Origin of the sequence: Streptomyces sp. GSL17-111, from assembly GCF_037911585.1 — a bacterium.
GTDB lineage: Bacteria > Actinomycetota > Actinomycetes > Streptomycetales > Streptomycetaceae > Streptomyces.
Genome location: NZ_JBAJNS010000001.1, coordinates 5,362,672 through 5,417,450, shown reverse-complemented (window position 1 = coordinate 5,417,450; position 54,779 = coordinate 5,362,672). Strand labels below are relative to the sequence as shown.

Genomic DNA, 54,779 nt, shown 5'->3' with positions numbered 1-54,779 from the left:
GCCCGGTGCGGGCAGCAGGTGGCCGCCCTTGCGGTCGGCGTTGTTGATGACGGCGTCGAGGACCGCCAGCCGACGCAGCCGCGCGTCGTCGGCGTGGACGAGCAGGGCCGTCCTGCCCGGCGCGGTCTCGGCGAAACCGACGGCCTTCCAGGCCGGCCCGGGCTCCTCGGCGTCCACGAGGTCCAGCAGCCGCTCCGCCGCGTTCGGGGGCGGCCCCTCGCCGTCCGGCGGCGGGCCGATCCACCGCTGGCACATCCCCGCGCCGTACGGCCCGTCGCGCAACACGGTGGGCGGCACGAAATCCCAGCCGAGCGCGCGGCACACCTCGTACGCCGCGACCTCGCGCCCGGCGAGCGTCCCGCGCGGGAAGTCCCACAGGGGGCGTTCCCCGGCGACGGGCTTGTAGACGCACGGCACGACCTCGTCACCGTCGCCGACCGTGGCGTAGAGGACCGCGTTGGAGGCGTCGGTGATCCGGCCGACGACGGTCAGCTCACCCCGGGCGAGCAGCGCCGCCGTCCGGTCCTGCGGTGCGTCGCCGAGGGGCGGTCGCGTCACCGGGGTGCCGGGGGCCGCCGCCCGGGGAGCGGCGTCGCCCCGCCGGGCCGGGCTCACGCCTCCCCGCGGCGGTATCCGTTCTGGCGCGGGCATACGTGTCCCTCCGGGTCGAGCGGGAGACTGCACAGCGGGCAGGGCGGACGGCCGGCGTTGACGACCTCCATGGCGCGCTTGGCGAACGCCCGGGCCATCGGGCCGGTGATCCGCACCCGCAGCATGGGCGGACCGTTCTCGTCGTCGTGCAGGAGCCGCTCCTCGGCCTCCGCGAGCGACTCGTCGGAGTCGGCCTCCAGGGCGACGAGTGCCTGCGCCTCGACCACCATCCGCTCGCTGTCGCTGTCCCAGGCGAGGGCCATGGTGCCGACGCGGAACTCCTCGTCGACGGGGCTGGTCAGCGGCTCGTTGTCGGACAGCTCACTGGGCGCGACGGCCGGCACGGCGGTACTGCCGCCGCTGCGCCGCACGACCTCGTCGAGCAGCTCGTCGATCCGCTCGGCCAGCGCCTCGACCTGTGCCTTCTCCAGCGAGACGCTCGTCGTGCGCCCTTCGGAGGTGGCCTGGAGGTAGAAGGTCCGCCGTCCGGGCAGCCCGACCGTGCCGGCGACGAATCGGTCCGGCGGGTCGTAGAGGAACACCTGACGGGACACGTCCTGCTCCATCGGTCTCGGCAACGGGGTCAATGGCACCCTACTGCTCACGGTGATCTACGCGCTCACGCACCGCCCCCGACGGCGGCGTTGCCGTCCTGGCCCGGCACGGAACCCTCCGGGCCCGGGGCAGCGGCGTCCGGCTCCTGCGGCGCCAGGGAGGCGAGCGTGCCGGTGTCGCCGAGCCGCACCACGAAGGGGCGCAGCGCGGTGTACCGGATCGCCGTGACGGAGGCGGGTTCGACGCTCACGCGCTGGAAGAGGTCCAGGTGCATGCCGAGGGCGTCCGCCACCACGGACTTGATGATGTCCCCGTGCGAGCACATCAGGTAGACGGCGTCCGCGCCGTGCTCGGCGGTGACGCGCTCGTTCCAGTCGCGCACGGCCTCGACGGCGCGCCGCTGCATGGCGCGCATCGTCTCGCCACCGGGGAAGGAGACGGAGCTGGGGTGCTGCTGGACGGCGGCCATCAACGGCTCGTCGAGCAGTTCGGCGAGCTTGCGGCCCGTCCAGTCGCCGTAGTCGCACTCGGCGATGCGCTCGTCCTCCGTGACCGTCAGGCCGGGCCGCTCGGCGGCCAGCGGCCGCAGCGTCTGGCCGCAGCGCAGCAGCGGGCTGCGGACGGCGGCGGCCAGGGGCACCCCGGCCAGCCGGGCGGGCAGGGCGGCGGCCTGGGCCTCCCCGGTCTCGTCGAGCGTGACGCCGGGCGTGCGGCCGGCCAGGAGTCCGGAGGTGTTGGCCGTCGAGCGGCCGTGACGCACGAGGAGGAGCGTGGGCATGGCGCCCAGCGTAGGCCAGGGCGCGCGGGGGGCGGCCGGAGCGTCCTGGAACCGGACTCGACGGCCGCCCGCGCGGGCGTGGGAAGGTGTCCGGCCGTGGTGGGGGCTCGGGGGCGACCGTACCCACCGCGCCCCTCGCACCGCTCGGCCGCTGACGGCCTCCCGGGCTTCGGACCGCCGCCCCGGACTCCGTCCGGTGACCACCCCACACGGGGACGTGTCCGGCCGTGGTGGGGGCTCGGGGGGTCACCCCGCCACGGCCGTCACCCGGACAACGCGAAGGACCCGCCCGGGGTTACGCGGTGGGGGTCAGGCGGCGCCGGAGCGCTCCAGCGCCTCCACGCCCGCCCGCAGGGAGGCGACGCGCTCCTCCAACGTGAAGCCGGCCGGGGCGAGGTTGAGCGTGCCGACGCCCGCCTCCGCGTAGGCCCGCATCCGGTCGGCCACGCGTTCGACGCTGCCCAGCAGGGTCGTCGCGTCGATGAGCCGCCGGGGGACGGCCGCGGCGGCGCCGTCCTTGTCCCCGGCCAGGTACTTGTCCTGGATCTCGGCCGCCTCCTTCTCGTACCCCATGCGCTGGGCGAGCTTGTTGTAGAAGTTCTGCTTCCGGCTGCCCATGCCGCCGACGTAGAGCGCGGTGTAGGGGCGGAAGAAGTCGGCGAGCGCCTCGACGTCGTTGTCGTCGCCGACGGCCATCGGGACGGTGGGGCAGATGTCGAAGCCCTCCAGGCCCTTGCCGACCTTGGCCCGTCCGGCCCGGACGGCGCCCAGCGTGGTCTCCTCGGCGTGCTCGGGCGCGAAGAAGACCAGCAGGGCACCGTCGGCGATCTCGCCGGTCTGCTCCAGGTTCTTCGGTCCGATGGCGGCGATGTAGAGCGGGATGTGCTCGCGCACCGGGTGCACCGTGAGCTTGATCGGCTTGCCGGGGCCGTCGGGCAGCGGCAGCGTCCAGTGCTCGCCCTGGTGGCTGAGCCGCTCCCGGGACATCGCCTTGCGGACGATCTCCACGTACTCGCGGGTACGGGCGAGCGGCTTGTCGAACTTGACGCCGTACCACCCCTCGGAGACCTGCGGCCCGGAGACGCCGAGGCCGAGGCGGAACCGGCCGCCGGAGAGGGAGTCGAGGGTGGCGGCGGTCATGGCCGTCATCGCCGGGGTGCGGGCCGGGATCTGGAAGATTCCGGAGCCGATCTCGATGCGCTCGGTCTGGGCGGCCACCCAGGAGAGCACGGTGGGCGCGTCCGAGCCGTAGGCCTCGGCGGCCCAGCAGACGGAGTAGCCGAGCCGGTCGGCCTCCTGGGCGACGGCGAGATTGTCGTGATCCATCCCGGCACCCCAGTAGCCGAGGTTGATACCGAGCCGCATGACCGCTCTCCTTACCGCCGAGTAACACGATGGGTGTCTGGGACTGTACGCGAGGTCCGGAAGTACTCTCAACGGCCATGAAGCAACGGCAGTTCGGCCGCACCGGCCTGCGCGTGTCCCGGATCGGCCTCGGCACCCTCACCTGGGCCGGACATCCAGGAGACCAGGCCGCGGCGGAACACCGGGCCGCCGACATGCTGAAAACGTTCTGGAACGCCGGCGGCACCCTCGTCGACACCGCCGACGTCTACGCCGACGGCGGGGCGGAGTACCTGCTCGGCCGGCTGCTGGGTGGTCTGGTACCTCGCGAGGACCTGGTGATCGCCACCAAGTCCGGCGGCGTCGCCCGGCCCGACCGGCGCTCCGACGGCTCCCGGGGTCACCTGCTCGCCGCCCTGGACGCCTCGCTGCGGCGGCTGGGCACCGACCACGTCGACCTGTGGCAGATACACGGCTTCGACGCGCTGACTCCGCTGGAGGAGACGCTGCACGCCGTCGACCTGGCGGTCAGCAGCGGGCGCGCCCGCTACGCCGGGGTGGCCGGCTTCTCGGGCTGGCAGCTGGCCAAGGCCGCGACCTGGCAGCTGGCCGTCCCCGCCCGCGTCCGGCTGGCGGGCGTCCAGCTGGAGTACTCGCTTCTCCAGCGCGGCGTGGAACGGGAGGTGCTGCCCGCCGCCCTCGACCTCGGACTCGGGCTCCTGCCCGCCTCGCCGCTCGGTCGCGGGGTGCTCAGCGGCAAGTACCGCGACGGCGCCCGCCCGGCGGAGTCACGTGCGTCCTCCGAACGGCTGGCGGGCTTCGTCGAGCCGTACCTGACCGGACCGGCCGAACACATCGTCGAAGCGGTGTCCATCGCCGCCGACGGACTGGCCGTGACCCCGCTCCAGGTGGCGCTGGCCTGGGTGCGCGACCGGCCGGGCGTCACCGCGCCGCTGGTCGGGGCGCGCACCGTCGGGCAACTGGAGGAGGCCCTGTCAGTGGAGGCGCTTACGCTGCCCGACGAGATCACCGTTGCCCTGGACGACGTGTCCGCTCCGGAGCACCGCTACCCCGACCACGACTGGAGCACGCTGTGAACGCCAGCCCGGGCACCGGCCCCGACGGCCCCAACACCGCCGACGCCCCCGACGGCAAGGCGGCCGAGCTGATGGCCGCCGTACGGGCCGTGGAGAGCGGCGAGAAGTCGGCCGCGGAGTTCTTCCCCGCCCCCGAGCCGGCACGTCCCGCCCGCCGCCGGGCCCCCGCGCCGGGGCCGGTGTCGGGAGGCGCGTCCGCGTCCGCTCCCGCCGGGCCCGTCGCCGTCCCGGCCGAGGTGCGCGAGGTCCTCGCCGCCGGGGGCGCCCCGGAGGCGCTGGCCCCTTCCGTCGTACTGGCGCTGGGCCCGCAGGCCGCTGAGGAGCTGCGGGAGGACCCCTGGCGGCTGCTGGCCGTGGCCGGGGTCCGCCCCGAGCAGGCCGACTCCTTCGCCGCCGCTCTGAGCGAGCCCGGCGCGGACGCCGGTCCGGGCGACCCCCGGCGCGCCCAGGCGCTGGCCGGCTGGCTGCTGGAGGCCGCCGCGCGGGCCGGCCACACCGTCCTGGAGTTCGACGTGCTGGCCCGGAAGCTCGCGCAGTACGGCGTCCCCGAGCCCGAGGACGCCGTGCGGGACGCCGTGGACGCCGGTGCGCTCCTGGTCTTCCGGCCCGACGGGGACGGCACCCCGCCCGCCGAGGAGGCGGAGGGCACCGGCGGCGCCGACGGGATCGTCGGCGCCGAGCAGTCCGCCGAGGCCGCGTCGGCGGAACCGCCGCCCCTGCTGCTCGGCCTGGAACGGTGGGCGGTGGCCGAGGAGTCGCTGGCCGACGGGCTGCACCGGCTGATCACGACCTTCCGCCCCCCGCAGGACGAGGACGCCGAGGCCTGGGCGGCCGCCGCCTCCGCCGCGCCCTCCCCGTCGGCCGCGGAGCTCGTCCGGGCCGCCGCCGCGCACGGCCTGGTGACCCACACCGGGGGCGAGGCGGCCCGCGCGGAGCCCGCCGCCCTCGTCGGCGCGGCCCGCGCGATGGGGCTGCGGGCCTGCGCCGCCACACACACCGAGGACGGCCGGCGGCGGCTCGCGGCGCTCGTCCCGGCGGCACCCGTCGCCGAGGGCCCACCGGCGGAGGGCCTGCTGGAGGGTTCGGCGGAGGGTTCGGCGGAGGACGCGCCCGCGCCGGTGGCCGTCACGGTGGCCGGGCTGCTGGCGGGCGCTCAGGGCCCGGGCCGCGAGGACGACGGCTCCCTCCCCCTGGACCTCCTCGTCGTCCTGGACGCTCCGCTGCTGGACACCGAGACGGCGGCCGCCCTGGTGGAGGCGCTGCCGGACGGCGCCCGGCTGGTGCTGAGCGGCGATCCGCACGTCCTCGGTTCCGCCGGGCCGGGGCAGGTCCTGGAGGACGTCCTGGCCGCCGCCGTCGCGCCGCGCGTCGCCTCCCGCACCCCTGATCCGGGGCCGCTCGGGGAGCTCGTCTCCGGGATCGGCGTCGGTGAGCTGACGCAGGTGGCCGCGCCGGACAAGGAGCTCGTCATCGTGCCGGTGCGGGAACCGGCCGAGGCCGTGCACCGCACCGTGCAGCTCGTGGCGGGCTCGGTGCCGCGCGCTTTCGGCATCGAGCCGGGCGACACCCAGGTCATCACCACCGGGCACCCCGGAGGCGCGGGCACGACGGCACTGAACGCCGCCCTCAAGGAGCGGTTCAATCCGGGCCCCGGCCGGTTCGGGGGCTTCGACCCGGGCGACCGGGTGACCTACTCCCCCGCTCCCGGCCGCCCGCTCTTCGCCACCGTGGCGGGGGCCGACGAGGAGGGCCTGCGGCTGGACGGTCCGCACGGGCCGTTCACGGTCGCCAAGGACCGGGTGACCACGGCGGTGCGGCACGCCTGGGCCGTCACCGCGCACCAGGCCGCGGGCGGCCGCTGGCCGGCCGCCGTCGTCGTCCTCCCGGGCGACGCCGCCGACGCGCTGGACCGGCGCTGGGTCTACACCGCGTTCGGCCGGGCCGAGCGGCATCTGTCCGTGGTCCACGGGGTGCAGGACGCGCTCCCCCAGGCTGTCGCGCAGCGGCCGGGCGCCCCCCGCACGACCCGGCTACGGGATCTGCTGAGGCCCCGCCCGGCGGCCGCCGGGGAGCCGGGCGGGGCCTGAACGCGCGGGCGGAAGCGCGGACGGAGGTGCTCCGTTGCCCGTGGCACCTCCGTCCGGCACCTCCGTCCGGCGCGGCCGGCCTCAGCGGGCGCCGAGCCGGGCGCCGTCCTCGCGTGTCCCGTCCTCGCCCCCGTCCTCGTCGCCGTCCGCGTCCTCGGGCGCCTCGGCCGCGCCCTCGGCGTCGTCCTCGTCGAAGACGGAGCTGATGTCGTAGCGGCAGATGACGCGCTCCGGGTCGGCGGCGTCGAAAGGCGCGTCCAGCCACTCGCCCGGCTCGGTGGGCTCCTCGTCCGCCACGACCCAGACCGTGGAGTCGCCTTCCTCCAGGCCGAACTCCTTGTGCCGAGTGGCGATCTCGTCGGGCTCGAACTCCCCGAAGAGCACCCCGAGCGCGGCGTGCACGCTGCTGCCGGGCGTCTCCTCCTCGCCCTGCGAGGTGTCGACGGCGTCCGGGTCGAGGTCGGTGATGCGCTGCGCCTGCGCGAGCAGCCGCAGCGGCTCGCCGACGGTGTAGTCCCGGCGCATGTACACGCTGAGGGCACCGGGCTCGTCCGGGCCGAGGTACGGCGGGCGGCTCTCGCCGCTCGGGATCTCGAACGGCGTGACCTCGTCGTAGGCGTCGTACAGGAGCGCGTCGTACGCCTCCCCCGCCGAGGCGAGCTCGTTGAACGCCGCGTAGACCTCCGTGTCGGCGTCGGCTTCGGCGCCGGTCCCGTAGGCCCGGCGTTCGATGGCAGCGAGGTGGCGGTCCAGGGCGGACTTCAGCGCCTCGACGGAGGCACGTACCTCGGCAGCGGTCGGCTGCGCAGCATCAGACATACAGCAGACGCTATCCGTAAGGAGGCCCTGTCCGCACAATAGATGCGATGCCGGAATACGAATTTCGCGATGTGTACGTACCGCGCGGGGTGTCCCGCAACGCCGCAGTGCGCCTGCTGACCGACGAGGCCGAGTACGGGTACTGGGAGCTGGACCGGCTCCGCCTGCACCCGGACGGCAGCCGCCGGGTGCGGCTGCGCCGGAGAATCATCCGCCAGGTCAGGGCGACCTGGTGAGCGCGGCGTGGTGAGGGCCCGGGCACGGCAGCGGCTGCCACCCGGGCCCGGGCCGCAGCCGCTGCGACGGGCCCGCTAGGACGGGGCCCGCTGCGGCGTCCGCCGAAACGTCAGTTCTGGCCCACACGGGCGCGGCGGTAGAGCACGTAGCCGCCGAGCAGCATGGTGACGCCGGCCGGGACGACGGTGGTGAGCGCGGACGGCCCACCGGTCTCGGCGAGCTGCGCCCGGGGCTCGTTCGGGCGGTCCTCCTGCGGGGTGGACTCGTCCGGGGTGTCCGAAGGCGGCTGCTCCTCCTGCGGCTCCTCGGGCTTCTCCTCCTCGGGCTCCTCCGGCTTCTCCTCCTCCGGCACCTCGGGCTCCGGGTACTCCGGGTGCTCGGGGTGACCGGAGTCGTTGACGCACTCGTTGCCCATGGCCGGGTTGAGCAGGCCCACGACGTTCACGCTGTTGCCGCAGGCGTTGACCGGCACGTCGACCGGGGCCTGCACGTTGTTGCCGGACGCGACGCCGGGCGAGCCGACGGCCGCACCCTCCGCCGTGGCACCGCCACCGCTGTGCGAGCCGCCCTGGTGGCCGCCGTGGTGGCCGCCCTCCTGGTGACCGCCGCCGTGGCCGCCGTCCTGCTGACCACCGCCGTGGCCCCCGTCACCGTGGTGACCGTGGTGACCGCCCGGCTTGCCGTCGTTCTGGTGGTGACCGCCGTCGTCGTGGTGACCGCCGTCGTTGACGCACTTGTTGCCCATCGCCGGGTTCAGTGCCCCGACGACGCTCACCGTGTTGCCGCAGGCGTTGACCGGCACGTGGACCGGCACCTGGACGTTGTTGCCGGAGAGAACACCCGGAGACCCGACGGCGGCACCCTCGGCGTCCGCGTCGGCGAACGCCGCGCCACCGCTCATGGCGAGCGCGCCGCTGGCGGCCACGACGGTGATCAGGCCCTTCCTGGTGACCTGTCGCATGGTTGATTCCTGTCTTCGTTGCTTGCGGGATCGCGAGCCGGCTCCGCGTCGTGCCGAGGGCACCTGCTCGCCCGGAACTGACAACCCCGGAGCGCGCGGTGACGCACTCCGGGGCTTGGCATCAAACCCTCACGGGCTCAGGCGCGTGACGTCAGTCGTTGACGCAGACGTTGCCGAAGGTGGGGTTCAGCAGCGCGATGACGTTGACGGTGTTGCCGCAGACGTTCACCGGGACGTGGACCGGCACCTGCACGACGTTGCCGGAGAGAACACCCGGCGACCCGACGGCGGCACCCTCGGCACCGGCGTCGGCGACGGCCACGCCCGCACCCGCGAGCAGCAGACCACCGGTGGCAGCCGCAGCAGCGACGACCTTCTTGATCATTCTTCCTCCTTGTTGGAAACGCGGTCCCAGCCACGGACCGCATCCCGTGTAACGAGGAGTGAGGGGAGGGGCTACGACTCCCCCGGCGCATTCACCCTTCCTGGCCAATCCCGCACACCCGAGCGAATCACTGCCTCCGGCGACGGCGACCGGCGTCGGGGCGGCCGCTCAGCACTGGTCGATGAAGCGGTCAAGCACGCGGACGCCGAACGTGAGGCCGTCCACCGGCACCCGCTCGTCGACCCCGTGGAACATGCCCGCGAAGTCGAGCTCCGGGGGGAGCTTGAGCGGGGCGAAGCCGAAGCACCGGATGCCCAGGTCGTCGAACTGCTTGGCGTCGGTGCCGCCGGAGAGCATGTAGGGCACCGCGCGGGCGGCCGGGTCCTCCGCCCGCAGCGAGCTCTGCATGGCGTCCACCAGGGCGCCGTCGAAGGTCGTCTCCAGCGCCTTGTCCGCGTGCTCGTCCTCGCGCCGCACGCGCGGCCCGAGGACGCGGTCGAGGTCGGCCAGGAACTCCTCCTCGTGCCCCGGCAGGAACCGGCCGTCCACGTGCGCGGTGGCCTGGCCCGGGATGACGTTGACCTTGTAGCCCGCGCCCAGCTGGGTGGGCTGCGCGGTGTTCTGGAGGGTGGCACCGATGATCTTGGCGATGCCGCCGAGCCGGGCGAGGGTCTCGTCCATGTTCTCCGGGTCGAGCTCGACGCCGAGCGCGTCGGAGAGTTCGTCCAGGAAGGCCCGCACCGTCTTGGTGACCCGCACGGGGAACTTGTGCCGTCCCAGCCGCCCGACGGCCTCGCACAGCTCGGTGATGGCGTTGTCGTCGTTGGTCATCGAGCCGTGCCCGGCCGTGCCGTCGACGGTCAGCCGCATCCAGTGCATGCCCTTCTGGGCGGTCTCGATCAGGTAGAGCCGCAGGTTCTCGTTGACCGTGAACGAGAAGCCGCCCACCTCCCCGATGGCCTCGGTGACCCCTTCGAGCAGCTCCGGGCGGTGGTCCACGAGGTAGCGCGAGCCGTAGGTGCCGCCCGCCTCCTCGTCGGCGAGGAAGGCCAGCACGATGTCGCGCGGCGGGCGGCGTCCGCTGCGCACGCGGTCACGGATGACGGCGAGCGTCATCGCGTCCATGTCCTTCATGTCCACCGCGCCGCGCCCCCACACGCAGCCGTCGGCGATCTCGCCGGAGAACGGGTGGTGGGTCCAGTCGTCCGCGTTGGCGGGGACGACGTCCAGGTGGCCGTGGATGAGCAGCCCCGGACGCGAGGAGTCCTCACCCGGCACCCGCACGACCGTGGACGCCCGCCCGGGCCGCGACTCGAAGACCTCCGGCTCCAGACCGACCTCCGCCAGCTGCTCGGCGACGTACTCGGCCGCCTTCCGCTCCCCCGGCCCCCGGCCGTCGCCGTAGTTGCTCGTGTCGATACGGATCAGGTCCCGGCACAGGCCGACGACCTCGCTCTCGGCCGCCGCGGCCTTCCCGGGTCCGGCCTCTCCGGTGCCTGCGCTGCCTGCCGTGGTCGGGCTCGACTCACTCACACTGCCTCCTGGTGGTGACGGACTGCGCTCCCATCCTGGCGCGTTCCGGCCGCCGCCCCAAGGCCGACCCTCGCCCACCCCGCCACCGGTCCGCCCCGGCCCGGGGCGGGCGTGATCGGCCACCCCTGATCCTTTGCTATCGTTGGCGTCGCGCCGGGCGGCCAAGGCCGCGCGGTCCACCGGGTCCGGGTGGCGGAATGGCAGACGCGCTAGCTTGAGGTGCTAGTGCCCTTTATCGGGCGTGGGGGTTCAAGTCCCCCCTCGGACACCAGAGAGAACCCCGGCCGAGCCGGGGTTCTTCTGCTTTTCCGCACCGGCTGCGCCTTTCGGCGGCACAACGGCGTCGACCGCCGCGCTGCTTCGGGCAGCCGCCGCCTCTCTCCCCGCCCGACGGATGACGGGCGGGGACGTGTGGGGCCCGTTGCCGGGTGCGGGCGTCAGACGGGGTCGGGGAGGCGGAGGGTGCGGAGTTCCTCGGCGGTGAAGGGGGGCTCGGCGGGGGCCGGGCGGCGGGGGCCCCGGAGCGTGGCCAGCAGGGCGGCGGGGGCGACGAGTCCGGCCATGGGGCCGGAGAGGGTGAAGGCGGTGTAGAGGGCCCGGGCGGCGGCGGGGCGGGTGTTGGCCGTGGCCATCAGCCGGTCGACGTACCGTCCCAGCAGCTTCAGCGGCAGCGGCGGCCGGGGACCGATGGCGTCCGGGTACCGGACGTCCTGGCTGGTGGCGGTGGACCAGGCACCGTCGACGGCCCGGGCGACGGCGCGCTGGACGGCGCGGGCGGTGCCGGGGGCCAGGCCGCGCCGGGCCAGGTTCTCGTGCAGGGCGGTGGCGCCGTGGGCGGCCACGGACATGCCGTGTCCGTAGACGGGGTTGTAGGTGGCGACCGCGTCCCCGAGGACCACGAACCCGTCCGGCCAGCGCGGCAGGCGCTCGAAGGAGCGGCGGCGGTTGACGGTGCTGCGTGAGCCGTGCACCGGCCCGGCGGGTTCCGCAGCGGCCAGCAGCTCCCCCACGATCGGGTGCCGCACGCCGTCGCGCGCGAACTCCGTGAACTTCTCCGCGTCCAGGGGCGGTTCGCCGCCGCGCGTGCCGGAGAGGGTGACCAGCCAGCGGTCCCCCTCGATCGGGACCAGCGTCGCCGTGCGACCGGGCCGGGGTGCGCGGTGGTCGGCCTGGACGTTGACCAGGGGCACGGCCGGGCCGCTGTCGGGCGGGGCGTGGAAGAGGCGGGTGGCGTAGGCCAGGCCGGAGTCGATGACCTCCTCGGGCACGTCGGGCAGCCCGAGGTGTTCCAGCCACGCGGGGGCGCGGGAGGCCCGCCCGGTCGCGTCCACGACCAGGTCGGCGTCGACGGTGGTCTCCTCGCCGGTGGCCGGGACCCGCAGCCGGACGCCGGTGACGCGGGTGGCCCCGCCCGTGAGGCCCTCGGCGGTGACGCCCTGCCGGACGGTGATCCGGTCGTCGGCCAGCACCCGTTGGCGCAGCGTCTGGTCGAGCAGGTCGCGACTGCAGGTGATGAGGTACTGCAGGTCGGGCCAGCGGTGCAGCCAGCCCTGGGCGGACAGGGACACGATGCCGTCGGGCATACCGATGCGCCGGGCCCCGGCGGCCAGCCACCGCTCCTCCATGCCGGGCACCAGCGCCTCGACGGCGCGGGCCCCGCCGGACCACAGCAGGTGTGCGTGGCGGGCCTGGGGCACGCCCTTGCGCGGCTCGGGGCGGGTGGGCAGGACGTCACGTTCGGCGACGGTGACGCGGTCGACGTGCCGGGCCAGCGCGGCGGCGGCGAGCATGCCGGCGAGGCCGCCGCCCAGCACCACGGCGTGTGTCGGTCTGTGCACCACTGCGTTCTCAGTCCTCTCGGAGATGGGCCGGGCTCAGGTCGGCCTCCGGCCGCGCCGCCGGGGTGTGCGCCTCCCCGGCCGCCGCGCGGACGACCGGCGAGGCGGCGAAGGCCCGCGAGACCTGCACGAGCCAGTCGAGTTCGCCGACGCCGTCGGCCCCGCCGATGGGGCCCGCGCACTCCGCGCCCTCGCCCGGCGGGAAGGTGCGGTGCCGGGCCTTGGCCATGACGGCGGCGCGCAGCCGGGCGGCCTCGACGACCGCGAGCAGCTCGGTGCCCGCCAGGCCGGCCTCCTCACCCAGTCGGCGCGCCGTCGGGCCGGCGGCCGGGTCGGTGTGCGAACGCAGCGCGAGGCGCCCGTCGTTGATCTCGGCCAGCCGCCGGGTGAGCCGGAGTTCGAAGTCCCACCACGGCACCCGGGCGGGCGGGACGATGGCCGGGGTGGCCGCGCGCAGGGCGTTCCACAGCGGGAACAGCGCGCGGTAGGCGCGCCGCCGGGCGAGCCGGTCCCGGGCGCCGCTGAGCTTCTCCCCGCCCGCGGGCAGGGCGTAACCGAGGGCGCTCATCAGCAGCCCGACGACGGCCAGCGCCGGGGCCGCCTCGGTGTTGAGGGTGTCCCAGTCGCGCCCGGCCCACCGGGCGGCGACGGCGAGGAGCTTGGTCACGCAGAAGCCGAGGGCGCAGACCGCGCCCGCGCAGATCAGCCACAGCCCCCGGCGCAGCCAGGGACGTCCGGCCACGGCGGCCCAGCCGGCGACCTGCCGGGCGAGGATGGTCATGGCCACGGCCAGGGCCACCAGGTAGAGCACGATGAAGGCACCGGTGGCGGGGGTGGTGGCGTAGTAGGTGTCGAAGTCCGTGCGGCGCTCGACGCGGGGGTCGCCGAGGGCGAAGAGGACGACGAGGGCCAGCAGCACCGCGCTGTAGGCGCCGATCCAGCGCAGCGCGACCGGCCGGGCCCGCTCGGCGGGGTGGCGCCAGTAGGTGATCAGCAGGTGGGAGGAGACGCCGAGCGCGGTGAGGAGGCAGTAGACCACCGGGGCGGCGATGTTGGGGACGCCGGTGTGGTCGTTGAGGCGGGCGATGGCCACCGGGGCGGCGAAGAACATCGCGGCGCCGGCCAGGAAGAGGGTGGAGCACACCGACCAGCGCATCGGGTTGCGCGGTTCGCGCCACAGGCCGGGGAGCTTGAAGCCGAGGGCGGCCCAGGAGGCGGCCGAGCAGACCCAGTACAGGCCGGTGGGGTCGTTCACCGGTTCCGCCCCGGTGCGACGTCCCCGGCCCGGTCGTCCGGTCCGTGCCGAGGCGCGCCCGCGCGGTCCGGGGTGTGCGGGGACGCGGCGTCGGCGGGGCGGGTGTCGGCGGGGCGGCCGAGGGTGTTCTCCAGCCGGTCCACCACGGCGGCGGCCGAGGGCGGGACCGGCCACGTCCGCCGGGGGAGCCAGCGGCTGACCCTGGCCATCAGCAGGGAGGCGAAGAAGTCGGCCTCCTGCTCCTCCTCGGCGGTGCAGTGGGTGCGTCGGGCGACGATGCGTCCGACGGTGCGGGGGTCGAGCGAGGGGAACAGCAGGGCGTCGGTGGTGTCGTCCGCCCCGGGGGTGGCCCGGTGGTCGGCCTCGATGTGCCAGAACTCATGACAGGTGATGAGCAGTTGGTGCCAGGGACTGGTGCGTTCCTCGCACAGGATGAAGTGGGCGTCGTCGGTGGCCACCCACAGGCCGCTGACCGTGTCCGGCGGGAAGGCGACCAGCCGGTGGTGGACCGCCCGGCCGAGCCGCTGGCGCATCCGTGCGCACAGAGCCGCGACCACCTCCTCCGGCTCGGCCGGAAGCGGCAGGTCGAGGTCCTTGACCAGCGCCGCGCAGCTGCGGCGCATGGTCTTGATGTTCACCGGGTCACCATGCCGCGTTCCCTGCCCTTCCGTGCCCTTCCGTGCCGGACTGCCGACGGGGTGCCCCGGTCACGGGGCCGGGCGCCGGGGCGGCGCGGCCCCGGGCCGGCCGGTGTCCGTGCCCTCGATGTCGCCGTCCAGGACATGTTCGACGATCCGGGTCACCGCCGCGAGCCCTTCGGGCGTCAACTCCAGTGCGCGGAGTGCGAGTTTGCGCACACCGAGGTTGTGGGCGACCTGCGCGAGGGCCAGCTCGGCGTCGGTCTGGACGGCGGTCGCCTCGTCGAGGAAGTAGGAGGCGGGCACCCCGAAGAAGCGGGCGAGCGCGGCGAGCAGCTCGGTGGAGGGGTTCTTCTTGGTGCCGGTGCGCAGGGCGGAGAGGTAGGCGCCGCCGACCCTGATGTGCGGGTTGGACTCCTTCACGGAGAGGGCCACTTCGTCGTTGGTGTAGGTCCGGCCCCGGGGCCCCTCCGGGCGGATCGTTTCGAACAGGCGGTTCAGTCGGGCCGCGAGTGTCGGCAGGCCCTTGCCGTCGATACTGTCGGTGCCGTCCGCGCTCTCGGTGGTCTCGTTGTTTCCGCTGTTCCCGCTGTGCTCGATGTTTCCGGTGGTGTCGGGCATCGCACCTCACCCCTCCCGCCCGCATGCAGGAACGCATCCTAACGCTCCATCAGCTTCCCGCAATCAACCAGTAGTTGACACACAGGCCGCTTCCGCGTCTAGACTCACACAGCGCACGGGATCAACTACTGGTTGAAAGTAAGCCACGAACGGCCGTACGTTCACCCTCCGGCACACGGCCGCCCCCCGGCTCGGCACGGCCCGCCCGCAGCACCGTTCGAACACCGTCACGAAGAGACGCCGGTACGGCCCCGCTCGCCCACGGGCCTCGGGCGCGCCGGCCGCGGGGAAGAGGGGATCGATGAGGACCGCTCCGAGGACAGTCAACGGCGCTCCGGCGCACGGCGCCCCACCGCAGGACCGGAACGCCCCCGTGGCACCCGAGGCACCGCGCTGCCCGTCCTGCGGGCGGAACTTCGTCGACGGGCTCACGGGCGTGCTCGACCGCCAGGCCTGGGAGAACCGGGCCTTAGCCGCCCTGGCCCGGGCCCGCGAGGAACGCCGACCCCTCGCGCTCGTCCTCGCCGATCTGGACCGCTTCAAGAGCGTCAACGACACCTACGGGCACGTCGCGGGTGACGAGGTGCTCAAGGCCACCGCCGACGTGCTCGGCCGGATCGAGGGCGCCGTCGTCGGGCGGTACGGCGGGCACACGGGCGACGAGTTCCTGGTGCTGCTTCCGCACAGCGGGGCGGACGCCGCCCGGCGGGCCGCCGGGCGCGCGCTGGAGGCCGTCCGCGGCCGGACCATAGGTGTCCGCACGAGCCGCAACGCCTCGGTCGCGCTGACCGGCCAGACGGTGTCCATGGGCGTGGCCGGACGGGTGCCGCTGGGGCGGCCCGAGGACGAGCTGTTCGACCTGCTCCTGGACTGCGACGTCGCCCTGCGGGCGGCCAAGCGCGCGGGCGGCGACCAGGTCAGGGAGTCCCTGCCGGCGCTGGGCGCGCGGCGTCGGCGCGCGGAGGCGGACCGGCCCGGCCCCGTGCTCGCCCCGGCCCGGGCGGAGGGCGGCGGGGAACGTCCCCGGCAGGTGCGGATACCGCTGGCCGCCCTCGGCCACACCGCCCAGGAGGACGGGGCGGAACTGGTGCTCTCGGTGGCCTCGGCCACGCATCTGCGGGAGGTCCTCGGACGGCTGCTCGACGAGGTGCCGGAGGCTCCCCGGGCCGGCTGACCCGGCGTCCGTCCGGCCCGGGCACCGCGCGGCGGCCGCGCCCGACGCCGCCTGCGCCGACCGGGGGACGTGGGGCACCGATGGCCCAGCGGCGGCCCCTCTGGCCGAACACGGTCCGTCCCCCCGTGCCTACTGTCGGACCATGCGTGCCCGTAAGGGGCGTCCGCAAGGAGCCCCCCACTCCCGCCCGAGGCGCCGTGCGGCCGGTGTCTGCGCCGGTGCCGTCGTGGCCGGCCTGCTCCTCGGCACCCTCGTGGTGCCCTGGGGGGACGAGGCCGGGGACGACGACGCCCGCAACGCGGCCCCCGGCCCCGTCGCCTCCCCGTCCGTGCCCTCCCCGCCGCCGACACCCCCGAGGCCGACACCACCCGACCCCCCGAGCCCGCCCGGCGACACGCCCCCGTCCGACGCCGGCGCGACCGCGATCGGCGCCTTCCTCGACTCCGGACCGCGCGGCGTGCGACGCATCGCCGAGCTGGAACGCTGGCTCGGCGGCACCGAACTGCGCGTCGGGCACACCTACCTGCCCGGCGACCTGTGGGTGAACATCGAGGGCAGGCCCGAGTTCCTGCGCCCCTGGGTTCAGTGGCGCCGCGCGGACGCCGACCGGATGCTGGTGCTCAACGTGCCGATGTTCGAACGGAACGAGGCGGGGGTGGGCGACGCCGAGGTCCGGCGGCTGCTGCGGACGGCCGCGCGCGGCGACTACGACCACCACTTCCGCACCCTCGCCGAGCGTCTCGTACGCCTGGGGGCCGAGGACACCGTGCTCGTCCTCGGCTGGGAGATGAACGGGACCACCTACACCCACCGCTGCGCGCCCGACCCGCACGCGTGGAAGGCGTACTGGCGGCGCATCGTCACCACGATGCGCGCGGTGCCCGGCCAGGAGTTCCGCTTCGACTTCACCCCCAGCCGGGGCCGGGACGCCGTCCCGTGGCCCCGGTGCTACCCGGGTGACGACGTCGTGGACATCATCGGCCTGGACGCCTACGACCAACCGCCCGGCGCCGACTTCGAGGACCACGTGACCCAGCCCTACGGCCTCCAGCACCACGTGGACTTCGCCGCCGCGCGCGGCAAGCCGATCTCCTTCCCCGAGTGGGGACTCTTCCGCAACGGGGACAACCCCGCCTACATGCGGGGCATGCTGGAGTGGTTCGACCGGCACCGGCCGGTCTACCAGACCGTCACCGACTACTGCCCGCACGGCGTGTGGCAGTGCCGCAGCAACCCACGGGCGTCCGCCGTCTATCGGAAGGCGCTGTACGGCCTGCCGGACGTGTCCGGGCCGTCCGGCGCACCCGAGCCGACCGCCACGGCACCGCCCGACGCGGTCACGGGACGCCCGGAGGAGCCCGGCTGCGTCGCGCTGGAGTTCGGCGACTGGCTGGAGCGGTGGATCGGTGAACGCCGGGTGTGCCTGTTCCCCGACCGGCCGGACACCTCCCTCACGTTCGGCCGCGACGGCGGCTGAGCCCGACCGGGCCCCGGGGCGCGGCGCCCCGGGGCCCCGTCGTGGCCTCAGCCCGGCTCGGGGGCGGTCGTGCGGGGGCCACGCAGCCGGGCCTGCCAGGCGCGGAGGGCGGGCACCCGGGCCCGGGCCGCCGAGACCGCGACCGCGCGGCCCGACGCACCGGCGGTGAGCATCCGCAGCGCCGGGGCGAGGCGCCGGCGCGCCAGCAGGAAGCGCTGGTTGGTGACGGTCTCCGGCCGCCAGTGCAGCTTGTAGGGCTCGGTGCCGCGCAGCAGGCTGAGCACGCGCCGCCCGGACTCCGTGGTGTGCCGGGTGTCGTGGCGCAGCAGCATGGTGGTGATGTCGACCTTGTTCTCCCGCAGCCTCGGGTGCGCCCCGTACAGGTAGCCGCCGGCCAACTCGTCGGACATCAGGGTGACGTCGGAGGCGACGACCTCCCCGTCCATCCGGTACTCCGTCAGCACGGCGTCCCCCGTGCGCACCATGCCGCTGACGGCCCGCGTCAGGTGCTCGGCGAAGCGCGGCCGCAGGTGCTCGGGCGTCACCCCCCGTCCGTGCCACTGGAGGGCGTGCAGCCGCAGCAGGTGGCCGACGGCGGCGGGCACCTCGGCGGCGGGCACGGTCCGTTCCTCGATGCCGAGGGCGTCCAGCTTGCGCAGCTTGGCGCGGAAGCGGCGGGCGGCCCTCCCGGAGAGCCGGTTCAGCAACTGCTCCAGGCCGACGCCGGGCAGCTCCAGGCACACCGAGTCGCACAGCCGGCTGCGCGGGCCGGACCAGTGGCGGAACAGCGTCTCGGCCAGGGACCCGGGCCGCACCTCGCGCAGGTCGATGAGGGCCGAGCCCGCTGCCCGGTGCAGTCCGCGCAGGAGCGCCGTGCGGGCCCCGGGGCAGTCCGCGTCGAGCAACACGTCGAAGAAGTCCGAGATGCCGCCGCCCAGGGGGACCAGGGCGGGCATCGGGCGGTAGGACAGCATCAGCGGTGCGGCGCCGACGAGCCGGTCGCCCTGCCGCACCAGCACGAGCCGCAGGCGGCCGGGACGCCCGTAGGAGAGCCACCACGAGTGCAACCAGGCGTGGCTCTGGAACGGGGTGGCGGCCGGGCTGCGGCGGTGCAGCGCGTCCCACTGCGGGCCGAGGGCGGCGAACTCCTCCAGGTCGCGGCACAGGCTCACGGTGACGGGGTCCGCCGTCCGCTGCCGGGTCATCGGGCGTCCTCCTTCGCCTGCGGGGCCGGCTCCTCGGGGCGCGCGGCCGAACGCGGCCGGGCGAGCAGCGTCAGCCCGCCCACCAGCCCGCCGGCCGCCGCGCCGACGGCGGCCGCCAGCGGCGCGGAGGGCGAGGACGGCGCTGAGGGCGGCAGGGCCCGGGCGAAGAGCACGAGTTCGACGCCGGTGCGCTTCGCGGAGGTGTTGCCGTTCGCGGCGAGCGCCTCGGCCACGGCGTTGGCCCGCTTGGCGGCGGTCCCGGGGCCGGTCGCGGTGCCGGTGACCTCGATCATGGGGGCGTCGGGCGAGGTGGCCGAGCGCACGCTCCCGCGCAGGGTGCCGGCCGGGACGTCGCTGGCCTTCTGCGCGGCGGCGAGGACGGCACCGCTGGTGGCGAGCCGCCCGTAGGCCTGGGCGAAGCCGAGCGCGGAGGTCGGGTCCGACTTCTCCCCCGGCACGACGACCACGTACCCGGTGGCCGTGTACTGCGGCGTGCTCAACGCGCCCCAGCCGCCGCCCGCCAGGAGGCCCAGCAGGACGCAGGCGGGCAGCGGCCACCACTTCGGGGGCCGGGGAAGCCACCGAGCCAGGCGGCGCAGGGGCCGGGGCCGGCGGACGAGGGCCCGCCGGAGCAGCCGCACGAGGCGCAGCGCGGCGCCGAGGGCCCGGTCCCGCAGCCGGGGCGGGTCGTACCCGGGGACGGCGGTCGCGGTGCCGGTTCCGCCGTCGGTCGGGGTGGCGGTCCCGGGGCCGGTCGTGGCGGGCTTGGTGGACCGGCTCGGTGAGGTGGTCCTGGTGGCCTTGGCGGTCTCAGCAGGCTCAGCAGGCTTGGCGGTCTTGGCGGTCTTGGTCTCAGTGGTGTCGGTGGCGGGCATGCCGGTTCACCTCGGGGCGGGGGCGGGAAGGAGGGGAGCGGCGTCGACGCGGGCACGTACGGACGTGTAGACGTCCATCAGCCGGTCGGCGCTGCGGGCGATGTCGTAGCGGCGGACGGCGGCGGGGACGGGGCGGCGCGGCAGCGCCTCATCCCGCACGGCCCGCAGTTCGGCGACGAGTTCGGGGACGCCGGGGCGGATGCGCCGGGCGTCGGGCGCGGCGGACGCGGGCAGTTCGTCCACGGCGGGGCAGGTGACGTGCCGGACGGGCAGGCCGGCGGCTAGTGCCTCCAGGGCGGCCAGGCCGAACGACTCCTCCGGGGAGGAGGAGACGAAGACGTCCATGGCGGCCAGCAGGGCGGGCAGCCCCGGCTCGTGGCCGCCGTGCTCGGCCACCGCGCCGTCCCGCTCACCGGTGAGCACGACGCGGTCGGCGGCGCCCAGTGCGGCGGCCAGCCGCAGGAGGGCCTCGCGCTGCGGGCCGTCGCCCACCAGCAGCAGCCGGGCGTCCGGCAGCGCGGCCACGGCCCGCACCAGGACGTCGAAGCGCTTGCCCGGCACCAGCCGCCCGACGCCGCCGACGACGAAGGCGTCCTGCGCCAGGCCGAGCAGCGCCCGGGCCCGGCGCCGGGCGGCTGGATGGAAGCGGAAGCGGGCGGGCTCGATGCCGTTGGGGACGGTCTCGATGCGCTGTCCCGGCACGCCCCACTCGCGCAGCCTGCGGGCCACGGTCTCCGAGACGGCGACGGTGGCGCCGCCCAGGCGTTCGCTCGCCAGGTACAGGGCGCGGGCGGACCGGGTGAGCGGCCGGCCCTCGATCTGGGCGCTGCCGAGGGAGTGTTCCGTCGCCACGACGGCCCGCACACCCGCCATCCGGGCGGCCGTCCTGCCGTACACGCAGGCCCGGTAGAGGTGGGTGTGGACGAGGTCGTAGCCGCCGTCCCGGATCAGCCGGGTCAGGCGGGGCAGGGCGGACAGGTCGCGGTTTCCCGTCATGCCCAGGTGGGCGACGCGGTGTCCGTCCCGCCTGATGCCCTCGGCGACGGAGCCGGGGTTGGTGAGGGCGACGACGTCGCAGCCCACCGGCAGGTGCCGCAGGAGCAGCCGCAGTTGCTGCTCGGCCCCGCCCACGCCGAGTCCGGTGATGACGTGCAGGACCCTCATCACGCGTCCTCGGGCAGCGCCGGGCGTCGCAGCGGGTGCAGCAGTTGTTTGGCCCGCAGCCGCAACGCGGTGTCCCGGGCGCCGACGTGGACGCGCGGCAGCGCGTGCGGTCCGGTGAGCGGTCCGGGGTCCACGGCGCAGGCGTAGGCGTATCCGGCCGCCCGCACGGCCCGTACGGCGCGGGAGTCGACGGCGCCGTACGGGTAGCAGAACCCGGCGGGCGGCGTGCCGAGGAGGTCGTGCAGCAGGGCGCGGCTGCGGTGCGTCTCCTCGTGCAGGACGGCGTCGCCGACGGTCGTCAGCCGCTCGTGCAGGAGCCCGTGGGAGCCGACCTCCATGCCGGCGGCGGCGACGGCGCGGATGCCGTCGGCGTCCAGCAGCGGCTTGCGCGGTCCGTCGGCGTCCCAGGCGTTGTCACCGCCGAGTCGTCCGGGCAGGACGAAGACGGTGGCCGTGCAGGCGTGCCGGCGCAGCAGCGGGAGGGCGTGTTCGGTGAAGTCGGCGTACCCGTCGTCGAAGGTGAGGCCGACGAGTCCGCGCGACCGTCCGGCGGCGTGGGCGCGGAGCAGTTCGCCGACCCCCACGCCGGTCAGCCCGCGGCGGCCGAGCCAGGCGAGCTGCCGTTCGAGACGGGCGGGCGGGACGGTGATGCCGTAGGGGTCCTCGGCGCAGTCGTCGACGGAGTGGTACATGAGGACCCAGGGGGCGGCGGCGCGCCGCCCCCGATGGGCGGGGGCGGGTACGCGCGGACGGCCGGGGGCGGTGCGGGGCCGGTCGCCGTGCGGGCGGCCGGGCCGGGCGGGGGCGGCGGGGGTGGGGTTCGGCGGTGCGGTGACCGGGGGGCCGGCGGATGCGGCGGCGGCTGCCGGGTCGGCGGACATGGCTGCCTCCTTCGAGGTGGGCGGACGGAAGCGGTCGGGCGGACGGTGCGGTCAGCGGTCGGTTTCGGGCGGCCGCGTCGTGGTGGCCGCCGCCGGGCCGGGGGCGGGCCGGCGGGCGGCGCGACGCAGGCCCGCCGCGACGGGCCCGGCCACCTCCGGCGCGCGCAGGAGGAGGCCCGCGCCGGCGAACGCGGCCACGAGGGCCGCTCCCCCGGCCGACGCGGCGGTCAGCGGGCCGGGGCACAGGCCCGCGACGGCCCAGGCGGCGAGGGCGGCGACGGCGGCGGCCGCGAGGAGCCGGACGAGCCCGGAGACCATGCGGGGGACGTCGAGGGGGATGATGCGGCTACCGAGTCCGTGCAGTAGCAGGGCCGCCGTGAGGGTGATCCCGGCGGCGTTGGCGGCGGCGATGCCGTGGATGCCGAAGTGCGGGGCCGTCCACACCCCGGCCGCCACGGTGACGGTCATCCCGGCGGCCATCGCGAGGGCCGGGTACCAGGTGGGGCGGGCGGCGGAGAAGAACGGGCGCACCAGCGCGCCGACGAGGCTGTGGCCGAGCAGCCCGGTGGCGTACACCCGCATCACCGAGGCGGTGGCGGCGGTGTCCTCCGGGCCGAAGGCACCGCGCTGGAAGAGGAGCTGGATGATCTGCGGCGCGCAGGCCAGCACGTAGGCGGCGCCGAGGAGGACGACGACGGCCGCGAGGTGCAGGTCGCGTTCGACGCGGCGCCGGGCCTGCTCGGCGGCGCCGTCGGCCATGGCCCGGGCCACGACGGGGAAGGTGACGGTGCAGATCATCAGGGAGAGCACCATCGGCATCTGCGCGACCTTCTGCGCGTAGTTGAGGTGCGAGATGGCTCCGGCGGGCAGCGAGGAGGCGAGGTACCGCTCGATCAGCACCTGCGACTGCCGTCCGACGCAGAAGAGGATGACCGGGGCGAGCAGGGCGGCGCCCAGCAGCGTCGGCCGGGCGGCCGGGTCCGCCGTGCGGCGAGCGGTGCGCCGCCTGAACGCCGGTCGGCCCCGGACGCGCTCGCGCCGTCGGGCGGCGAGGTGGCGCAGGACGAAGGGGAGTTGTACGAGGGCCATCAGGCCGCCGCCCAGGGCGACGCCGAGCGCCGCGGCCCGGACGCCGAGGACGGTGTGGCAGGCGATGACGGTGGCGATGATGGTCAGGTTGTAGGCGGCGTAGATGGCGGCGGGCGGGGCGAAGCTGCGGTGGGCGCGCAGGGCGGCGCTGAAGTACCCGGCGACGCCGAACGCCAGCACGGTCAGCGCGGTCAGCCGGGTGCAGTCCACCGCCAGTCCGGGCTCGTCCAGCCCGGGCGCGAGGGTGCTCACGAGCAGGGGCGCGGCGAGGACGAGGAGGGTGGTGGCGGCGCCGAGGGCGAGCAGGAGCCGGGGGAGAGTGGCCGCCACGAGGTCCCGTACCGGGTCCGTGGGGGCGTCGGCGGCGGCGCGGCGGGAGAGGGCCAGGCTGAAGGCGGGTACGAGGAGCAGGGCCATGGCGTCCTCGATGAGGAGGGTCGCCGCCATCTCGGGCAGGGTCCAGGCCACCAGGAAGGCGTCGGTGCCGCTGCCCGCGCCGAAGAGGTGCGCGATGGTCTGGTCGCGCACGAGTCCCAGCAGCGCGCCGGCCGCCGTCAGCAGGGCCGTGAGGGCGGCGGCGCGGGCGAGGATCCGCCCCAGCGGTGAGCCGGACGGCGGCGCCGGGGCGGGGTCGGGGCCGGCCGGTTCCGTGGCGTGGGGCCGTGCGGTGGTCACGTCGGTCACCGGGCGACCGCCGTCCCTGTGGCGGGGCCGGGCTCGCCGGCCGGGCGGGCCGCCAGCGCCCACCAGGCGACGAACCCGAAGACGACGCCCGTCAGCGCCGTGGAGGGGCCTCCGATGTCGGCGTAGAGGAAGTCGACGAGCTGCCAGCAGAGCATGCCCACGGCGAGCAGTCCGCAGTCCCGTTCCGTCCACCGGCCCCCGGGCGCGCCGGGCGGGGCGGGGCCGGTGCGCAGCCGGCGCACGGCGCACACCGCGAGAGCGGCCCAGCAGCCGCCGAGGGCGAGCAGCCCGACGAGCCCCTGCTCGCTGAGGACGAGCAGGTACATGTTGTGCGGGGAGAGCAGCGGTTCGCGCCGGAAGTCGCTGCCCGCGCCAGCGATGTCGCTGCCGGAGGAGAGGGCCAGGGAGGCGTGGGCGTCGCGGTGGTCGGGGAAGCCCTTGAGGCCGACGCCGGTCAGGGGGGCGTCACGCCAGATGCTGACGGCGGCGGCCCACAGGGTGTACCGGTCGGTGACCGACTGGTCGGGCGCGGCGGTCACGTCGGTGATGCTGCCCAGGCGTTCGCCGATGAGCTGCGACCCGACGCCGAAGCCGCCGACGAGGACCACGCCGGCGCAGGCGACGACGGCCAGGGTGCGCAGGGCGAGCCGGGCCCCGGCGAGCAGCAGCACGGCCGCGCAGGCGACGGCGGTGGCGATCCAGGCGCCCCGGCTGAAGGAGAGGACGAGCGGCACGACGAGCGCGGCGGCGCAGCCGAGCGCGGCCGGACGCAGCCAGCGGGGGCTGCGGGCGGGCGGTGCGAGGCCCACGGCCAGGGCGACGAGCAGGCCGTGGGAGACGACGGTGGACATGCCCATCACGTCCAGCGGGCCGAAGGTGCCCACCGCCCGGATGTCCTGGCCCCGGTAGGACGCGCCGGTGCCGGTGACGTACTGGTGGACGCCGACCGCGCCCTGCACGACGGCGAGCAGCAGCAGCCCGGCCATGACGAGGCGGGCGTGGCGGCTGTGGCGCAGCGCGAGGACGACGGCGGCCGGGACGAGGACGAAGACCTCCAGGTAACGGACGAAGCCGGGCAGGCCGGCGGCCGGGTCGCGGGAGGTGACCGTGGCCAGGGCGATGCCGACGGCGGGCGCGGCGAGGACGAGGGCGGCGCGGCGGGTCAGTGGCCGCTCGCGGTCGCGCAGGGCCCGCAGGGCACACCACAGCACGAGGGCGGCGCAGGCCGCGTCGGCGGGGGTGACGCGGGAGTCGCCGGAGCCGGTGGGCAGGCACAGGAGCAGCAGGACGGCCACCACCGGCAGGCCGGGGGCGTAGCGGGTCAGCAGGGCCCGGGCCGTGGGGGCGGGCGGCCGGTGGGGCGCGGGCGGCGCCGGATCGGCGCCGGATCGGGGGGCCGGGGCCCTGCCGTCCGGTGCCCGGGGGCGCGGGGCCGTCGTCGTGGCCGCCACGCTCAGCTCCCGCCGTGCCGGACGAGGGAGGTGACCGTCCGCACGAGGATGCGCACGTCCTGCCACAGCGTCCAGCTCGCGATGTAGTGGTTGTCGAAGCGGGCGCGGTCCTCGATGGAGGTGTCGCCGCGCAGGCCGTGCACCTGGGCGAGCCCGGTGATGCCGACGGGCATGCGGTGCCGCCGCGCGTAACCGGGGTAGGTCTCGCTGAACTTGGCGACGAAGTAGGGCCGCTCGGGGCGCGGGCCGACCAGGCTCATGTCACCGCGCAGGACGTTCCACAGCTGCGGCAGCTCGTCGAGCGAGCTGCGGCGCAGGATTCTGCCGACCCGGCTCATGCGCCGATCGCGGGCGACGCTCCACAGCGTCGCCGACTCGTAGGCGTCGGCGGGGCGCAGCGTGCGGAACTTCAGCAGGGTGAACGGGCGGCCGTCGCGCCCGACGCGCTCCTGGCGGAAGACGACGCCGGGCCCGTCGGCCAGCCGGACGGCGGCGGCGCAGGTCAGCAGCAGGGGCGCCGCGAGGACGAGGGCGGGGACGACGAGCAGCAGGTCGAGGACGCGTTTGGCACGGGTGGCCGCCGTGCGCGCCGGGGGCGGGTCGAGCCGTCGGCAGGCGAACCCCCACAGGTGGGCGCCCGGCGCCCGGCCCGCGCGGCCGACCGGGACGGCGGCCTCTCCGCCGTCGGCGATCCACAGGGCGCATCCGTGGGCGCGCAGCAGGGCCGCGACACCGGCGGTGCGCGGGTCGCTCTCGGGGGTGCGGGTGAGGACGGCGTGCCGGACGGCGTTCTGGATGACGGCCCGGGTGATGTCCTCATCGGACTCCAGGACGGGCAGCGGCGGGCGGTCGCCCGGCGTGCCGTCGGCCGCCCGGGCGTCGGTCGGGACCATGCCGACGGGCCGCAGTCCGTACTGCGGGTGCTCGTGGAGGACCCGGCCGAGCCGGTGCCCGGTGGCGGCCGGGCCGACGACGAGCGTGGCGCGCGGCCGGCGCCGCAGCGCACGGCGGCGGAGGGCCAGGACGCCGCCCCGCCCGGCCGTGGCCAGCACGACGTGCCCGGTGACGAGCGCGAGCAGGGCGCTCAGGCGCAGTCCGTCGTCCGGGCTGAGGCCCGCCCACAGGGCGGCGGACAGCCCCCAGGCGGCGGCGGTCCGGCCGAGGAGCGCGGGCAGTTCGTCGGAGGCGGCGGCCAGCGGCGCCGGCCGGTACAGGCCGCCGCGCGCGTGCAGGAGCACGGTGAGGACGACGGCGGGCACCAACGCGCCGAAGACCTGGGCGGCGGGTGCCCCGGCCAGGGTGCAGGCGCCGGCGGCCACGGCTCCGGCGAGGCAGTCGGCCGCTGCGAGGGGCACGGCGTCGCCCCGGCGGGCCCGCTGGACGTGATCGGGCCGACGGCCGGAGGGCCGGGGCGCGGAGCGGGGTGGGGGGAAGGTCCTGGGGGCCGCGTGGTCGACCGTGGTCGTGGGGGCGGCGCCCGAGGCGTCAGCGCTCTCCGTACTCATGGTTCTCCGTGGTCATCGCTCGACGCGCTGGGCGCTCGGCTCGTGCGGGCCGCGGAGCACGTCGCGGTAGAGCTCCGCGACGGCTGCCGCCGTACGTCGTACGTCGTGGTGGTTGCGGACGTGGTGCAGGGCGCACGCGGCGGCGGCCGAACGGCGCCGGGGGTCGGCCAGCAGCCGGGTCAGGGCACGGGCCAGTGCCGAGGGGGCCTCGGGAGGCACCAGGCACGGCCCGTGCAGTGCGGGCGGCAGGCTCTCGCGGGCGCCGGTGACGTCGGTCAGCACGACGGGCCGGCCGCCGGCCATGGCCTCCAGCGGGGCCAGCGCCATGCCCTCCCAGCGGGAGGGGAGCACGACGAGGTCCGCCGCCCGGTACCAGGGCCGGGGGTCGGCGGCCGCGCCGGCGAGGACGACGTGGCCGGGGGCCGCGTGCAGCAGCCGGTCGCGCTCGGGGCCGTCGCCGACGAGCACGAGGCGGGCGTCGGGGCAGCGCTCCCGGACGGTAGGCCACGCCCGCAGCAGGACGTCCTGGCCCTTCTGGCGGCACAGCCGGGCCACGCAGACGAGCAGGGGGGCGCCGGGCGGGACACCGTCGAGGGCGGGCAGCGCGGCGCGGGCGGCATGCCGGTCGGCGTCGGTGGCGGGGCGGAAGTGGTCCAGGTCGACGCCGTTGGGCACGACGTGCCAGGGGGCGGCGATGCCGGCCTCCGTCCCGCGCCGCCGTTCGTCGTCACTGACGCAGACCGTGGCGGCGGTCCAGCGGGCGGCGGCGCGTTCCCAGTGCCGGGCGAGCCGGGCGGCGGTGCCGTGCACGGCGTCGAAGGACCAGGCGTGCGGCTGGAAGAGCGTGGGGACGCGCCCCCGCAGGGCGAGCCGGGCGGCGAGTCCGGCCTTGGCGCTGTGCGCGTGGACGATGTCGGGGCGCAGTGGCCGGAGGGTGCGGGCCAGCCGGGCGGTCTCGGCGGCGAGCGCGGGGCCCGGGGCCCGGTGGGCCGGCCAGGGGTGGACCGTCGCGCCGGCGGAGCGTGCGGCACCGGCCAGCGGCCCGGCGGGCGGGCAGACGAGGTGGACGCCGAGGCCCTCCTCGCACTGCGCCCGGACGAGGTCGGTGACGACCCGGGCGACGCCGCCGTCGACGGGCTGGGCGATGTGGACCACCGTCAGCTGGTGCGGTGGGCGGTCGTGGTACGGCACGCGTGCTTCTCCCCCGGGGTCCGGCGGTACGGATGGCAGGCCGCTCGCCGGTGCTCCCACGGGACGGGACGGCGGCTGGGGCCGGTCGGTCCGGAGCGGTTCGACGGCTGCCAGAAAGGACCTTGGCAGATAATGGGCTGAAATCATGTGAGACGCGCTGGTATGTCCGGTGTTCACCATGTGATCGGAGTGATCGGATTCATCGGATCAACGGTCCGTCGCAGACGACCCCGTATGCCCGGGTTCCCGCTGTTCCGCGCCCCGGGGCCCCCGGGCGGCGCAGCGGCACCGCACCAACGGGTGACCTGGCGTATCCCGCTCCCCCGGGCGTCGTTGAGCGGAGTGCCCCATCAACGCTGCGAAAGCTGTGACAAAGGAGAGATCATGAAGCGCATCGTCAAGGCGACCACCCTGGCCGCGGCGGGCTGTGCCCTGGTGGCCGGCGGCGCGGGTTCCGCCCTGGCGCACGGGGACTCGGGCGCGAGCGCTCAGGGCGCGGCCGTGAACTCCCCCGGTGTCCTCAGCGGCAACGTCGTGCAGGTCCCGGTCGCCGTGCCGATCAACCTCTGCGGCAACTCCGTGAACGTCGTCGGCCTGCTGAACCCGACGTTCGGCAACACCTGCATCAACAAGTGATCTGACGGATCACCAGCGGGCCGCCCGGCGGCTCCCGGCCCGTGGGCGCCCGCGCGTCCACGGGCCGCCGTGCGTCCGGGCCGAACGGCCCGGATCCCGGGGGGACGACGGGGGTCGGTTGCCGGTCAGCGCGGGTCGGGCTTCGCGCGGCTCGGCTGCACGCGTTTGGGCTCCCCCGGCATCTTGGGGTAGTCGGGCGGGTAGGGCAGGTCACTGAGCCCGTGGTCCCGGGCGTCCCGCTCCGCGAGCTCCAGCAGCGCGTCGAGACGGAAGGCGTGCCGCTCCATGTCGGCGTGGACGTCGCCCACCTCGGCGAACCGGGCGGGCATGGTGGCCAGGTCGAAGTCCTCGGGGCGGGCCGCGTCCAGCTCCGCCCAGCGCAGCGGCGCGGACACCTGGGCCCGGGGATGCGGCCGGACGGAGTAGGCGGCGGCGATGGTGCGGTCGCGGGCCGTCTGGTTGTAGTCGACGAAGATCCGCTCGCCGCGCTCCTCCTTCCACCACGCGGTGGTGATCCGGTCGGGGTCCACCCGCTCCAGGGCGCGGGCGACGGCGATGGCGGCGCGGCGGACGTCGGTGAACGTCCAGCGGGGTTCGATGGGTACGAAGACGTGCAGGCCGCGCCCGCCGGACGTCTTCGGCCAGCCGCGCAGCCCGAACCCGTCCAGCAGCTCGGCCAGGCGCTGGGCGGCCCAGCGGGCGTCGTCGAAGTCGGTGCCGGGCTGGGGGTCGAGGTCGATGCGCAGTTCGTCGGGGTGTTCCGCGTCCCCGCGCCGCACGGGCCAGGGGTGGAAGGAGAGCGTGCCCAGGTTGGCGGCCCAGATCACGGCGGCGACCTCGGTGGGGCAGATCTCGTCCGCGTGGCGGCCGCTGGGGAAGGTGATCCGCTCGGTGGGGATCCACTCCGGCAGCCCCTTCGGCGCCCGCTTCTGGTAGAAGAACTCCCCCGCTACGCCGTCCGGGTGACGCTGGAGCGTGGTGGGGCGGTCGCGCAGGGCGCGCAGGACGCCCTCCCCGACCGCGAGGTAGTACGCGGCCACGTCCCGCTTGGTGAACCCGCGCTCGGGGAAGTACACCTTGTCCGGGTTGGACAGACGTACGGTCCGCCCGTCCACGTCCAGTTCCACCGCCTGACCCATACGCGCCACGCTAGACCGCCGGGCCGCAGCACGCCCGTCCGGTGCGCGCCCGTCCGGCGGGCGCGGCGGCCGGCGCGGGCGCACAATCGCGGCATGGACCTGCCGGTGATGCCCCCCGTGAAGCCGATGCTCGCCAAGACGGCGGCGACGATCCCCGCGGGCATGCACTACGAGGCCAAGTGGGACGGCTACCGGGCCCTCGTCTTCCGGGACGGCGACGAGGTGGAGATCACCAGCCGCTCGACCAACCCGCTCACCCGGTACTTCCCCGAACTGGTCGACGCGCTGCGGGCCAACCTGCCGCGGCGCTGCGTGCTCGACGGCGAGATCGTCGTCGCCCAGGGCGGGCGGCTGGACTTCGACGCCCTCCAGCAGCGCATCCACCCCGCCGACTCGCGGGTGCGGCTGCTGGCCCGTACGACCCCGGCCGAGTTCGTGGCGTTCGACGTGCTGGCGCTCGACGACGCCGCCCTGCTGGACGTCCCCCTCCAGGAGCGCCGCGCGGCTCTGGAGGAGGCGCTGCGGGAGGCCGAGCCGCCCGTGCACCTGGCCCCGGCCACCCGGGACGTCGCGGTCGCGCGGGAGTGGTTCGAGCGGTTCGAGGGGGCCGGCCTCGACGGCGTCATCGCCAAGCGCCTCACCCTGCCCTACCGCCCCGACCAGCGGCTCATGGTGAAGATCAAGCACGAGCGGACGGCGGACTGCGTGGTGGCGGGCGTCCGGGAGCACAAGAGCGGACCCGTGGTGGGGTCGCTCCTGCTCGGGCTGTACGACGACGCGGGCCGGCTCCAGCACGTCGGCGTGTGCGGCGCGTTCTCCCAGGCCAGGCGGCGAGCGCTGATGGAGGAGCTGACCCCGCTGCTGATGGACTCGGCCGAGGGGCACCCCTGGGCCGACTGGCGGAGCGAGGCCGCGCAGGCGGCGGGCCGGCTGCCGGGCGGGCAGAGCCGCTGGAGCGGCGGCAAGGACCTCTCCTGGCTGCCGCTGCGCCCGGAGCGGGTGTGCGAGGTCGCCTACGACCACATGCAGGGCGATCGGTTCCGGCACACCGCGCAGTTCCGCCGCTGGCGGGAGGACCGCCGCCCCGAGGAGTGCACGTACGCGCAGCTGGAGGAGGTCGCGAACTACGACCTCACCGAGGTGCTGACGGGCGGGACGGACGGCGCGGCCGACCCGGGTTGAGGCCCCACCGGCCGGTGGGGCCTCAACCCCTCTCCCGGGTCCCGTTCACCCGTGCGGACGGGCGGTCAGCCGTGGCAGTGGGCGCCGCCCTCCGCCGGCAGGTCGAGGGCCGGGTTGCGGTCGAAGAAGCCGGTGGGGCGCAGGGTGAAGCCGGTGCTGTCCACGGGCATGACCGGCCAGTCCTCCAGGCGCGGCAGGTGCGTCGGCCCGAAGGTGTGCCAGAGGGTGAGGTCGGTGTTCTCCAGCGGTTCGTCGGCCGCCGCCCACGCGGTGACGCCGGCTCCGCCCGGATGCTGGTTCGGATGGTCGCCGTCCGGGTAGCGCCGTTCGGCTGCGTAGCGGGTCACCCACAGGTGCCGGGTGGCGTACGCGACGCGCCGGGCGACCGACGAGCCGGGGGCGGCCAGCAGCAGCGGGTTCGGCTGCGGCACGAGCGTGTAGGCCACGGGCCGGCCCATCCGGTTGAACCGGGCGGGGTTGACGACGCGCCAGGTGCGGCCGGACGTCGGGTCCGCGAGGCGGCCGCCGTCCGCCCCGGAGGTGACCGGCGTCGCCCGGACGGTGAAGGCGTTGCCGTTCGGGTTGTCCTCGCCCGGTGGGAGTCGGACGGCCTCGACCTCCTCGACCGTGTTGCCGAAGCCGTCCACCGCGACGTCGAGGCGGGCGCAGAACAGGTGCTGGTGGTAGGGCGCCTGGAGCCCGGGGGCGACCTCGGTGGCGTGCGGCGTGCTCTGCCCCGGCTCGGTGGCCGAGGTCTGCACGATGCCGGTGGACTTGGCCTCGAAGGCGATGGTGCCGTCCTGGTACAGGTACCAGTAGAAGCCGTAGTCGTAGTTACCGAGCGTGGTGATGTAGCTGATCACCAGCCGCCGCGCCCGGCGGCTGACGACGGAGGTCTCCCCCGTCGCGTCGAAGATGTTGGTGTGCTTCCACAGCAGGCCGGTGTCCTCCTCGTGGAGGCAGACGGCGTTCGGCAGGGTCTCGGGGCGGCCGTGGTCGTCGCTGAGGACGGCGTCGAGGTATCGGATCTCGCCCAGGCAGTCACAGCCCAGCCGCAGCGCGTTGGCGTTGCGGCCCAGCAGGTACTCGCCGGCGTCCAGGTAGCAGACCCAGTTGCGGCCGGGGTCGGGCTCGGCGTAGGGGACGGCCATCTCGGCGAGCGAGGCACGGTGCAGGACGGGCCGCAGCCGCTCGCCGTCGCGGATCCCGACCTCGTGCAGGACCAGGCCCTCACGGGCGTTGAAGTCCAGCCTCAGCTCCCAGTTCTGCCACCGCAGGTGGTGGCCGTCCAGGGTGAACGAGGGTCCCTCGGGCTGGGTGATCTCCAGCGGCCGCAGGTCGGTACGGGCGGGCCCGGTGCGGGCCGGGTCGTAGCGGCCGCACTCGGCGGGCACCGGCACGGGCCCGGTGTCCAGCAGCCGCAGCACGCGGCGTTCGATGAGGTCGACGTCGGCGACGAGCCCGGCCACGGGGTGGGCGAAGGGGTTGTCGGTCTCGTCGCAGCGCAGGAACGTCAGCGAGCGCAGCAGGCGGCGCCCGGTCTCCTCGGCACGGCCGAAGTGCCCCGCCGCGAGCGGCGTGGCCACGGCGCGCCCGATCGTCGCGTCGTCGATGCCCCGGTCGGCCATGGCCTTGCGCCAGCCGGGGTCCGCCTTGACGATCGCGTCGCACAGGTCGTACTCCTCGAAGAGGATCGGGGGCTGCCCGTCCTCCTCGGCCGCCAGCTCGCGCCAGGCGACCAGCGCGCGGGCGGTGAGGTCCACGACGGCTTCGGCCGAGACGCCGGTGGCGCGGTCCAGCAGGGTGGCGCGCACGCGGCGCACCACCGGGTCGCCGGGGCGGTGGGCGGCGACGGTGTGGCGGTCGGGCTCGTCGAGCACGACGAGCGGGAAGCGGGTGGTGTCGCCGACCTTCCCGGCCTCGGCCAGTACGGTGCGGGCGGCGCTGATCTCGTCGGCCGTCAGGGGGTCGAGGGGATGGCGTTCCATGGCGTCGGCTCCTAGCGCGCGGGCTTCTCGGGCGGTTCGGGCGTCTGGTCGGACACGGGTGGGGCAGGGGAGCCGGGGGCCGGCGGGACAGCACAGCCGGGGGCCGGCGCGGGAGCGATGTGCTCCGCCTCCCGTGCGAGCTGGAAGGCCTCGTTGCCCAGGCCGATGCGGGCGTACGTGGCCGGGCGCGCCGAGCGCAGGACGAGCCCGACGATCACACCGGCGAGCGCGGCCGCCCCGATCACGCCGGGCAGCACCCAGCGCAGGGCGGAGTCCGGGTCGGTGCCGAGGAGGATCTCGAAGTCCGCGACGGCGTAACCGAAGATGACGGTCAGGGCGAGGGCGGCGAGGCCCGCACAGGCCAGCCGCGCGCCCTGGGTGGCGACCGCGCCCCGGCGGACGAAGAAGGCGATCACGGCGACGGAGGTGGTGGCCATGAGCGCGATGACGCCGAGGGCCCCGACGTTGCCCATCCAGGTGAACAGCTCCAGCACGGGCGTGGTCGGGTCGCCGTGCGGCCCGTCGTCGGCGAGCGCGAAGGCGAGGACGACGACCAGGGCCACGGCGGTCTGGAGCATCGAGCCGACGGCCGGGGCGCCCGTGCCCCGGGCGGCGCGGCCGACGGCGGCGGGCAGCAGCCCCTCGCGTCCCATGGCGAAGGCGTAGCGGGCGACGACGTTGTGGAAGGCGAGCATGCAGGCGAAGATGCCGGTCAGGAACAGGACGTGCAGGACGTCGGTGAACGTCCCGCCCAGCCGTGGCTCGGACAGACCGAACAGCAGCCCCGCGCTCTGCTCGCGCGCCGCGCCGACGACGTGGTCCGGTCCGGTGGCCACGCCCATGAGCCACGAGGTCAGCGCGAAGAAGACGGCGACGGAGCCGACCGCGAGGAACATCACGCGGCGCACCACGGTCTGCGGCCGGTGCGTCTCCTCCGCGTAGACGGGGGCCTGCTCGAAGCCGAGGAAGGCGGCGACGGTGAAGCACAGGGCGGTGCCCAGGCCCGCCCCGGTGAGGGCCGCCGGGTCGAAGGCCTGCAGCGAGAGCCCCTGCGGGCCGGGGTCGGCGGCGAACGCGACGTCCAGGATGACGACGAGCGTGACCTCGATGAGCAGCAGGACGCCGAGCACCCGGGCGTTGAGGTCCACCTTCAACGCCCCGAGCACCCCGGTGACGGCGACGCCCAGCAGGGCGATCACCCACCAGTCGACCCGGATCGAGAGGTACTCGTCGAGCAGCAGGGCGGCCTCGAAGCCGAAGAGGCCGTAGACGCCGACCTGGAGGGCGTTGTAGGCGGCCAGCGCGACGAAGGAGGCCCCCGCGCCGGCCGCGCCGCCCAGGCCCCTGGCGATGTAGGCGTAGAAGGCGCCGGCGTTGTGGACGTGCCGGCTCATCTCGGCGTATCCGACGCCGAACAGGGCCATCACGACCCCGAGGACGACGAACAGCAGCGGCTGGGCCGTGATGCCCATGACGGCGTACGTCGTCGGCATGACCCCGGCGACGACCATGAGCGGGGCGGTCGCGGCCAGCACCGACAGGAGCAGCCCCGCCGTGCCGAGCCGGCCGGCCCGCAGGGCACGGTCCTGGCCCTTGTAGGTGTGGATCTCGCGTCGTGCGGTGGTGCCCGTCATGCCCGTTCCTCTCCTGAGGGTCCTGGTGCGGGGACGTCCTGGGTGCGCGCGGCGGTCGGCGCGGGCCGGTGCGCGTCCGGCGCGGGCCGGTTCACGTGAGCCCGAAGGCGTGGTCGCGGGCCGTGCGGAAGGCCGTGTTCGGGTCGTCGCCGGAGAACGACCAGGGCGCGTGCGTGACGTGCGGGCCGATGCGCTGGAACAGCGCGGCGGCCTCGGCCATCCGGCCCTCGTGGTACTTGGCGTAGGCCAGGTGGTTGAGGTCGATCAGGCGGCGCGGGTGACCCTCCTCGGTACCCCACTCCAGCCACCAGTCGAAGGCGCCGCGCACGGCTGTGCGGGCACGCCGGCTGGTCCAGTGGCCGGTGGCGGCGGGGTCGGGCGGCACCTCCCCGGCCCCGACGAGCACCCGGAACCGCTCGGCGTGCGCGACGACGGGCAGCAGCGCCAGGGGCGAGTCGGCGGGGGCCCGTTCGGCCGCCTCCCGGGCGAAGTCGTAGACGGGGTGCGCGACGTGAGGGGAGGGCGGAGTGGCCGCCGCCAGCCGCGTCGTCACCAGGTGGTGCGCCTGGTGGTGGTCGGGGTGACGCTCGCGCAGGGCCTCGAAGGCGTCCCGGAAGGCGTCGGGCGCGTCGCGGTGGTGGGCGAGGAGGAGCCGGGCGAGCCACGGCGTCGGGTCCCGGGGAGCGGCGCGCTGGGCCGCGACGACGGCGGTCTCGGCCCGGTCGGGCGAGCCCTTGCCGCGCACCGCGCGCACCACGGCGGCGCAGCCGAACAGCAGGGCGGCCTCGGGGCTGTCGGGCTCGGTGAGCCGCCACTCGTGGGCCCAGGTGAGGGCGCCGGTGGCGTGGGCGAGGACGAGGACGCGGTGGCCGCGCCGGTCCCAGTCGTCGTGGGTGGCGATCAGCAGGGTGCGGGCTTCGGCCCAGCGGCCGCGGCTGAGCGCGTCGCGGGCGGCGGCCAGTGCGGCGTCGTCCAGGGCCGGGTCGATGGCGCGGCTCTGTCCCCGCCGTCCCAGCTTGAAGGAGGGAGGTGGTGGAGTCATGGTCGGGGCTCACCCAACCGTCACCAACTGACCGCCGTCAACCCCGAATTGAGCCGCGTGCGACCGACCCTGTGCGGAGGGTGTCCGGTTGCGGCAGTTCTGTCGGTGCTGCGCCCGGTGCTGGGCCGTCTCCCCCTGCCCGACGGGGAGTCGGGCGAGCCAGGGGCACCGGCGGGCCCTCAGCCCACGGCGCGGGCCGCCGCCCGGCCGGCCGTTCGGCCCGAGAAGAGGCAGCCGCCGAGGAAGGTGCCCTCCAGGGAGCGGTACCCGTGGACGCCGCCCCCGCCGAACCCCGCCGCCTCGCCCGCCGCGTAGACGCCGGGCAGCGGCTCGCCGCCGTCGGTGAGCACCCGGGAGGACAGGTCCGTCTCCAGCCCGCCGAGGGTCTTGCGGGTGAGGATGTTGAGCCGGACGGCGATGAGCGGCCCGGCCTTGGGGTCCAGGAGCCGGTGCGGGGACGCCACCCGGATGAGCTTGTCGCCGAGGTAGGCGCGCGCCCCGCGCACCGCGGTGACCTGGAGGTCCTTACTGAAGGGGTTGGCGACCTCCCGGTCCCGGGCGAGGATCTCGCCGCGCAGCCGGTCCGCGTCGAGGAGGCCGTCCCCGGTGAGGGCGTTCATGCCGCGCACGAGGGCGTCCAGGTCGCGTTCGACGACGAAGTCCGGCCCGTGCTCCATGAAGGCGCGCACCGGGCCCGGCGCGCCGGACCGGGCGCGGCCGAGCACGTCCCGGATGCTGCGACCCGTCAGGTCGGGGTTCTGCTCGGAGCCGGAGAGGGCGAACTCCTTCTCGATGATCTTCCGGGTCAGCACGAACCAGGTGTACTCGTGCCCGGTCCGCATGATGTGTTCGAGCGTGCCGAGGGTGTCGAAGCCGGGGAAGAGGGGCACCGGCAGGCGCCGCCCGGTGGCGTCGAGCCAGAGGCTGGAGGGGCCGGGCAGGATGCGGATGCCGTGCCGTGCCCAGATCGGGTCCCAGTTCTCGATGCCCTCGGTGTAGTGCCACATGCGGTCCCGGTTGACGACGCGTCCGCCGGCCGCCTCGGTGACGCCGAGCATGGCGCCGTCGACGTGGGCGGGCACGCCGGAGAGCAGCCGACGCGGCGGCGTGCCGAGCCGGGCGGGCCAGTTGGCGCGGACGAGGTCGTGGTCGCCGCCGATGCCGCCGGAGGTGACGACGACGGCCTGGGCGCGCAGCTCGAAGGTGCCCACCACCGCGCGGCTGCTGGCGGTGCCGCGTGCGGCGTCGCTGGGCACCAGGACCTCCCCGGTCACGGTGTCCACGGCCCCGGCCGAGCGGGCCAGCCCCGTCACGCGGTGCCGGAAGCGCAGGTCGACCAGCCCGCGTGCGGCGCCCTCGCGGACCCGCCGCTCGAAGGGTTCGACCAGGCCGGGGCCGGTGCCCCAGGTGATGTGGAAGCGGGGGACGGAGTTGCCGTGCCCGGTGGCGTCGTAGCCGCCGCGTTCGGCCCAGCCGACGACGGGGAACAGGCGCACGCCCTGGGCGCGCAGCCAGGCCCGCTTCTCCCCGGCGGCGAAGTCGACGTAGGCCTCGGCCCAGCGGCGCGGCCAGTGGTCCTCGGGGCGGTCGAAGCCGGCCGTGCCCAGCCAGTCCTGCCAGGCCAGTGCGCGGCTGTCGCGGATGCGCAGCCGGCGCTGCTCGGGGGAGTCCACGAGGAACAGCCCGCCGAAGGACCAGTGCGCCTGGCCGCCGAGCGACTGCTCGGGCTCCTGGTCGAGGAGGATCACCCGGCGCCCGGCGTCGGCCAGCTCGGCCGTCGCGGCCAGCCCGGCCAGCCCGGCCCCGATCACGATCACGTCCGCGTCGTACGTCATGCCGCAGGACTACCCGTGGGTAGATGGCGTCGTCAACCATCGCGGCGGCCTGCGGTGCGCAGGCTGCGCCGGGCCACAACGGGGGCCCGTGGCGGGCGGCCCGGCTTGTGGCCCGGCGGCAAGCGGACCGCCGGTCGCGCCGTGTAGGCGCCTCCGCCGGGTACCGTCCCCGCCGCACGCGTCCACCGGGGATACGCTCGCGGGGTGAGCGGAGGAACGTGGCGAGCGGTGCGCATGTGGTTCGACCCGCGCCGGGTGCGCGCGGAGGGCACGACGCCCGACTACCGGTTCTCCCTGGCCAACGAGCGGACGTTCCTCGCCTGGGTGCGGACAGGGCTGGCCCTGGTGGCCGGCGGAATCGCGGCCGACCAGTTCCTCACCCGGCTCGGGCCCGGCATGCGGACGGGCGCCGCCGTCGTCCTGCTGGTGGGCGGCGCCCTGTGCGCGGTGCGGGCCGTGCACCACTGGGTGCGCTGCGAGCTGGCCATGCGGCGCGGGGAGGACCTTCCGGCGTCGCGGTTCCCCGCCTTCCTCGGCGTCGGCACGGCGCTGGCCGCCGTGGTGGTGGCCGTCGCCGTGGTCGTGAACGGCGGCCGGTGAGCGGCCCGCCCCGACCCGGCCCGCCGGGTCCCGGCCCACGCGATCCCGGCGTGCAGCCGGAGCGGACGCGGCTGGCCTGGCGGCGGACGACGCTGGCCTGCGCCGTGGCGTGCGTCCTGCTCGTCCGGCAGGCCGTGACGGAGGGTTCCGGTGCGGACGGGTACGGTGCGGTGGCGGTGGTGCTGGCGACCGGCCTGCTGCTCGCCGGGCTCGCGCACCGCAGGTCCGGCGGGCTGAGCGGCGCCCGGCCGGCACCGCTGAGCCCGCTGGCCGCCTCGGCGGTGGCGGGTTGCACGGTGGTCCTCGCAACGGTGGGAGTGGTGATGCTCCGGTGACGGCTCTGGTCGTGGTCATGGGTGTGTCGGGTTCGGGCAAGACGACGGTGGGCACGCGGCTGGCCGAGCGGCTGACCGTCCCCTACGCGGAGGCCGACGACTTCCACCCGCCGGGCAACGTGGCCAAGATGGCCGCCGGCACCCCGCTGACGGACGAGGACCGGGCGCCCTGGCTGGACGCCATCGCCGACTGGCTCGCCGGGCAGGGCGGCGCGGGGGGCGTCGTGACGTGCTCGGCGCTCAAGCGGCGCTACCGCGACCGGCTGCGCTCGGCCGCGCCGGGCGTGTTCTTCCTGCACCTGGACGGCTCCCCCGAGCTCGTGGCGCGGCGGCTCGGCGAGCGGCGCGGCCACTTCATGCCCCCGTCGCTGCTGCGCTCGCAGTTCGACGCCCTGGAACCGCTGCACGACGACGAGCCGGGCGCGGCCGTCGACATCGGCGGCACCCCGGAGGAGACCGTGGAGGGGGCGCTGGCCGCCCTGCCGGGCTGAGCCGCCGCGCCCGGCGGCGTCACCAGGACGGGTCCAGGCCCGTCAGCCACACGGGCAGCGGGCGGTAGACGGTCAGCCGCCGCTCCTCCTTGTCGAGCAGGAGCTCCGGCGGCGCGGGGGCCGTCTCGCCGTCGAAGGCGCAGACCGTGCCGGGCCGGATGCCGGTGAGCCGGACGGCCGCCACCCGGGCGGCGGCGTGGACGGGCGAGCGGTGCAGCAGTCCGGTGGCGGCGGCGGACAGCAGCCGCACCCGCGCCCAGCGCCCGCCGTGGACGACGTGCACCTCCAGCTGGCCGTCGGCGAGGTTGGAGCGTCGCGCGGCGGTGCCGCCGAGGGCGGAGTACGCGCAGTTGCCCGCGAACAGCAGCCACACCGAGCGGCGTCGCCCGTTGATGGTCAGCTCCACCGGGCGGGCGTGCCGCAGCACCGTGAAGGCCGCCAGCAGCGAGGCGGGCCAGGAGCCGACGCGGCCGCTCCACCGCTCCCGCACCTCCACCAGCTCCCCGTAGGCACCGAGGCTGAAGGTGTTGACGAAGTGCCCCACCCCGCCGTGCCGCTCGGCGTCGGGGCCGGGGACGAAGCGGGCCACGTCGACGGCGATGGCGTCCCCGCTCTCCAGCGCGCGCAGCACGTCGGCGGGTCGGTGGATGCCGAGGTCGAGGGCGAGGTGGTTGAAGGTGCCGCCGGGCAGCACGGCCAGCGGCACGTCGTGCCGCAGGGCCACGGGCGCGGCGGCGCCGACCGTCCCGTCCCCGCCGAGGACGCCGAGCGCGCCGCCCTCCTCGGCCGCGCGGGCGGCGGCCTCCTCCAGGGCGTCGGTGAGGGGGCCCGAGTCCGGGCTCCAGACGGTGAAGGCGGCCTCGGGGATTTCGGTGCGCAGTTCGTGCAGCGTCTCCGCCGTCCCGGAGCCCGGGTTGGCCACGACGCACAGCCCCCGGCCGGCGGGCAGCGCGGGCGCGGTCACCAGCGGCTGGGACGGCGGCGCCGGCGGGCGCGGGGTGAGCAGCCGGCGGACGAGAACGGCCGCCCCCGCCCCGATCGCCGCCCCGGCCAGGACGTCGCTCGGATAGTGGACGCCGGTGTACACGCGGGAGAACGCGACGGACGCGGCCAGCGGCGCGACCAGCGCGCCCCAGCCGCGGGACTCCAGGGCGACCCCGGTGGCGAACGCGGCGGCGGAGGCGGCATGGCCCGAGGGGAAGGAGGTGGTGACCGGCTGCGCCTTCAGGTGCCGGATCGCCGGGACCGCGTCGAGTATCGGACGCCGCCGCCGCACCGCCCCCTTCGCGATCGTGTTCACGGTGGCGGAGGCCACGGCGAGTGAGGCGACGCCCCGTACGGCGGCCCGGCGGGCCTTCACGCCGCCGAGGCCGGAGAACGCCATGGTGGCGGCCAGTCCGAGCCACAGGCGGCTGCGGTCGGCGGTGTGGCTCAGCCCGGGCAGGGCGCGTTCGGCGCCGGGCCAGTGGCGGTCGGCCACGGCGGCGAAGAGCGCGTGGTCCCAGGTGCGCAGTCGTCCAGGCATACGCGGGCGTCTACCCCGTCCCGGCCGCGCCTCACCTGGACGTTTCGCACGGGGCGTGGGGCGCGCTCAGGGGCGCAGGGCGCGCATGAGGAGGTCGGCGAGCTGGTCGGCCACCTGCTGCGGGGTGAGCCTGCCGTCGGCGCGGTACCAGGCGGAGAGGTGGTGGACGGAGCCGAAGTGGTAGTCGACGACCAGCTCGGCGGAGGTGTCGCGGCAGAACACGCCCGCGCGCTGGCCCTCCTCCACCAGGGCCCGGAACCGCTCGTGGTAGCGCCGCCGCTCGGCCCTGACCTGCTTCTGCTTCTCGGGGCTGAGCTGGTGCATGGACCGGAAGAAGATGGCGGCGTCGTCGAGGTTCTCGATACTGGTCACGACGACGTCGGCCGCGGCGGCGCGCAGCCGTTCCGCCACGGGCGCGTCGCCCGCCGCCACCTGGTCGAGCCGCTCCTGCTGGAGGCGCAGCAGCCGGGCGTAGATCTCGTGGAGGAGGTCGTCCTTGGAGCCGAAGTAGTGGTACATCGCCCCCTTGGTGACGCCCGCCCCCTCCACGATCTCCTGCACGGAGGTGCGGTCGTAGCCCTGCTCGGCGAAGAGGCGGGTGGCCGTGGCGAGCAGCCGCTGCGGCACGGGTGCCGGGGCCGGTGCGGCGTCCGTCATGTGCGGGCCCCCTTCTCCAGCTTGCGCTGGACGGCGTTCATCCCGCCGAGCCAGCCGTCCGGGTCGGTGACGCGGGCGGTGGCGTACCCGGCGACCTCGGGGTGCGGCAGGACGAGGAAGCGGCCCTCGGCGACGGCCTCGTGCAGCGCCTCGGCCACCGCGTGCGGCTCGATGGCGGTGGGCGCCAGGAGCAGGTCCCCGGCGGGCCCGGCCGCGCGCAGCATGTCGGTGCGCACGCCCTGCGGGCACAGCGCGTGCACCTCGATGCCCCGGTGCCGGTAGGTGACCGACAGCCACTCGGCGAACGCGAGCGCCGCGTGCTTGGTGACGCTGTAGGGCGCGGAGCCGACCATGGTGAGCAGCCCGGCCGCCGAGACGGTCGCCACGAACCGGCCGCCGCTCCGCTCCAGCCAGTGCGGCACGAGGGCGCGCGCGGCCCGCACGTGCGCCATCACGTTGACGTCCCAGGCCGCGTCCCACACCTCGTCGGGTGCTTCGGGCCCCCCGCCGGGCGCGACGCCGGCGTTGGCGCAGAACACGTCGATCCGGCCGTCGAGCAGCTCCAGCGCCTCGGGCACGATCGCGGAGGCGTCACCGGGCAGCGGGGTGCCGCCGATGTCGGCGGCCACCGCCTCGGCGCGACGCGCGTCCAGGTCGTTGACGAGTACGCGGGCGCCGCGTTCGGCGTAGCTGCGGGCGAGGGCCTCGCCGATGCCGCCGCCCGCCCCGGTCACCACCACCGTCGTCCGCCGTGTGTCGGTCATGCGCGCGTCCTTCCCCTCGGGGCTCCCGCGTGGGCCTGGCCCGGTGACGCGGGACGCGCACCGGGAAGCGACAGACTAACCAGTCGGTATGACCGGGCGGAACCCCCGTCGCGGGAGCCCTCCCCGGCCACCGGGCACGCGTGCGGCGAGCGGCCGGGGGTAGACGGGAGCCGATTGCGTGTGTGGCACGTCCCATCCGCAGCCACTCGGTGGTCAGGTCCCTGCAGACGGAGGTGGGATACCTTGGCCGGCTTCAGAGCACTCGCCGCACAGGTCCGCGACCCGGCTCGCGCGCCGTCCCAGCGACGGCAGGCCCTGCGCAAATGTCTCGAACGATTCGCCCCCTACGGACACCGCGCGACCTGGCTGCACCTGTGCGCCCGGGCCGGCGTCGACCCCGACGACCGGTCACCGGAGGCCGGACGGCTGGTCGCGGCGCTGGAGGAGCTCGAGGAGGCCCGCGCGCTGTGGCTCTCCTACGAACGGGAGTCCGCCCGCCGCAGGCGCGCGCAGAAGCACCTGGGCATCCGGCAGCCGACGGCGCTGGACGACTGGCACAGCCGCACCTGGGGCGGCCGGGCGCTGCTGCGCTTCGACGATCCGGCGAACGTCCCGCGCGTCCGCCTCGCGGTCGTCCTGCGCGGTCTGATCGCCGCCATGGAGAGCGAGGCGGGAGGCGGTGCCCGGGCGCCGGCCCTGGCCGCCGGGTGACGTCACCGGGCCGTTGACACGGGCACGCCCCGCACGCATCCTGAGCAAGCGCTTAGGGCGTGCCCCGGCGTGCGCCCATCCCACGACCGCGAGAGAGGCAGTGCGACATGGCGGAACCCCGGGTCTTCGCATCGGTGACGGAGCTGCGGGAGGCGGTCGGCGCCGAGCTCGGCCCCAGCGACTGGCTGGAGGTCGACCAGAAGCGCATCGACCTGTTCGCCGAGGCCACGGGCGACCACCAGTGGATCCACGTCGACCCGGAGAAGGCGGCCGAGGGGCCGTTCGGTACGACGATCGCGCACGGCTACCTGACGCTGTCGCTGCTGCCGGTGCTCGTGCCGCAGGTGCTGCGCGTCGAGGGCGTGCGCATGGGCGTCAACTACGGGGTGAACAAGGTGCGGTTCCCCGCGCCCGTCCCCGTCGACTCACGGGTGCGGGCCGCCGCGCGGATCGCCGACGTCCGCGAGGCGGGCGACGGCGTGCAGTGCACGGTCCAGGTGACCGTCGAGCGGGAGGGCGGCGACAAGCCCGTCTGCGTCGCGGAGACGGTCGTCCGGTACTACACCTGAGGAGTCGACGGGCTCCGGGGCACGTCAGCCGCGGACGCCCACCATGCGCAGGGCCAGATCGGCGTAGAAGGCGCCGATCTCGTCCGGCGTGCGGCGTCCGCCGGGCGTGAACCAGCGGGCCACGTCCACACACAGGGACAGCACCGCGAGGGCGGTGCCCCGGGCGTCGACGACGTCGAACTCCCCCGCCGCCGCGCCGTCGGCCAGCAGCGCGCGCATGACCTCCTCCGAACGGCGGCGCAGGCCGACGATCTCCGTGTAGTGCTCCTCGCCGAGCGCGGACAGCTCGTACTGCACCACCCGGGCCGTGGTGTGGTGCTCGGCGTGCCAGCGCACGAACGTGCGCACCGCCGCGCCGAGCCGGTCGGCGTGGCTGCCGGGCCCGGCCGCGGCCTCGGTCAGCAGCCGGACGGACCGCTCGTGGCCGACCCGGCTGATCTGGAAGAGCAGTTCTTCCTTCGTCCGGAAATGGATGTAGAGGGCGGCGGGGCTCATGCCCGCGCGGCCCGCGATGTCGCGGGTGGTGGTGGCGTGGAAGCCGCGCTCGGCGAAGGCGTCGACGGCCGCCACGAGCAACCTGCGCGCCGCCTCGGGCGCGACCGAGCCCCAGGAGTCCTCTCGGGCGTCGCCCCGGGCCCGTGCCCCCGCGCTGGCCTCCTGTGCCATCTGGTTTCGCCCCGCTTCTCTCGACCGGGCGAACACCATACATCGGCGGCTGAGCGGCTGCTCAGGCCGCGGGCGGGCCGGTCAGAAGGCGGAGACACCGGTCAGGGCCCGGCCGATCACGAGCTTCTGGATCTGACTGGTGCCCTCGTACAGGGTCATGACGCGGGCGTCCCGCAGCAGTTTGCCGACGGGGAACTCGTCGATGAAGCCGTAGCCGCCGAAGACCTGCACCGCGTTGTTGGCCGCGCGCACGGCGGCCTCGGAGGCGTAGAGCTTGGCGACCGAGGACTCCGTCGCGAAGGGCCGCTCCCGGTCGATGAGGTCGGCGACGCGCCAGGTGAGCAGCCGGGCGGCGTCGACGTCCACGGCGATGTCGGAGATCAGCTCCTGCACGAGCTGGTGGTGGGCGATGGTCCGGCCGAACTGCTCGCGGCCGCCCGCGTAGTCGACGGCGGCGTCCAGCGCGGCCTGGGCGATGCCGACGCAGCCGGCGGCCACGGACATCCGACCCTTCGCGAGCGCGGACATGGCGACCGAGAACCCCTTGCCGACGGGCCCGAGACGGGCCGAGTCCGGCACCCGGACGCCGTCGAGGACCAGTTCGGCGGTGGCCTGGCCACGCAGCCCGAGCTTGCCGTGGATCTCCCGCCGGGTCAGCCCCGGGGCGTCGGCGGGGACCAGGAAGGCGGTGACGCCCCGGTGCCCCGGTTCGTCACCGGTGCGCGCGAAGAGGAGGACGACGTCGGCCCAGGTTCCGTTGGTGATGAACGTCTTGCCGCCGTCGACGGTCCAGTCGCCGCCCGCCGGGGCCCGCCGGGCACGGGTGGTGAGGCTGCCCGCGTCCGAGCCGGTGCCCGGCTCCGTCAGCCCGAAGCAGCCCAGCGCCTCGCCCGAGGTGAGGCCGGGCAGCCACCGGTGCTTCTGCTCCTCGCTCCCCCAGGCGGCGATGGTCTTGGCGACGAGGCCGAGGGAGACGGACAGCACCCCGCGCACGGCGGAGTCGCCACGGCCGAGTTCCTCGGTCACCAGGCAGTACGCCAGGTGGTCGCCCTCGCAGCCGCCGTACTCCTCGGGGATCGTGAGCCCCAGGAAGCCGAGGTCGCCCAGGCGGCGGACGATGCCCCGGTCGATGCTCTCCGCCCGGTCCCAGGCGGCGGCGTGCGGCGCGATCTCACGGTCCACGAAGTCCTTGGCCAGCGTGCGGACGGCGCGCTGCTCCTCGGAGAGCTCCAGATCCACGGCGGTACCTCGCTGTCTTCCGGCGGTGACGCCCTACGGCGTCGCGGCGCCGTAAATCTATCACCGATAGGTTTTGGTCGGGCGGCTCTAATATGGGCGCCATGGCCCGCCCCCGCAAGCCCCTCCTCAGCCGTGACCGGATCGTCGAGACGGCCCTGTCCCTCGTCGACGGCGAGGGACTGGACGCCGTCTCCACCCGGCGGCTCGCCGCCGAACTCGGCGTGAGCGGGCCCTCGCTCTACCACCACTTCCGCACCAAGGACGGCATCCTGGACGCCGTGGCCGACCGGGTCTGCGCCGATGTCGACCTGTCGATGTTCGAGGACGGGACCGAGTGGCGCGCCGCCCTGGACGCCTGGGCGCGCTCCTACCGGGCGGCCCTCGCGGCGCACCCGAACATCGTCCCGTTCCTCGCCCAGGGGCCCGGACGGCGGCCGAGCCAGCTGCGCATGGCCGACGCGGTGTTCGGCGCCATGACGGCGGCCGGCTGGCCGCGCGCGCACGCCACCCACATCGGGGCGCTGATGCGGTACTTCGTCGCCGGTTCGGCCCTCGGCTCCTTCGCCCGGGGCTTCGTGGACGACGCCGCCCTCTACGCCCGGGACTACCCGCACCTGGACCAGGCCCACCTGCTGGCCGAGCACCAGCAGCAGGTGGACGACGGCGCGTTCGAGACGGGACTGCGCGCCCTCCTCGACGGTCTGGCCCTGCGCTACCGCTCGGCCACCGGCCGCCGCACGACCGACACCCGGCGGCACGCGCCCCCTTGCTAGGGTGCGCCGATGCCATCGACCAAGCAGTTCCAAGTCACCTTCGACTGCGCGGAACCCGAGCGGCTCGCCCGCTTCTGGTGCGAGGTGCTGGGGTACGTCGTCCCGCCGCCGCCGACGGGGTTCGCCACGTGGGAGGAGTTCAACCGCGCCCAGGCCGCCGAGGACCGGAACGCCTCGTGCGCCTGCGTCGACCCCTCGGGCGCGGGACCGCGCCTCTACTTCCAGCGGGTGCCCGAGGGCAAGACCGCCAAGAACCGGCTGCACATCGACGTACGGGCCGGTACCGGGCTCGTCGGCGAGAAGCGCCTCGCCGCACTCGAAGCCGAGTGCGCCCGGCTGCTCCCGCTCGGTGCGGTCCGGGAACGGCTCCTGTACGACGGCCACGACGCGTGCATCGTGATGCGGGACATCGAGGGCAACGAGTTCTGCCTCGACTGACGCGGCCGACGCGGCTCACCCGGCTGACCCGACCGAACGGTGGTGGGCCCGGCGGTGGGCGCGCCCACCGCCGGGGCCCGTCAGAAGACGACGAGGGCGCGCGCGCCGCGCCCGGCCAGCATGGCGGAGAAGGCGTCGGGGACGTCGGCGAGCCCGATCCGGTCGGTCACCAGCGAGCCGAGGTCCAGCCGTCCCGCGTGAACGTGTTCGGCCAGGACCGGGACGTCCCTCGCCGGTTCGCTGTTGCCGAAGACGCAGCCCGAGAGCGTCCGGGCGAAGTGGAAGATCTCCAGCGGCGAGAAGGAGACCTGCTCCTGCTTGCCGCCGATGCCGACGACCGTCGTGCGGCCACCGCGCCGGGTGGAGGACCACGCGGCGCGGATGGTCTCCGCGCGGCCGACGCACTCGACGGCCACGTCGACCCCGTCGCCGCCGGTGAGGGAGCGGATCTCCTTGGCGGTGGCCTCGGTGGCCAGGAGGAAGTCGGTCGCCCCGGCGGCGCGGGCCAGCTCCTCCTTCCCGGGTGAGACGTCCACCGCGACGATCCGGTCCGCCCCCGCGATCCGTGCGGACTGGAGGGCCGCGAGACCGACCCCGCCCACGCCGAAGACGGCCACCGACTCCCCCGGCGCGACCCGGGCGCTGTGGTGGACGGCTCCGTACCCGGTCAGCACGGCGCAGCCGAGCAGCGCCGCGTCCGTCAGGGGCACCCCGGCGGGCAGCGGCAGGACGGCCCGCTCGGCCACGACGGTCTCCTCCGCGAAGGCGGCCGTGCTGAGCCCGGGGTAGAGGTCGCCCCCGGCGGCGTCGCGGGCGTAGGGGACGGTGGTGGCCGCGTTGGCGTGCGGGCACAGCCACGGCTCGCGCAGCTCCGCGCAGAAACGGCACCGGCCGCAGGAGGGCGCCCAGTTGAGGATCACCCGGTCCCCGGGGGCGACGGCGGTGACGCCCTCCCCCACGGCGGTCACCGTCCCGGCACCCTCGTGCCCCAGCACGGCGGGGACGGGCTGGCGCAGGGTGCCGTTGGACAGGGACAGGTCGGAATGGCACACCCCGGCCGCCGCCAGGGCGACGCGCACCCGACCCGGCCCGGGGGCGGGCAGGTCGATCTCGGCGATCTCCAGCGGGGCGCCCACGGCGGGCAGGACGACGGCACGGACCACGGCGTGCGGCTCCTTCGGTTTCTCATACGGCGGACGGGAGGGGCTGGGACGGGAGGGCGCTAGAACTGGAGGGACTTCGTCTGGAGGTACTCGGCCAGTCCGTGCCGGCCCAGCTCCCGGCCGATCCCGGAGTGCTTGTACCCGCCGAAGGGGGCCAGCGGGTTGAACCGGCCGCCGTTGATGTCGACCTGCCCGGTGTCCATGCGGCGGGCGAACGCGGCGGCCTCGGCGTCGTCCGCCGCCCAGACCGCGCCGGCCAGGCCGTAGACGGTGTCGTTGGCGACGCGGACGGCGTCCTCGACGCCGTCGTACTTCAGGATGCTCAGGACGGGCCCGAAGATCTCCTCTTGGGCGATGGTCATCTCCGGGGTGACGTCGGCGAAGACGGTGGGCCGGACGTACCAGCCGCGCGGCCGGTCCTCGGGGGCACCCGGTCCTCCGGCGACGAGTCGGGCGCCCTCGGCGATCCCCTGCTCGATGTAGCCCGTCACGCGGTCCCGCTGCGGGGCGCTGACCAGCGGCCCGAGGCGGGTCTCCTCGTCGACCGGGTCGCCGGGGACGTACCGGGCGACGGCCCGCGCGGCGAGTTCGACGGCCTCCTCGTAGTGCTCGGCGTCGACGAGCAGGCGCGTCCAGGCGCTGCACGTCTGGCCGGAGTTGGCCATGACGTTGGCGACCCCCACCTTCACGGCCTTCGCCAGGTCCGCGCCGGGGAGGACGACGTTGGCCGACTTGCCGCCCAGCTCCAGGGCGACGGGCTTGAGGGCCGCTCCGGCGGTGGCGCCGATCCGACGGCCGACGGCGGTGGAGCCGGTGAACGAGATCAGGTCCACGCCCGCGTGCTCCGCGAGCGCTTCCCCCGCCTCGGGGCCGTAGCCGGTGACGAGGTTGAACACCCCGGCCGGGAGGCCCGCCTCGTGCACGGCTTCGGCGAAGAGCTGGGCCACCAGCGGGGTGTTCTCGGCCGGCTTGAGCACGACCGTGCACCCGGCGGCGAACGCGGGCGCGGCCTTGGCGACGATCTGGTGCAGCGGGTAGTTCCAGGGCGTGATGGCCCCGACGACGCCGATCGGCTCCTGGTGGACCGTCGAGTTGCCGACGCGTTCCTCGAAGGCGTACTCGGCGGCGAGGGTGGCGTAGGACCCGGCCACGGCGGCGGGCAGGTCGGCGTGGACCGCGCGGGAGAAGGAGAGGGGTGCGCCGAGCTCGGCGGTGACGGTCGCGGCGATCTCCTCGCGGCGGGCCTTCAGCACCTCGGCGAGGACGGCGATCCGGGCGGCGCGATCGGCGGGCGGGGTGGCCGCCCAACCCGGCAGCGCGTCGCGGGCGGCGCGGACGGCCGCGTCCACGTCCTCCGCGCGGCCCGCCGGAACGCGGCCGACGACCTCCTCCGTGGCCGGGTTGCGGACCTCGATCGCGTCGCCGCCGGCCTCTCGCCAGGCGCCGCCGATGTAGTGAGCGTCATGTGCCATGAAGCCAACCTAACGCCGCTAGGTTACGCGTGTCAGCCACGCCACGGAGTGCCGTGGCTCACCCCGCGACCCTCCTGCCCGCCCCCGGAGGCCGGCAACCCGCACCGGCCGGCACCCCGCCCCGAACAGCCCCACGGGTGTTGCTTATGCCGCCGGGATTCCTATGATGTCGCATAGGAATAGGCGCGGCGGGAGTGAGAGCGACATGAGCAGCGGGGACCAGGCCCGGACGACCACCGGGCAGGCGGCCGGACCGGACGGCATCACCTACCTTTCCGGCTTCGGCAACGAGCACAGCAGCGAGGCCGTGCCCGGCGCGTTGCCCATCGGGCGCAACGCACCCCAGCGCGCCCCGCTCGGCCTCTACGCCGAGCAGCTGAGCGGCACGGCGTTCACCGAGCCCCGGGCGCACAACCGGCGCTCGTGGCTCTATCGCATCCGGCCCTCGGCCGCCCACCCCGGGTTCGTGCGGCTGGAGGGGGGCCGCACGAACCCGGCCCTGCGCACGGCGCCCTTCACCGAGGTGCCCGACCCCAACCGGCTGCGCTGGGGCGCGCCGCCCAAGGCCCCGGCCGGCACCGACTTCCTCGACGGCCTGTGGACGGTCGGCGGCAACGGCGACGTGACCCAGCGCAGCGGCATGGCCGTGCACCTGTACTCGGCGACCGCCTCCATGACGGACCGCGTCTTCAGCGACGCCGACGGCGAGCTGCTGATCGTCCCGCAGGACGGCGGCCTGCTGCTGCACACCGAGTTCGGCGTGCTGCGCGCCGAGCCGGGCCACTGCGCGCTGATCCCGCGCGGGGTGCGGTTCCGGGTGGAGCTGCTGGGCGCCCACGCGGGCGGCTACGTCTGCGAGAACTACGGGCAGCCGTTCACCCTGCCCGACCTCGGGCCGATCGGGGCGAACGGCCTCGCCAACGCGCGGGACTTCCTCGCCCCCACCGCCGCCTACGACGACGCCGACCGGCCGGTCGAGGTCGTCAACAAGTTCTGCGGGCACCTGTGGGCCGCCACGTACGACCACTCGCCGCTCGACGTCGTCGCCTGGCACGGCAACCTCGTCCCCTACGTCTACGACCTGCGCCGCTTCAACGTGATCGGCTCCATCAGCTACGACCACCCCGACCCGTCCATCTTCACGGTGCTGACCTCCCCCTCGGACACCCCGGGGCTGGCGGGCGTCGACTTCGTCGTCTTCGCCCCGCGCTGGCTGGTGGGCGAGGACACCTTCCGGCCGCCCTACTTCCACCGCAACGTGATGAGCGAGTACATGGGCCTGATCGAGGGCGCCTACGACGCGAAGGCGGAGGGCTTCGTGCCGGGCGGCGGCTCGCTGCACAACATGATGTCGGCCCACGGCCCGGACCGGGAGACGTTCGACCGCGCGAGCGCGGCCGAACTGAAGCCGCAGAAGATCGACGACGGCCTGGCGTTCATGTTCGAGACCCGGTGGCCGGTGATCGCGACGGAGCAGGCCATGGCGGCCGGACACCGGCAGCACGACTACGACGAAGTGTGGCAGGGTCTTGAGCGACACTTCCACAACTGACGCTCGGTCCTGAGCGACCGGGAGGCACGGTGACCCTCTTCGCTCCTGACTCCGTGGAGCTCAACCGCAAGCTGCCGCTGTGGTACCAGGTCTCGCAGTCGCTGCGGGCCTCGATACTCGGCCGCCCGCCGAAGGCCCCCCTGCGGCTGCCGACGGAGGAGGCGCTGGCCGAGCACTACGGCGTCAGCGTCCTCACCATGCGGCAGGCGCTCAAGGAGCTGGAGACGGAGGGGCTGATCACCCGGCACCGGCGGCGCGGCACGTTCATCGAGCCGGACGCCCGCCGGGGCCGTCCCGTGCGGCTGCTGGGCTCCGTGGACGCCATCGTGGCCCAGCAGTCCGGCGAGGACACCACGCTGCTGGGCCACGGTCCGGCCCCGGTACCGGCGGAGCTGGCGGAGTTCTTCCCCGGCCACACCGAGGCCGTCGCCTACCGGCGGCTGCGCCGCGACCGCACCAGCGGCGAGGCGACGAACTGGGCGGAGAACCTGCTGCGCCCGGACGTCGCCGCCCGCGTCGAGCCGGACGCCCTGCGCCGCATGCCGATGACGAAACTGCTGCGCGACGAGGTGGGGGTGCGGATCAGCCGCATCACGGACACGGTGGAGGCCCGGCTCGCCGACCCGGAGACGGCCCGGCTGCTGGACGTCCCGCTGCTCAGCCCGATCCTGCACTACACGGGCGTGACGTTCGACGAGGAGGGACGGGTCGTCGACGTGGCACGCATCCACTACCGCGGGGACCGCTTCTCCTTCTCCGTCACGGTGGAGAACCTCGGCGACGACACCGAGGCCTGACCGGGGCGGGGGTGGGAACGGTCAGGCGGGAGTGCCGTGCCGGGGCAGCGGTGGGTGCCGACGGGTGCCGGGGAGCGCGGCAACGCCGACGCGGGGCCGGGGCCCGCTCAGCCCCGGCCGCCGAAGAGGGTGCGGCGCAGCCGACGCAGCGGCGCGAACAGCGAGACACGCCCGCCACGGCTCGTACGGCTGCGGGCGGCGTCCTGCGTGGTCAACTCCCGCATCAGCGACATGGCCTCCTCGGCCTGGCCCTGCGGCACGGCCGGACCGCCGATGACACTCAGATGCCGGTCCAGACGCGAAGCGGTCGCGCCCGTACGGCAGTTGATCGCGGGAATCCGCGCTCTGCTGCGCACTGTTATCTGCTCCATGACACTCCCCACCCGTACGACGGCACCCGGCCCGGGCAGGCCCAAGCCTATCGCCCGCGATGGACCGGCGGGTATCCCGGTCATAGGACACACCTGCCCCGCAGGGGCGTTGGCGAAGCCTTTCACATGTCGCGGCCTCGTGTCGCACGCGCCCGGCGCCACTGCGCGCCCCGCGCACGACCCCACGCGCCGGGGGCGGGCACCGGTGCGCCCGCAGACCGCGCCCCGTCCGCCCGTCGCCGCTGACCGGGCGCCCTTGACGGGGCCTTCGGACGAGGCCAGATTGTGCAGCCTGACATCCGGCGCTTCGGGGGGCGAAGCCGTTATGTACACCACCTCGCACCACTCCTCACCGGGCGGGCCGACCCCCGCGGCCCTGCCCGGTCCGCCGGGCCGACGGCTGCGCGCCCTGCCCGCCGAACTCCCGGTCGGGCTGTCCGTCGCCGCGACGGGAGCCGTGCTCGTCCTGTTCGACGTCGGCGCACCGCTGCGGGCCCCGCTCACCTTCTTCTTCCTGCTGGCCGCGCCCGGCGCGGCGCTCGCCCTCGCCCTGCGCGTTCTGGACCCGCTGAGCCGGGCGGCGGTGGCGCTCACCGGCTCGATCGCCGTCAACCTCCTGGTCGCGCAGGGGCTGCTGGCCCTGGACGGCTGGTCGGCACGGGGCGGCGTGACCGCGATCGCCATGCTGAGCGGCGCGGGCCTGGTCGCCACCGTCCTGTCCACCCGCCCGCGTCGCGCGGCGTCCGCTCCGGCCGTTCCGCCCGCCCCGGAACCACCGCACGCGGGCTGACCACGGCCCCACCCGCCCCGGTACCCGGCGCGGAAACGACCCGGGAAACACGGGTGCGTCGTGCCGCGCCGTGCCCGATCATGGGCCGCATGCCCAACGCGCCCCAGGAGCCCAGCAGCAGCGAAGCCACCGAAGCCCACCCGGCGCCCGACCTGCCGCCGGTGGCCTCCCTCCCCGCCGCCACGCCGCCCGAGGACGGCCTGCCCATCCGCCTGACCATGGACGACGCCGACTCGCCGGCCGACGTCATCGACGCCCTGTTCCTGAGCCGGTTCGTCACCGGGGCGCAGCCCTTCGCCCGGGGCCGGTCCCTGGAACGCACCAAGCGGACCAGCACCCTGCTGCCGCCCGGCGCCCGGGTGCTGCGCGACTCGCGCGAGGGCGACCGCCGTTGCACGCTCGCCGAGGGCGACGGCTGGACCGCCCTGGTCTCCCGGTGGCCGCGCCGGGCGGACGTCACCGTCACGGCGGTGAGCCAGGAGCTGGCCGACGAGCGGCTCGGCCAGGCGCTGGAGGACGCCGCCGACGAGCCGGAGCCGCAACCGGCCGACGTCCCCATGGGGTTCTGGTACGTCTCACCCCTGCGCGGCGCGATCCGCACCACGCGGCAGATCGCGGCCGCGTCCTGGGACGAGGTGCGGGACAACTACACCGCACCGGTCGCCGACGCGCTGGGCGGCCTCATGAAGCTCACCCCGGACGACATCAGCGGTCGGCTGCTCCTCCTGCACGGCCCGCCGGGCACCGGCAAGACGTCCGCCCTGCGCACGCTGGCACGCTCCTGGCGGGAATGGTGCCAGGTGGACTGCGTCCTGGACCCGGAGCGGCTGTTCAACGACATCGGCTACCTCATGGACATCGCCATCGGGGAGGACGACGGAGAGGGCGGCACCGGCCGCTGGCGGCTGCTGCTCCTGGAGGACTGCGACGAGCTGATCCGCGGGGAGGCCAAGCACGCGGCGGGCCAGGCGCTGTCCCGGCTACTGAACCTGACGGACGGTCTGCTGGGCCAGGGCCGCAACGTGCTCGTCGGCATCACCACCAACGAGGACCTGGAACGGCTGCACCCCGCCGTCGTGCGCCCCGGCCGCTGCCTGGCCCGCGTCGAGGTGGGCCCGCTGACCCGGGCCGAGGCGGTGGGATGGCTGGGCACCGGGGAGGGCGTCGGCCCGGACGGCGCCACGCTCGCCGAGCTCTACGCCCTGCGGCGCGGCTCCGCGCCGGCCGGCGTCCCCGTCCAGACCACCCCCACCCCCGAGGGCCTGTACCTGTGAGTGCCCCGCCGGTGGCGGACGGGGGCGCTCAGTCGTAGACGGCGCGGAGGGCTTCGCGGGCGGTGGTGAGGGCCGCTTCGTGGTCCAGGCCGAGACGCCGCACGTGGCGCGCGTAGCTCTGGGCGGCCTCGGCGGCGGCCCGGGACGCGGCGTCCCCGGCCGCCGCGACGAAGGTGCCGGCCCGGCCGCGCGTCTCGATCACGCCGTCGGCCTCCAGCGTGCGGTACGCCTTGGCCACCGTGTTGGCCGCGAGGCCGAGTTCGGCGGCGAGTCCGCGCACCGTGGGCAGCCGGTGGCCGACCGGGAGCCGGCCCGAGCGGGCCTGCTCGGCGATCTGGCCGCGCAGTTGCTCGTAGGGGGCGGTGGCCGACGTCGGGTCGATGGTGAGGTGCAGCGCCAAGGGTGCTCTCCTGCGGGCTGGGGCGGACGGGCGGCGCGGGCGGGCGCCGCGTGGGTCGGCGCGCGGTCCCGCCGAAGACGATAGAGGTCCGCGCCGTCCGGCCCGATCGGGCCCCGGCGTTGTCGGGAGCGGACAGCCGGACGGGGTCCGGGAGGCGGCACCGCGCCTCCCGGACCCCGTCGGCCCTGCGTGCGTACCGGTCAGCGGCACCACGGGATGTAGTCGAGGTTCTTCACGTAGCGGGCGGTCACCCAGCCCTTGCGGTCGTAGAGCTTGTACCAACGGTTGTTGCCGTCGATGTTCTGGCCCTTGACCTTGCAGGCGATCTTGATCTTGGCGTGGTACGGGTAGGCGCCCAGCACCTTCGAGTGGGTGGTCGGCTTGCTGCGGATGTTGACGCCGCGCCAGGTGACGACCTTGCCCCAGCGGACGTGGGAAGCGGCCTCCGCCGTGTGGTCGGCGGTCTCCTCGACGGCGGCCTCGGGGGCGGCCTGCGTCGTACCGGACGTCTGCGGCTGCTCCTCGTCGGCCAGGGCGGGCGCGGCACCCAGCACCCCGAGCGCCAGGGCGCCGGCCGTCAACGCGACGGTCGTCTTCATGGACTTCAGCACGGATTCTCCTCTTGGGTCAGGTCATCGCGGGCGGCACCGGGGTACGGCACACCACCGGTCGCTCGACTCCACGTGTCGTCATGAGCATGAGCGGCCCGTTGGACGGCTCCCGGGTGCCATTCCGACAGCTCACCCGTTAGGCCCAGGAGTTCCGGGCTCCGATGGAGTAGGCGGCCGTCAGTTCCGGGCGAGGGCGAGCAGCCGGGTGGCGGTGTTCCAGTTGCGTGCCGTCGCGGTGACGCCACCGCGTTCGACGGCTCGGATCACCCGTGCGGCGAGTTTGGAGCGGCCGATGCCGTCGGGGCAGTGCAGGTAGAGGGTCCGGTCGAGGAGGCGGAAGGAGTCCGGTGTCCCGGGGGGCTCGGCACCGAGGGCGTCGAGGGCGCCCCGGACGGCCGCGTCCGGCGGTGCGGAGAGGAAGACGCAGTGCAGGGAGGCGGGGACGTCGGTGGCCTCCGGGTAGGGGTTCGCGGCGAGCTCGGCGGCCAGTTCCGGCGGCGTGCGCGTGACGACGGGGACGGGGACTCCGTAGTCGGCCTCGATGCGGGCGGTCAGCGCGGCGGCGACCTGGGCGGGGGTGGCGTCCCCGGGCGCGGACAGGACGATGTTGCCGGTGCGGAGGTGGACCCG

At 75.4% G+C, this 54,779-nt stretch carries 53 protein-coding genes, 1 tRNA gene and 1 pseudogene (2 of these 55 only partly in view); 19 read left to right on the top strand and 36 right to left on the bottom strand.

Going from position 1 to position 54,779, the window contains the following annotated elements:
* The 4 genes from V6D49_RS24010 to V6D49_RS23995 all read right to left on the bottom strand — a co-directional run.
* Positions 1–651, bottom strand: the 5' portion of a protein-coding gene (locus V6D49_RS24010; protein WP_445330592.1) for an SCO1664 family protein. It extends 288 nt beyond the left edge of the window; the window shows 651 of its 939 coding nt (coding positions 1–651); its start codon is at positions 649–651; the stop codon falls past the left edge of the window.
* Positions 612–1,205, bottom strand: a complete 594-nt coding sequence (locus V6D49_RS24005; RefSeq protein ID WP_340562847.1) for a DUF3090 domain-containing protein — start codon at positions 1,203–1,205, stop codon at positions 612–614. The genes V6D49_RS24010 and V6D49_RS24005 overlap by 40 nt, the downstream gene beginning before the upstream one ends.
* Before the next feature lie 65 nt (positions 1,206–1,270).
* Positions 1,271–1,984 (bottom strand): histidine phosphatase family protein, encoded by a 714-nt coding sequence (locus V6D49_RS24000; protein WP_340562844.1) that lies wholly within the window; start codon positions 1,982–1,984, stop codon positions 1,271–1,273.
* Between the two features lie 309 nt (positions 1,985–2,293).
* Positions 2,294–3,349 carry an LLM class F420-dependent oxidoreductase gene (locus V6D49_RS23995; RefSeq protein WP_340562841.1) on the bottom strand — a complete coding sequence of 352 codons (1,056 nt, stop codon included), beginning with the start codon at positions 3,347–3,349 and terminating at the stop codon, positions 2,294–2,296.
* Positions 3,350–3,426: 77 nt separating this feature from the next.
* Between V6D49_RS23995 and V6D49_RS23990 the strand changes: the two genes are divergently transcribed.
* Both V6D49_RS23990 and V6D49_RS23985 read left to right on the top strand, forming a co-directional pair.
* Positions 3,427–4,425: an aldo/keto reductase gene (locus tag V6D49_RS23990; protein WP_340562837.1), complete on the top strand. Its 999-nt coding sequence runs from the start codon at positions 3,427–3,429 to the stop codon at positions 4,423–4,425.
* A complete protein-coding gene (locus V6D49_RS23985; protein ID WP_340562836.1) occupies positions 4,422–6,512 on the top strand; it encodes an ATP-binding domain-containing protein in 2,091 nt (696 codons plus the stop codon). The genes V6D49_RS23990 and V6D49_RS23985 overlap by 4 nt, the downstream gene beginning before the upstream one ends.
* Positions 6,513–6,593: 81 nt before the next feature.
* Here V6D49_RS23985 and V6D49_RS23980 read toward each other — a convergent pair whose 3' ends face one another.
* Complete coding sequence (locus tag V6D49_RS23980; protein ID WP_340562834.1) at positions 6,594–7,331, bottom strand: hypothetical protein; 738 nt, start codon at positions 7,329–7,331, stop codon at positions 6,594–6,596.
* 47 nt (positions 7,332–7,378) lie between these two features.
* Between V6D49_RS23980 and V6D49_RS23975 the strand changes: the two genes are divergently transcribed.
* Positions 7,379–7,567, top strand: a complete 189-nt coding sequence (locus V6D49_RS23975; RefSeq protein WP_191208848.1) for a DUF5703 family protein — start codon at positions 7,379–7,381, stop codon at positions 7,565–7,567.
* Between the two features lie 110 nt (positions 7,568–7,677).
* Here V6D49_RS23975 and V6D49_RS23970 read toward each other — a convergent pair whose 3' ends face one another.
* The 3 genes from V6D49_RS23970 to V6D49_RS23960 all read right to left on the bottom strand — a co-directional run bounded on the left by V6D49_RS23970 (position 7,678) and on the right by V6D49_RS23960 (position 10,447).
* Entirely contained in the window at positions 7,678–8,529 is an 852-nt protein-coding gene (locus V6D49_RS23970) for a chaplin (RefSeq protein ID WP_340562831.1), read from the bottom strand.
* Between the two features lie 151 nt (positions 8,530–8,680).
* Positions 8,681–8,914: a chaplin ChpH gene (gene chpH, locus V6D49_RS23965; RefSeq protein WP_191208846.1), complete on the bottom strand. Its 234-nt coding sequence runs from the start codon at positions 8,912–8,914 to the stop codon at positions 8,681–8,683.
* Between the two features lie 168 nt (positions 8,915–9,082).
* On the bottom strand, positions 9,083–10,447 hold the full coding sequence (locus V6D49_RS23960; RefSeq protein ID WP_340562828.1) for a M20/M25/M40 family metallo-hydrolase: 1,365 nt from the start codon (positions 10,445–10,447) through the stop codon (positions 9,083–9,085).
* Positions 10,448–10,630: 183 nt separating this feature from the next.
* Between V6D49_RS23960 and V6D49_RS23955 the strand changes: the two genes are divergently transcribed.
* Positions 10,631–10,718 (top strand) — tRNA-Leu (locus tag V6D49_RS23955).
* A gap of 166 nt (positions 10,719–10,884) precedes the next feature.
* Here V6D49_RS23955 and V6D49_RS23950 read toward each other — a convergent pair.
* The 4 genes from V6D49_RS23950 to V6D49_RS23935 all read right to left on the bottom strand — a co-directional run bounded on the left by V6D49_RS23950 (position 10,885) and on the right by V6D49_RS23935 (position 14,799).
* Positions 10,885–12,285 carry an FAD-dependent oxidoreductase gene (locus tag V6D49_RS23950; protein ID WP_340562826.1) on the bottom strand — a complete coding sequence of 467 codons (1,401 nt, stop codon included), beginning with the start codon at positions 12,283–12,285 and terminating at the stop codon, positions 10,885–10,887.
* 10 nt (positions 12,286–12,295) lie between these two features.
* Positions 12,296–13,540 carry an MAB_1171c family putative transporter gene (locus V6D49_RS23945; protein WP_340562823.1) on the bottom strand — a complete coding sequence of 415 codons (1,245 nt, stop codon included), beginning with the start codon at positions 13,538–13,540 and terminating at the stop codon, positions 12,296–12,298.
* A complete protein-coding gene (locus V6D49_RS23940) occupies positions 13,537–14,178 on the bottom strand; it encodes a hypothetical protein (protein WP_340562821.1) in 642 nt (213 codons plus the stop codon). The genes V6D49_RS23945 and V6D49_RS23940 overlap by 4 nt, the downstream gene beginning before the upstream one ends.
* Positions 14,179–14,247: 69 nt before the next feature.
* Positions 14,248–14,799 (bottom strand): XRE family transcriptional regulator, encoded by a 552-nt coding sequence (locus V6D49_RS23935; protein ID WP_340562819.1) that lies wholly within the window; start codon positions 14,797–14,799, stop codon positions 14,248–14,250.
* A gap of 373 nt (positions 14,800–15,172) precedes the next feature.
* Here V6D49_RS23935 and V6D49_RS23930 point away from each other — a divergent pair, with 373 nt between their 5' ends.
* Positions 15,173–15,973: a GGDEF domain-containing protein gene (locus V6D49_RS23930; protein WP_445330591.1), complete on the top strand. Its 801-nt coding sequence runs from the start codon at positions 15,173–15,175 to the stop codon at positions 15,971–15,973.
* Positions 15,974–16,115: 142 nt separating this feature from the next.
* The gene (locus tag V6D49_RS23925; RefSeq protein ID WP_340562813.1) at positions 16,116–17,450 is read left to right on the top strand and encodes a glycoside hydrolase family 26 protein; all 1,335 of its coding nucleotides are present in this window, start codon (positions 16,116–16,118) and stop codon (positions 17,448–17,450) included.
* A gap of 47 nt (positions 17,451–17,497) precedes the next feature.
* Here V6D49_RS23925 and V6D49_RS23920 read toward each other — a convergent pair whose 3' ends face one another.
* The 8 genes from V6D49_RS23920 to V6D49_RS23885 all read right to left on the bottom strand — a co-directional run bounded on the left by V6D49_RS23920 (position 17,498) and on the right by V6D49_RS23885 (position 27,495).
* Positions 17,498–18,655, bottom strand: a complete 1,158-nt coding sequence (locus V6D49_RS23920; protein WP_340562811.1) for a GNAT family N-acetyltransferase — start codon at positions 18,653–18,655, stop codon at positions 17,498–17,500.
* The gene (locus tag V6D49_RS23915) at positions 18,652–19,530 is read right to left on the bottom strand and encodes a lipopolysaccharide biosynthesis protein (RefSeq protein WP_340562809.1); all 879 of its coding nucleotides are present in this window, start codon (positions 19,528–19,530) and stop codon (positions 18,652–18,654) included. The genes V6D49_RS23920 and V6D49_RS23915 overlap by 4 nt, the downstream gene beginning before the upstream one ends.
* 6 nt (positions 19,531–19,536) lie before the next feature.
* Positions 19,537–20,694 carry a glycosyltransferase gene (locus V6D49_RS23910; RefSeq protein WP_340562808.1) on the bottom strand — a complete coding sequence of 386 codons (1,158 nt, stop codon included), beginning with the start codon at positions 20,692–20,694 and terminating at the stop codon, positions 19,537–19,539.
* Positions 20,694–21,386, bottom strand: a complete 693-nt coding sequence (locus tag V6D49_RS23905) for a polysaccharide deacetylase family protein (RefSeq protein ID WP_340564260.1) — start codon at positions 21,384–21,386, stop codon at positions 20,694–20,696. The genes V6D49_RS23910 and V6D49_RS23905 overlap by 1 nt, the downstream gene beginning before the upstream one ends.
* Before the next feature lie 240 nt (positions 21,387–21,626).
* Positions 21,627–23,348 carry a lipid II flippase MurJ gene (locus tag V6D49_RS23900; RefSeq protein ID WP_445330590.1) on the bottom strand — a complete coding sequence of 574 codons (1,722 nt, stop codon included), beginning with the start codon at positions 23,346–23,348 and terminating at the stop codon, positions 21,627–21,629.
* A complete protein-coding gene (locus V6D49_RS23895) occupies positions 23,345–24,799 on the bottom strand; it encodes an O-antigen ligase family protein (RefSeq protein ID WP_445330589.1) in 1,455 nt (484 codons plus the stop codon). Before V6D49_RS23895 ends, V6D49_RS23900 begins: the two co-directional genes overlap by 4 nt.
* A gap of 2 nt (positions 24,800–24,801) precedes the next feature.
* Complete coding sequence (locus tag V6D49_RS23890; RefSeq protein WP_340562805.1) at positions 24,802–26,304, bottom strand: exopolysaccharide biosynthesis polyprenyl glycosylphosphotransferase; 1,503 nt, start codon at positions 26,302–26,304, stop codon at positions 24,802–24,804.
* A 12-nt stretch (positions 26,305–26,316) separates the two neighbouring features.
* On the bottom strand, positions 26,317–27,495 hold the full coding sequence (locus V6D49_RS23885) for a glycosyltransferase (protein WP_340562803.1): 1,179 nt from the start codon (positions 27,493–27,495) through the stop codon (positions 26,317–26,319).
* A gap of 384 nt (positions 27,496–27,879) precedes the next feature.
* Here V6D49_RS23885 and V6D49_RS23880 point away from each other — a divergent pair, with 384 nt between their 5' ends.
* Positions 27,880–28,131 (top strand): chaplin, encoded by a 252-nt coding sequence (locus V6D49_RS23880; protein ID WP_340562800.1) that lies wholly within the window; start codon positions 27,880–27,882, stop codon positions 28,129–28,131.
* Between the two features lie 125 nt (positions 28,132–28,256).
* Here the strand turns inward: V6D49_RS23880 and ligD are convergent, their stop codons facing one another.
* Positions 28,257–29,270, bottom strand: coding sequence for a non-homologous end-joining DNA ligase (ligD, locus tag V6D49_RS23875; protein WP_340562799.1), 1,014 nt, complete (start codon positions 29,268–29,270; stop codon positions 28,257–28,259).
* 93 nt (positions 29,271–29,363) lie between these two features.
* On the opposite strand from ligD, the gene V6D49_RS23870 reads away from it, so the two are divergent.
* Complete coding sequence (locus V6D49_RS23870; RefSeq protein WP_340562796.1) at positions 29,364–30,452, top strand: ATP-dependent DNA ligase; 1,089 nt, start codon at positions 29,364–29,366, stop codon at positions 30,450–30,452.
* A gap of 65 nt (positions 30,453–30,517) precedes the next feature.
* On the opposite strand, the gene V6D49_RS23865 is transcribed toward V6D49_RS23870, so the two are convergent.
* The 4 genes from V6D49_RS23865 to V6D49_RS23850 form a co-directional block, all read right to left on the bottom strand.
* A complete protein-coding gene (locus tag V6D49_RS23865) occupies positions 30,518–32,440 on the bottom strand; it encodes a primary-amine oxidase (protein ID WP_340562794.1) in 1,923 nt (640 codons plus the stop codon).
* Positions 32,441–32,451: 11 nt separating this feature from the next.
* Positions 32,452–34,074, bottom strand: coding sequence for an APC family permease (locus V6D49_RS23860; protein ID WP_340562791.1), 1,623 nt, complete (start codon positions 34,072–34,074; stop codon positions 32,452–32,454).
* Positions 34,075–34,165: 91 nt separating this feature from the next.
* The gene (locus V6D49_RS23855; protein WP_340562789.1) at positions 34,166–35,116 is read right to left on the bottom strand and encodes a hypothetical protein; all 951 of its coding nucleotides are present in this window, start codon (positions 35,114–35,116) and stop codon (positions 34,166–34,168) included.
* Between the two features lie 179 nt (positions 35,117–35,295).
* Positions 35,296–36,951 (bottom strand): FAD-binding dehydrogenase, encoded by a 1,656-nt coding sequence (locus V6D49_RS23850; RefSeq protein ID WP_340562787.1) that lies wholly within the window; start codon positions 36,949–36,951, stop codon positions 35,296–35,298.
* Positions 36,952–37,185: 234 nt separating this feature from the next.
* Here V6D49_RS23850 and V6D49_RS23845 point away from each other — a divergent pair, with 234 nt between their 5' ends.
* From V6D49_RS23845 to V6D49_RS23835, 3 genes are read left to right on the top strand one after another with little or no spacing between them, the layout of a single operon-like run.
* Positions 37,186–37,551 carry a YidH family protein gene (locus V6D49_RS23845; RefSeq protein ID WP_340564256.1) on the top strand — a complete coding sequence of 122 codons (366 nt, stop codon included), beginning with the start codon at positions 37,186–37,188 and terminating at the stop codon, positions 37,549–37,551.
* 50 nt (positions 37,552–37,601) lie between these two features.
* Positions 37,602–37,886: a DUF202 domain-containing protein gene (locus tag V6D49_RS23840; protein WP_340562785.1), complete on the top strand. Its 285-nt coding sequence runs from the start codon at positions 37,602–37,604 to the stop codon at positions 37,884–37,886.
* Between the two features lie 17 nt (positions 37,887–37,903).
* A complete protein-coding gene (locus V6D49_RS23835) occupies positions 37,904–38,377 on the top strand; it encodes a gluconokinase (RefSeq protein WP_340564253.1) in 474 nt (157 codons plus the stop codon).
* Between the two features lie 19 nt (positions 38,378–38,396).
* Here the strand turns inward: V6D49_RS23835 and V6D49_RS23830 are convergent, their stop codons facing one another.
* From V6D49_RS23830 to V6D49_RS23820, 3 genes are all read right to left on the bottom strand, one after another.
* Positions 38,397–39,902: a bifunctional phosphatase PAP2/diacylglycerol kinase family protein gene (locus V6D49_RS23830; protein WP_340562782.1), complete on the bottom strand. Its 1,506-nt coding sequence runs from the start codon at positions 39,900–39,902 to the stop codon at positions 38,397–38,399.
* A gap of 66 nt (positions 39,903–39,968) precedes the next feature.
* On the bottom strand, positions 39,969–40,559 hold the full coding sequence (locus V6D49_RS23825; RefSeq protein WP_340562780.1) for a TetR/AcrR family transcriptional regulator: 591 nt from the start codon (positions 40,557–40,559) through the stop codon (positions 39,969–39,971).
* The gene (locus V6D49_RS23820) at positions 40,556–41,323 is read right to left on the bottom strand and encodes an SDR family oxidoreductase (protein ID WP_340562778.1); all 768 of its coding nucleotides are present in this window, start codon (positions 41,321–41,323) and stop codon (positions 40,556–40,558) included. Before V6D49_RS23820 ends, V6D49_RS23825 begins: the two co-directional genes overlap by 4 nt.
* Positions 41,324–41,566: 243 nt before the next feature.
* On the opposite strand from V6D49_RS23820, the pseudogene V6D49_RS23815 reads away from it, so the two are divergent.
* Both V6D49_RS23815 and V6D49_RS23810 read left to right on the top strand, forming a co-directional pair.
* Positions 41,567–42,004 (top strand): annotated as a pseudogene (locus tag V6D49_RS23815) (hypothetical protein); the annotation flags it as partial.
* A gap of 137 nt (positions 42,005–42,141) precedes the next feature.
* On the top strand, positions 42,142–42,603 hold the full coding sequence (locus V6D49_RS23810) for a MaoC family dehydratase (protein WP_340562775.1): 462 nt from the start codon (positions 42,142–42,144) through the stop codon (positions 42,601–42,603).
* 24 nt (positions 42,604–42,627) lie between these two features.
* Here V6D49_RS23810 and V6D49_RS23805 read toward each other — a convergent pair whose 3' ends face one another.
* The gene (locus tag V6D49_RS23805; RefSeq protein WP_340562772.1) at positions 42,628–43,269 is read right to left on the bottom strand and encodes a TetR/AcrR family transcriptional regulator; all 642 of its coding nucleotides are present in this window, start codon (positions 43,267–43,269) and stop codon (positions 42,628–42,630) included.
* A gap of 81 nt (positions 43,270–43,350) precedes the next feature.
* A complete protein-coding gene (locus V6D49_RS23800) occupies positions 43,351–44,508 on the bottom strand; it encodes an acyl-CoA dehydrogenase family protein (RefSeq protein WP_340562770.1) in 1,158 nt (385 codons plus the stop codon).
* Between the two features lie 92 nt (positions 44,509–44,600).
* Here V6D49_RS23800 and V6D49_RS23795 point away from each other — a divergent pair, with 92 nt between their 5' ends.
* Together V6D49_RS23795 and V6D49_RS23790 are read left to right on the top strand one after the other, a co-directional pair.
* Positions 44,601–45,281 carry a TetR/AcrR family transcriptional regulator gene (locus tag V6D49_RS23795; protein WP_340562767.1) on the top strand — a complete coding sequence of 227 codons (681 nt, stop codon included), beginning with the start codon at positions 44,601–44,603 and terminating at the stop codon, positions 45,279–45,281.
* Between the two features lie 9 nt (positions 45,282–45,290).
* Positions 45,291–45,719 (top strand): VOC family protein, encoded by a 429-nt coding sequence (locus V6D49_RS23790; RefSeq protein ID WP_340562764.1) that lies wholly within the window; start codon positions 45,291–45,293, stop codon positions 45,717–45,719.
* An 80-nt stretch (positions 45,720–45,799) separates the two neighbouring features.
* On the opposite strand, the gene V6D49_RS23785 is transcribed toward V6D49_RS23790, so the two are convergent.
* Positions 45,800–46,882 (bottom strand): zinc-binding dehydrogenase, encoded by a 1,083-nt coding sequence (locus V6D49_RS23785; RefSeq protein WP_340562761.1) that lies wholly within the window; start codon positions 46,880–46,882, stop codon positions 45,800–45,802.
* Between the two features lie 59 nt (positions 46,883–46,941).
* Positions 46,942–48,354 (bottom strand): aldehyde dehydrogenase family protein, encoded by a 1,413-nt coding sequence (locus V6D49_RS23780; RefSeq protein WP_340562759.1) that lies wholly within the window; start codon positions 48,352–48,354, stop codon positions 46,942–46,944.
* Positions 48,355–48,559: 205 nt separating this feature from the next.
* Between V6D49_RS23780 and hmgA the strand changes: the two genes are divergently transcribed.
* Both hmgA and V6D49_RS23770 read left to right on the top strand, forming a co-directional pair.
* On the top strand, positions 48,560–49,906 hold the full coding sequence (gene hmgA, locus V6D49_RS23775; RefSeq protein ID WP_340562758.1) for a homogentisate 1,2-dioxygenase: 1,347 nt from the start codon (positions 48,560–48,562) through the stop codon (positions 49,904–49,906).
* Between the two features lie 29 nt (positions 49,907–49,935).
* Positions 49,936–50,703, top strand: a complete 768-nt coding sequence (locus tag V6D49_RS23770; RefSeq protein ID WP_340562756.1) for a GntR family transcriptional regulator — start codon at positions 49,936–49,938, stop codon at positions 50,701–50,703.
* A gap of 107 nt (positions 50,704–50,810) precedes the next feature.
* On the opposite strand, the gene V6D49_RS23765 is transcribed toward V6D49_RS23770, so the two are convergent.
* A complete protein-coding gene (locus tag V6D49_RS23765; protein WP_340562753.1) occupies positions 50,811–51,074 on the bottom strand; it encodes a hypothetical protein in 264 nt (87 codons plus the stop codon).
* A gap of 325 nt (positions 51,075–51,399) precedes the next feature.
* Here V6D49_RS23765 and V6D49_RS23760 point away from each other — a divergent pair, with 325 nt between their 5' ends.
* Together V6D49_RS23760 and V6D49_RS23755 are read left to right on the top strand one after the other, a co-directional pair.
* On the top strand, positions 51,400–51,864 hold the full coding sequence (locus V6D49_RS23760; RefSeq protein WP_340562750.1) for a hypothetical protein: 465 nt from the start codon (positions 51,400–51,402) through the stop codon (positions 51,862–51,864).
* Positions 51,865–52,082: 218 nt separating this feature from the next.
* Positions 52,083–53,138: a DUF5925 domain-containing protein gene (locus tag V6D49_RS23755; RefSeq protein WP_445330660.1), complete on the top strand. Its 1,056-nt coding sequence runs from the start codon at positions 52,083–52,085 to the stop codon at positions 53,136–53,138.
* 28 nt (positions 53,139–53,166) lie between these two features.
* Here the strand turns inward: V6D49_RS23755 and V6D49_RS23750 are convergent, their stop codons facing one another.
* The 3 genes from V6D49_RS23750 to V6D49_RS23740 form a co-directional block, all read right to left on the bottom strand.
* Entirely contained in the window at positions 53,167–53,538 is a 372-nt protein-coding gene (locus V6D49_RS23750) for a GntR family transcriptional regulator (protein ID WP_340562747.1), read from the bottom strand.
* Positions 53,539–53,738: 200 nt separating this feature from the next.
* Entirely contained in the window at positions 53,739–54,149 is a 411-nt protein-coding gene (locus tag V6D49_RS23745) for an SH3 domain-containing protein (RefSeq protein WP_191208806.1), read from the bottom strand.
* A 177-nt stretch (positions 54,150–54,326) separates the two neighbouring features.
* Positions 54,327–54,779, bottom strand: the 3' portion of a protein-coding gene (locus tag V6D49_RS23740; protein ID WP_340562746.1) for a DUF1697 domain-containing protein. It continues 126 nt past the right edge of the window; 453 of the gene's 579 nt are visible here — the last part of the coding sequence; its start codon lies off the right edge, out of view; its stop codon occupies positions 54,327–54,329.

Coding starts and splice junctions, on each gene's coding strand:
- V6D49_RS24000 (WP_340562844.1), bottom strand. CDS start 1,984: ATGCCCACGCTCCTCCTCGTGCGTCACGGCCGCTCGACGGCCAACACC.
- V6D49_RS23995 (WP_340562841.1), bottom strand. CDS start 3,349: ATGCGGCTCGGTATCAACCTCGGCTACTGGGGTGCCGGGATGGATCAC.
- V6D49_RS23990 (WP_340562837.1), top strand. CDS start 3,427: ATGAAGCAACGGCAGTTCGGCCGCACCGGCCTGCGCGTGTCCCGGATC.
- V6D49_RS23980 (WP_340562834.1), bottom strand. CDS start 7,331: ATGTCTGATGCTGCGCAGCCGACCGCTGCCGAGGTACGTGCCTCCGTC.
- V6D49_RS23975 (WP_191208848.1), top strand. CDS start 7,379: ATGCCGGAATACGAATTTCGCGATGTGTACGTACCGCGCGGGGTGTCC.
- V6D49_RS23970 (WP_340562831.1), bottom strand. CDS start 8,529: ATGCGACAGGTCACCAGGAAGGGCCTGATCACCGTCGTGGCCGCCAGC.
- chpH (WP_191208846.1), bottom strand. CDS start 8,914: ATGATCAAGAAGGTCGTCGCTGCTGCGGCTGCCACCGGTGGTCTGCTG.
- V6D49_RS23935 (WP_340562819.1), bottom strand. CDS start 14,799: ATGCCCGACACCACCGGAAACATCGAGCACAGCGGGAACAGCGGAAAC.
- V6D49_RS23925 (WP_340562813.1), top strand. CDS start 16,116: ATGCGTGCCCGTAAGGGGCGTCCGCAAGGAGCCCCCCACTCCCGCCCG.
- V6D49_RS23920 (WP_340562811.1), bottom strand. CDS start 18,655: ATGACCCGGCAGCGGACGGCGGACCCCGTCACCGTGAGCCTGTGCCGC.
- V6D49_RS23915 (WP_340562809.1), bottom strand. CDS start 19,530: ATGCCCGCCACCGACACCACTGAGACCAAGACCGCCAAGACCGCCAAG.
- V6D49_RS23910 (WP_340562808.1), bottom strand. CDS start 20,694: ATGAGGGTCCTGCACGTCATCACCGGACTCGGCGTGGGCGGGGCCGAG.
- V6D49_RS23905 (WP_340564260.1), bottom strand. CDS start 21,386: ATGTACCACTCCGTCGACGACTGCGCCGAGGACCCCTACGGCATCACC.
- V6D49_RS23890 (WP_340562805.1), bottom strand. CDS start 26,304: ATGAGTACGGAGAGCGCTGACGCCTCGGGCGCCGCCCCCACGACCACG.
- V6D49_RS23880 (WP_340562800.1), top strand. CDS start 27,880: ATGAAGCGCATCGTCAAGGCGACCACCCTGGCCGCGGCGGGCTGTGCC.
- ligD (WP_340562799.1), bottom strand. CDS start 29,270: ATGGGTCAGGCGGTGGAACTGGACGTGGACGGGCGGACCGTACGTCTG.
- V6D49_RS23870 (WP_340562796.1), top strand. CDS start 29,364: ATGGACCTGCCGGTGATGCCCCCCGTGAAGCCGATGCTCGCCAAGACG.
- V6D49_RS23865 (WP_340562794.1), bottom strand. CDS start 32,440: ATGGAACGCCATCCCCTCGACCCCCTGACGGCCGACGAGATCAGCGCC.
- V6D49_RS23860 (WP_340562791.1), bottom strand. CDS start 34,074: ATGACGGGCACCACCGCACGACGCGAGATCCACACCTACAAGGGCCAG.
- V6D49_RS23855 (WP_340562789.1), bottom strand. CDS start 35,116: ATGACTCCACCACCTCCCTCCTTCAAGCTGGGACGGCGGGGACAGAGC.
- V6D49_RS23850 (WP_340562787.1), bottom strand. CDS start 36,951: ATGACGTACGACGCGGACGTGATCGTGATCGGGGCCGGGCTGGCCGGG.
- V6D49_RS23845 (WP_340564256.1), top strand. CDS start 37,186: ATGTGGTTCGACCCGCGCCGGGTGCGCGCGGAGGGCACGACGCCCGAC.
- V6D49_RS23835 (WP_340564253.1), top strand. CDS start 37,904: ATGGGTGTGTCGGGTTCGGGCAAGACGACGGTGGGCACGCGGCTGGCC.
- V6D49_RS23830 (WP_340562782.1), bottom strand. CDS start 39,902: ATGCCTGGACGACTGCGCACCTGGGACCACGCGCTCTTCGCCGCCGTG.
- V6D49_RS23825 (WP_340562780.1), bottom strand. CDS start 40,559: ATGACGGACGCCGCACCGGCCCCGGCACCCGTGCCGCAGCGGCTGCTC.
- V6D49_RS23820 (WP_340562778.1), bottom strand. CDS start 41,323: ATGACCGACACACGGCGGACGACGGTGGTGGTGACCGGGGCGGGCGGC.
- V6D49_RS23810 (WP_340562775.1), top strand. CDS start 42,142: ATGGCGGAACCCCGGGTCTTCGCATCGGTGACGGAGCTGCGGGAGGCG.
- V6D49_RS23805 (WP_340562772.1), bottom strand. CDS start 43,269: ATGGCACAGGAGGCCAGCGCGGGGGCACGGGCCCGGGGCGACGCCCGA.
- V6D49_RS23795 (WP_340562767.1), top strand. CDS start 44,601: ATGGGCGCCATGGCCCGCCCCCGCAAGCCCCTCCTCAGCCGTGACCGG.
- V6D49_RS23790 (WP_340562764.1), top strand. CDS start 45,291: ATGCCATCGACCAAGCAGTTCCAAGTCACCTTCGACTGCGCGGAACCC.
- V6D49_RS23780 (WP_340562759.1), bottom strand. CDS start 48,354: ATGGCACATGACGCTCACTACATCGGCGGCGCCTGGCGAGAGGCCGGC.
- hmgA (WP_340562758.1), top strand. CDS start 48,560: ATGAGCAGCGGGGACCAGGCCCGGACGACCACCGGGCAGGCGGCCGGA.
- V6D49_RS23765 (WP_340562753.1), bottom strand. CDS start 51,074: ATGGAGCAGATAACAGTGCGCAGCAGAGCGCGGATTCCCGCGATCAAC.
- V6D49_RS23760 (WP_340562750.1), top strand. CDS start 51,400: ATGTACACCACCTCGCACCACTCCTCACCGGGCGGGCCGACCCCCGCG.
- V6D49_RS23755 (WP_445330660.1), top strand. CDS start 52,083: ATGGACGACGCCGACTCGCCGGCCGACGTCATCGACGCCCTGTTCCTG.